Source organism: Bacillus sp. FSL M8-0350, assembly GCF_038593345.1.
Taxonomy (GTDB): Bacteria; Bacillota; Bacilli; order Bacillales; family Bacillaceae; genus Bacillus; species Bacillus safensis.
In genome coordinates, this window is the sequence record NZ_CP151985.1 from 115,343 (window position 1) to 170,616 (window position 55,274).

Genomic DNA, 55,274 nt, shown 5'->3' on the forward strand with positions numbered 1-55,274 from the left:
AGAAATTGTTGAGTTAACAGAGTTGTTCTTTAAGGAGCAAATTGAGTATAATCAAGAGGCAAAGGAAGTTCTAGCAGAGGAGCAAGTACCAGAAGTGATGGCATCTTTTGCAGGTCAGCTTGAACAGCTTGAGTCTTTCACACCTGATGAAATCAAGGCTGCCATTAAAGCGGTACAAAAAGAAACAGGGCATAAAGGCAAGAAACTATTCATGCCGATTCGCGTGGCTGTCACAGGACAAACGCATGGTCCAGAACTTCCGCAAAGTATTGAATTACTAGGTAAAGAAACGGTATTAAACCGCATTAAACAAATATAAGGAAATCGTTGCGAGGGAGAAGTACAATGTACTCGTCCATCACAGAAAGAGTCTCCACCGGCTGAAAGAGACTTATGGGCAGACATTGGAAATGCACCCTCAAGACCCTTGAGGAACACGTACGTTAGTATGCAAGGGCGGTACCCTCCGTTATGGGATTAAGTTGAGAAGGCTGAAAGATAAGTAGCTTTCTAAACAGAGTGGAACCGCGTTTTCAAAACGTCTCTGTCATTTGGCAGAGGCGTTTTTTATTTGTCCAAAAAAAGAGAGCAAGTCCTAAGAGAGATTCATGGGGAAGAACGGGGGGAGCATGTGTTTTTCAAAATGCTGAAAGAAGATATTGATACTGTGTTTGATCAAGATCCTGCTGCTAGAAGCTATATTGAAGTAGTGCTAACCTATTCAGGGCTTCATGCGATTTGGGCTCACCGTATTGCGCACGCATTTTATAAGCGGAAGCTGTATTTTATTGCGCGGATCATTTCTCAGGTCAGCCGCTTTTTCACAGGGGTGGAAATTCATCCGGCGGCAACCATTGGCAGGCGGTTCTTCATTGATCACGGCATGGGCGTCGTGATCGGGGAAACATGTGAAATTGGAGACAACGTCACTGTTTTCCAAGGCGTGACATTAGGGGGAACAGGGAAAGAAAAGGGAAAGCGGCATCCGACCATTTTAGATGATGCCCTCATTGCGACAGGTGCCAAGGTGCTTGGTTCTATCACGGTTGGAAAAGGGTCCAAGATTGGTGCAGGGTCGGTCGTGTTAAAAGACGTCCCAGACCATTCCACTGTTGTAGGTATACCTGGGCGAGTGGTCGTTCAAAATGGAAAGAAAATCAATCGTGATCTCAACCATCAAGATTTGCCAGATCCAGTTTCCGATCGTTTTAAAGAATTGGAACGAGAAATGGAAAAGCTAAAAGGTGAGCTGGCTTCATTGAGCAGAAAGGAAGAACAATCATGACAATCAATATTTATAATACATTGACACGTAAGAAGGAAGAATTTGTCCCGCTTGAGCCAGGAAAGGTCAAGATGTATGTGTGCGGACCAACCGTTTATAACTACATTCATATCGGGAATGCTAGACCTGCTATTGTTTATGACACTGTACGTAAGTATTTAGAATACAGCGGTTACGATGTGAACTTTGTATCAAACTTTACAGATGTGGATGATAAACTCATCAAGGCAGCCAATGAACTCGGAGAAGATGTGCCGACAATTGCTGATCGTTTTATCCAAGCCTACTTTGAAGACGTCAGTGCGCTCGGCTGCAAAAAAGCAGACCTTCACCCGCGAGTGACGGAAAACATGGATGATATCATTGCGTTTATTGCGACATTGATTGAAAAAGGCTACGCCTATGAAGCAGATGGTGACGTGTATTACAGCACACGCTCATTTGAAGGTTATGGAAAGCTTTCTCACCAATCAATTGATGAACTGAAGACGGGTGCTCGTATTCGTGTAGGTGAAAAGAAACGAGATGCGCTGGACTTTGCCCTTTGGAAGGCTGCAAAGGATCAGGAAATCTCTTGGGATAGCCCGTGGGGCAAAGGACGCCCAGGCTGGCACATCGAATGCTCGGCAATGGTCAAAAAATATTTAGGTGATACGATCGACATTCATGCTGGCGGACAGGATTTAACATTCCCTCACCATGAGAATGAAATTGCCCAATCTGAGGCTTTGACAGGGAAGCCTTTTGCGAAATATTGGATGCATAACGGGTATATTAATATTGATAATGAAAAAATGTCAAAATCACTTGGCAACTTTGTGCTCGTGCATGACATTGTGAAAGAACAAGATCCTGATGTGCTCCGCTTCTTTATGTTGTCGGTTCACTATCGCCACCCAATTAACTACTCAATGGATTTATTAGAAAGTACAAAGAGTGCGTTTAACCGACTCAAGACATCGTATGCGAATTTACATCACCGTCTTGAGAGCAGTACGAATATCACGGAAGACAATGCTGAATGGCTGGAAAAAATTGAAGAGCAGCGTGCGACATTTATTTCTGAAATGAATGATGACTTCAATACGGCAAATGCGATCTCTGTTTTATTCGAATTAGCGAAACAGGCGAATTATTATATGGAAAATGATCATACTTCGGAGGAAGTGATCAAGGCATTTATCGGCTTGTTCCAAGAAATTACGTCTGTTCTCGGCTTCTCATTAGAAGAAAAGCACACGCTTGACGAAGAGGTAGAAGCGTTAATTGAAAAACGCAATGAAGCTAGAAGAAATCGTGACTTTGCCCTATCTGATCAAATTCGTGATCAATTAAAGAACATGAATATTGTGTTGGAGGACACTCCTCAAGGTACTCGTTGGAAAAGAGGAGAATAGGCAATGTTGAATTTTGAAAAGCTGAAAGACGGTAAACAGCTGAACGGACTTGCGCTGGCTTATATGGGTGATGCCATTTTTGAAGTGTATGTGAGGCATCACCTCCTCCAAACGGGGGCGACAAAACCAAATGAGCTGCACAAACGAGCAAGCAAAATTGTTTCAGCTAAATCACAGGCTGCTATTTTATTTACGCTTCAGCAGCAAGGCTTTTTCACTGAAGCAGAAGAAGCGGTGCTGAAAAGAGGAAGAAACGCAAAATCAGGCACAGTGCCTAAAAACACAGACGTTCAAACGTATCGTTATAGTACAGCGTTTGAAGCGCTCATGGGGTATTTATTTATCGAAAAGCAGGACGAACGCTTAGAAGAGCTGATTGGTCAGGCGATTGAAATCGGAACGTCAGGGAGGAAGACAAATGAGTCAGCAACATGATTATGTCATTGGGAAAAATGCAGTGATTGAAACACTGAAGTCAGATCGGGAGTTATACAAGCTCTGGATGGCGGAAAACACTGTAAAAGGACAAGCCCAGCAGGTCATTGAACTCGCTAAAAAGCAAAATATCACCATTCAGTATGTTCCGAGGAAAAAGCTTGATCAAATGGTTACAGGTCAGCACCAGGGAATCGTTGCACAAGTAGCAGCATATGAATATGCAGAATTGGACGATCTGTATCAAATCGCTGAAAAGCGGAATGAACAGCCTTTCTTTCTGATTTTAGATGAAATTGAAGACCCGCATAATTTAGGATCTATTATGCGTACGGCAGATGCTGTAGGTGCACATGGGATTGTCATTCCGAAAAGGAGAGCGGTCGGTCTAACAACAACAGTTGCTAAGGCATCCACTGGAGCAATTGAGCATATTCCTGTTGCAAAAGTGACCAATCTTTCAAGAGCCCTTGATGAAATGAAAGAAAGAGGAATCTGGGTTGCGGGAACAGATGCGTCTGCTAAACAGGATTACAGACAATTTGATGGCACAATGCCGCTGGCTCTTGTGATTGGCAGTGAAGGAAAAGGAATTGGCCGATTGATTAAAGAAAAGTGTGATTTTCTGATTAAACTGCCTATGGCCGGGAAGGTTACTTCGTTAAACGCATCAGTTGCGGCTGGTCTATTGATGTATGAAGTGTATCGAAAACGTTATCCGTTAGGAGAATAGAGATGGATATCCTCTTAGTCGATGGATACAACATGATAGGTGCATGGCCTCAGCTGCAGCACTTAAAGGAAAACAGCTTTGAAGAAGCCAGAGACGTGCTGATTCAACATTTAGCAGAATATCAAGCATACACAGGGTATCGAGTCATTGTCGTATTCGATGCCCATATGGTCAAAGGAATTGAAAAAAAGCGGACTAACCACCGAGTAGAGGTCATCTTTACGAGAGAGAATGAAACGGCGGATGAGCGGATTGAAAAGCTGGCGCAGGATTTGAATAATATCCGGACGCAAATTCATGTGGCAACCTCAGATTTTACGGAACAATGGGCTATTTTTGGACAAGGAGCTCTTCGGAAGTCGGCTCGTGAGCTTTTAAGAGAGATTGAAGTGATAGAACGAAAGATTGAAACGAGGGTCAAAAAGATTACTTCTGATAAACCAGCATCTAAGATTGAATTGTCAGAAGATGTATTGAAAACGTTTGAAAAATGGCGGCGCGGGAATCTGGAATAGCTTGACGATATTTCAACCATTAATGTATAATATTTCTATCTAGGTGCGGTCGGGGGGATCGAAGTGAATCTAAACAACAGCAAGGGTAAGTCCATCAGAGAGCAATTTTGCCAGTTGGAAGATGAACAAGTCATTGAAAGGGTTCATGTCGGAGATAGTGATGCGCTAGATTATTTAATAACGAAATACCGCAATTTTGTACGTGCGAAAGCAAGATCTTATTTCTTGATAGGAGCGGATCGAGAGGACATTGTCCAAGAGGGGATGATCGGACTTTATAAGTCTATCCGCGATTTCAGAGAGGACAAGCTTACTTCATTTAAGGCTTTTGCAGAATTATGTATTACCCGCCAAATTATCACCGCAATTAAAACAGCTACTCGCCAAAAACATATCCCGTTAAATTCCTATGTATCATTAGACAAGCCGATCTACGATGAAGAATCGGACAGAACATTATTAGATGTCATTTCCGGTGCTAAAGCGCTTAACCCAGAAGACTTAATCATTAGCAAAGAAGAATTTGATGATATCGAAATGAAGATGGGTGAACTGCTAAGCGAGCTGGAAAGAAAGGTACTTGTGCTGTATCTTGATGGCAGATCCTATCAAGAGATTTCGGAAGATTTAAACCGTCATGTGAAATCAATTGATAACGCACTCCAAAGAGTAAAGAGAAAATTAGAGAAATATTTAGAGCTTCGCGAGATTAGTCTCTAATCAAACCTATATTGACAGCTTTTTCGACACTGTGATAAGGTACTAATGAAATGATGTCGAGAAAATAGGTGTAAATATGAGGAAAAAGATTACTCTAGCCTGTAAAGACTGCGGAAGCCGCAATTATACGACAATGAAAAGTGTTGCTTCAGCAGCTGAAAGATTAGAAGTTAAGAAATATTGCAAGACTTGTAATTCACATAAAACACATTTAGAAACGAAGTAAGATTTGCGTTCTTTAATCTGTGGAGGTCTTTTACATGCGTATTATCAGTTTCTTAAAAAGTGTCGGAAAAGAAATGAAAAAGGTCAGCTGGCCAAAGAAGAACGAAATGGTCCGCTACACAATCACTGTTATTTTAACAGTCGTATTCTTTGCCATCTTTTTCTCTTTTCTTGATATAGGAATCTCACAATTAATCGAATTAATTCATTAATACTTGAATAATGGTCTGCTGAACGTGCTATAATAGATCATAATATGACTTGCCAAAAAACCCGTTTTACGGGTTTTTTCAATTGCTTGAAAATATTTACCGTTACTCGAGATTCGTCAAATAGACATTATGAAATGTGGGGAGGGAAGGACTAAATAGTCCTGAACGAAAATGGAAAAGAATTGGTATGTTGTGCATACGTACTCTGGCTATGAAAACAAAGTAAAAGCGAATTTGGAAAAGCGTGTTGAATCAATGGGCATGCAGGATAAAATCTTCCGCGTCGTCGTACCAGAAGAAGAAGAAACGGATATTAAAAATGGTAAGAAAAAAGTTGTCAAAAAGAAAGTATTCCCTGGCTATGTCCTAGTGGAAATCGTGATGACTGACGACTCTTGGTATGTTGTTCGTAATACACCAGGTGTCACTGGATTCGTTGGATCAGCTGGTTCAGGATCAAAGCCGACTGCGCTGCTGCCAGGCGAAGCCGAAACCATTCTGAAGAGAATGGGTCTTGAAGAACGCAAAACAGAAATCGACTTTGAACTGAAAGAAACAGTTAAGGTCATCGATGGACCATTTGCTAACTTCACTGGCTCTATTGAAGAAATTGACTACGATAAAAGCAAAGTCAAAGTATTCGTTAATATGTTTGGTAGAGAAACACCTGTTGAACTTGAGTTCACGCAGATCGATAAATTGTAATTTAAAAGAGCTTGAAATGAGTGTATAGAAGTGGTAATATAGCAAAGGTACGTCTTGAGTTCACTCAAGATCGCTAGCTAGTTATTTCGTCATTCATATAAAGAATGAAGTTGTTGAGTGGGAGGGGGATTCCCCTATTACCACATCACGGACTTTAAGGAGGTGTGTCTCGTGGCTAAAAAAGTAGTTAAAGTTGTTAAATTGCAAATTCCTGCTGGAAAAGCTAACCCAGCTCCACCAGTTGGACCTGCACTAGGTCAAGCCGGTGTTAATATCATGGGATTCTGTAAGGAGTTTAACGCTCGTACAGCTGACCAAGCTGGTCTTATCATTCCTGTTGAAATTTCGGTTTTTGAAGACCGTTCATTTACATTTATTACTAAAACTCCACCTGCTGCAGTTTTACTTAAAAAAGCAGCTGGTATTGAGTCTGGTTCTGGTGAACCTAACCGTAATAAAGTGGCAACTGTTAAGCGTGATAAAGTACGCGAAATCGCGGAAACAAAAATGCCTGACTTAAACGCTGCTAGCGTTGAATCAGCTATGCGCATGGTTGAAGGTACTGCACGCAGTATGGGTATTGTCATCGAAGATTAATTTTTTGTCTTGTTGGGTTGCGAGTTTGGTTTTGACAAGTTCGCAACCCTTATTCGTGGGAGGTTATTCCGCTAAAACCACATAAGGAGGATTTTTATAATGGCTAAAAAAGGTAAAAAGTATGTAGAAGCTGCTAAGCTGATCGATCGTACTAAAGCGTATGATGTAGCTGAAGCTGTTTCTCTTACAAAAAAAGCAAATACAGCTAAATTTGATGCGACTGTAGAAGTTGCTTTTCGTTTGGGCGTAGACCCTCGTAAAAACGATCAACAAATCCGCGGTGCAGTTGTACTTCCTAACGGAACTGGTAAAACTCAACGCGTTCTTGTGTTCGCTAAAGGCGAAAAAGCAAAAGAAGCAGAAGCTGCTGGAGCAGACTACGTTGGAGATTCTGATTACATCACTAAAATCCAACAAGGCTGGTTCGAATTCGATGTAATCGTTGCGACACCTGACATGATGGGTGAAGTTGGTAAGATCGGTCGTGTACTTGGACCAAAAGGTCTTATGCCAAACCCTAAAACAGGAACTGTAACGTTCGAAGTTGAAAAAGCAATCAATGAAATCAAAGCTGGTAAAGTAGAATACCGCGTTGATAAAGCTGGTAATATCCACGCGCCAATCGGAAAGGTTTCTTTCGAGGACGAAAAGCTTGTTGAGAACTTTGCAACAATCTATGACACAATCCTTAAAGCAAAACCTGCAGCGGCTAAAGGTGTATACGTGAAAAACGTTTCTGTTACATCTACTATGGGCCCTGGCGTGAAAGTGGATCCATCTTCTTTCTCTGCAAAATAATTCTTGACTTATGACAACCATTTTGATAATATCAAAATGTTGTAAAATAGAATAATGTCCATTTATACCGTAGACAGCAGGGGCCTTATGGCTTAAATAACCCGCCGAGGTGTATATGTCACAGTCTTACGTTAACGTATGCTTGTATATACAGCCTCCATGTCTTAATGGAGGCTTTTTATATGGAGAACCGTTCGTTAGGAACGTGATGGCCTGATCGGTATAAGTGTTACACAAAGAATGTACAGGAGGTGTAACCATGAGCAATGCAATCGATACTAAAAAAGTTGTCGTTGATGAAATTACTTCTAAATTTAAAGATAGTATGTCTACTGTCATTGTAGACTACCGCGGTCTTTCTGTTTCTGAAGTGACTGAACTTCGTAAACAGCTTCGTGAAGCTGGCGTAGAATTCAAAGTTTACAAAAACACTTTGACTCGCCGTGCAGTTGAGCAAGTTGAACTAACGGGTTTAAACGATTTCTTAACAGGTCCAAACGCTATCGCATTCAGTAACGAAGATGTTATCGCACCTGCGAAAATCATCAACGAATTTGCGAAAAGCCACGAAGCTTTAGAAATCAAAGCTGGTGTCATCGAAGGAAACGTAGCGACTGTAGAAGAAGTGAAGGCTCTTGCGGAACTTCCGTCTCGCGAAGGCTTACTATCTATGTTGCTTAGCGTTCTTCAAGCTCCAGTTCGTAATCTTGCTCTTGCTACTAAAGCAGTTGCAGATCAAAAAGAAGAACAAGGCGCTTAATGCGTACTTTACGTTTACGTAAAAAAACTTAAAATGGAGGAATTACAAATGGCTTTAAATATCGAAGAAATCATTGCTTCAGTTAAAGAAGCAACTGTACTTGAGTTAAACGACTTAGTAAAAGCAATCGAAGAAGAATTCGGCGTAACTGCTGCTGCTCCTGTAGCTGTAGCTGCTGGTGGCGGTGCTGCTGCTGAAGAAAAAACTGATTTTGATCTAGTACTTGCTGGTGCTGGAGACCAAAAAATCAAAGTTATCAAAGTGGTTCGTGAAATCACTGGTCTTGGCTTGAAAGAAGCTAAAGAACTTGTTGACAACACTCCAAAACCACTTAAAGAAGGTATTGCTAAAGAAGAAGCTGAAGAACTTAAAGCTAAGCTTGAAGAAGTTGGCGCTTCTGTAGAAGTTAAGTAATCTTCGCCTAATCTTTTGGGAAAGCTCGCTTTTACTGGCGGGCTTTTTCTTTTCTAATCTCCTGAAACGATTGAATCCAGAGGAGGTCCATTCACCATGAGTGACCACTATTATACGGAAAAGCCATCAGTGAAAAGCAATAAACAGACATGGGACTTCACCTTGAGAAACCGTACCTTTACTTTTACAAGTGACAGTGGAGTGTTTTCTAAGAAAGAAGTCGACTTTGGTTCAAGGCTTTTAATTGAAGCTTTCGAAGAACCTGACTTGGATGGCGATGTCTTAGATGTCGGTTGCGGTTATGGACCGATCGGCTTATCGTTAGCAAACGAAATGACTAGCCGTACCATTCATATGATTGATGTGAACGAAAGAGCAGTCGAACTTTCAAAGGAAAACGCTAAACATAATCGCATTGATAATGTTCGCATCTATCAAAGTGATTTGTTCTCGAATGTTCATTCCTCAGCTGCTTTTGCCTCTATACTGACCAATCCCCCAATACGGGCAGGGAAGAAAGTTGTACATGCGATCTTTGAAAAAAGTGCTGATCATTTATTGCCGGAAGGTGAGTTGTGGGTGGTTATTCAGAAAAAGCAAGGTGGACCATCTGCGATTGAAAAATTAGAGCAGCTCTTTGAAGAAGTCGAGGTTGTGCTGAAAAAAAAGGGCTACTATATCATCAAAGCTAAAAAAGTTTGACGCAGTTTCCTAGCTGTGTTAACATTATAAAATGCCAATGTGTATATTTTGCTTGATAGGCTTAAAAAACAACTATTTTGTATAAATTATGCATACTTGGGAAAACTAATAAAATCGGTATTTGTTTTTGGATGTGGTTTTCTTATTTTAGAAACCCTTTTTTCTTTTGTCTTGTAAAAGTATTTCTTTACTGACATTTGAAAGACAGAAATACTTTTTACACATATAATACGCATGATTTGAGGGGTGAATCAGTTGACAGGTCAACTAGTTCAGTATGGACGACACCGCCAGCGCAGAAGCTACGCACGCATAAGCGAAGTGTTAGAATTACCAAATCTCATTGAAATTCAAACCTCTTCTTATCAGTGGTTTCTTGATGAGGGTCTTAGAGAGATGTTTCAAGATATATCCCCAATTGAGGATTTTACTGGTAACCTTTCTCTTGAATTCATTGATTACAGCTTAGGGGATCCTAAGTATCCTGTAGCAGAATCAAAAGAACGTGATGTAACTTACTCTGCTCCACTAAGAGTAAAAGTTCGTTTAATTAACAAAGAAACTGGAGAAGTAAAAGACCAAGATGTGTTTATGGGTGATTTCCCAATCATGACAGACACAGGTACTTTTATCATTAATGGTGCGGAACGTGTAATCGTTTCTCAGTTAGTGCGTTCTCCAAGTGTATATTTCAGTGGTAAAGTAGACAAAAACGGTAAAAAAGGTTTTACTGCGACTGTCATTCCAAACCGTGGCGCATGGTTAGAATACGAAACTGATGCGAAGGATGTAGTCTATGTACGCATCGATCGCACACGTAAGTTGCCGGTTACGGTTCTTTTGCGTGCTCTCGGCTTCAGCTCTGATCAAGAGATTCTTGACCTCATTGGCGAGAATGAATACTTACGCAACACGCTGGAAAAAGACAATACAGAGAATGCAGATAAAGCACTTCTCGAAATCTACGAGCGCCTCCGTCCTGGAGAGCCGCCAACTGTTGAAAATGCGAAAAGCTTGCTAGACTCTCGCTTCTTCGATCCGAAGAGATATGACCTAGCAAATGTTGGACGCTACAAGATTAATAAGAAGCTTCATATTAAAAATAGACTGTTCAATCAAAAATTGGCTGAAACGTTAGTTGATCCTGAAACAGGTGAAATTCTAGCAGAAAAAGGTCAAATTTTAGACAGAAGAGTTCTTGATAAAGTTCTTCCATACTTAGAAAACGGCATCGGATTTAGAAAGCTTTATCCTAATGGTGGCGTAGTAGAAGATGAAGTAGAACTTCAATCTATTAAGATTTATGCACCGACTGATCAAGAAGGCGAGCAAGTGATCAACGTGATTGGAAATGCATATGTAGAGGAAGCTGTGAAAAACATCACGCCTTCTGACATCATTGCATCAATCAGTTACTTCTTCAACCTTCTTCATGGTGTAGGTGACACAGATGATATCGACCACCTTGGTAACCGTCGTCTGCGTTCTGTAGGTGAACTTCTGCAAAACCAATTCCGTATTGGTTTAAGCAGAATGGAGCGTGTTGTTCGTGAAAGAATGTCGATTCAAGACACAAACACGATCACACCTCAGCAGCTGATCAACATTCGTCCTGTGATCGCTTCTATCAAAGAGTTCTTTGGTAGTTCTCAGCTTTCTCAGTTCATGGATCAAACAAACCCGCTTGCTGAATTGACGCACAAACGTCGTCTGTCAGCGCTTGGACCGGGTGGTTTGACACGTGAGCGTGCAGGAATGGAAGTTCGTGACGTTCACTACTCTCACTATGGACGTATGTGTCCGATTGAAACACCAGAGGGTCCAAACATTGGTTTGATCAACTCTCTATCTTCATTTGCAAAAGTGAATCGCTTCGGATTTATCGAAACACCTTACCGCCGGGTTGATCCTGAAACTGGTAAAGTGACACCGAGAATCGATTACTTAACTGCTGATGAAGAGGATAACTACGTAGTAGCACAAGCGAACGCTCAGTTAGCTGATGATGGTTCGTTTATCGATGATAATATCATTGCTCGTTTCAGAGGGGAAAACACCGTTGTTCCTCGAAACCGCGTTGACTACATGGACGTTTCGCCAAAGCAGGTTGTTTCTGCAGCGACAGCATGTATCCCATTCTTAGAAAACGATGACTCTAACCGTGCTCTAATGGGAGCAAACATGCAGCGTCAGGCTGTGCCTTTGATGCAGCCGGAATCACCAATTGTTGGTACAGGGATGGAGTACGTATCAGGTAAAGACTCTGGTGCTGCTGTCATCTGCCGCTATCCAGGTGTTGTAGAACGTGTAGAAGCAAAAAATATTTGGGTTCGCCGTTATGAAGACGTTGACGGACAACAAGTCAAAGGAAACCTAGACAAATACAGCCTGCTGAAATTTGTCCGCTCTAACCAAGGGACTTGCTACAACCAGCGCCCTATCGTAAGTGTTGGAGATGAAGTCGTTAAAGGGGAAATCCTTGCAGACGGTCCTTCTATGGAAAAAGGTGAATTGGCTCTAGGACGTAACGTTATGGTCGGCTTCATGACTTGGGACGGTTACAACTACGAGGATGCGATCATCATGAGTGAGCGCCTTGTAAAAGATGACGTCTACACGTCTATTCATATTGAAGAATATGAATCAGAAGCTCGTGATACAAAGCTTGGACCAGAAGAAATCACTCGTGATATTCCAAACGTTGGGGAAGATGCTTTACGCAACCTTGACGAGCGCGGAATCATCCGTATTGGTGCAGAAGTAAAAGATGGAGACCTTCTTGTAGGAAAAGTAACGCCTAAAGGTGTAACTGAACTAACAGCTGAAGAACGTCTATTACATGCAATCTTCGGTGAAAAGGCTCGTGAAGTTCGTGATACGTCACTGCGTGTTCCACACGGCGGCGGCGGAATTATCCACGATGTAAAAGTCTTCAACCGTGAAGATGGAGATGAATTACCTCCTGGTGTAAACCAATTAGTCCGCGTATACATCGTTCAGAAACGTAAGATTTCTGAAGGTGACAAAATGGCCGGACGACATGGTAACAAAGGGGTTATCTCTAAAATCCTTCCAGAAGAAGATATGCCTTATCTTCCAGACGGAACACCGATCGATATCATGTTGAACCCTCTAGGGGTACCATCTCGTATGAACATCGGTCAGGTACTTGAGCTTCATATGGGTATGGCTGCACGTTACCTTGGCATCCACATTGCGTCACCAGTATTTGATGGTGCGCGCGAGGAAGATGTTTGGGAAACGCTTGAAGAAGCAGGTATGTCCCGTGATGCGAAAACAGTCCTTTATGACGGTCGAACTGGTGAACCATTCGACAACCGTGTATCTGTCGGAATCATGTACATGATCAAACTGGCTCACATGGTTGACGATAAACTTCACGCTCGTTCAACTGGACCATACTCACTTGTTACGCAGCAGCCACTTGGCGGTAAAGCACAGTTTGGTGGTCAGCGTTTCGGAGAGATGGAAGTATGGGCACTTGAAGCTTACGGTGCAGCATATACACTTCAAGAGATCTTAACAGTTAAATCAGATGACGTTGTGGGTCGTGTGAAAACATACGAAGCCATCGTCAAAGGGGATAACGTACCTGAACCAGGTGTCCCTGAATCATTCAAAGTGTTAATCAAAGAACTTCAAAGTTTAGGTATGGATGTGAAAATCCTATCTGGCGATGAAGAAGAGATAGAAATGAGAGATTTAGAAGACGATGAGGAAACGAAGAAAGCAGACGGATTAGCGTTATCTAATGACGAAGATGCTGCAGACCTCGCACCTGTCGATCTTGAACGTGACGCAGTCACAAAAGAATAGCAGAAACGATTAGAGCAAGTGACTAGGGTATAACCCGAAGATTAAAAGGGAGGTAGGCCCCTTGCTAGATGTGAACAATTTTGAGTATATGAACATCGGTCTCGCATCACCTGATAAAATCCGTTCTTGGTCTTTTGGTGAAGTGAAAAAGCCTGAAACGATTAACTATCGTACACTGAAACCTGAAAAAGATGGTCTCTTTTGTGAACGTATCTTCGGACCGCAAAAAGACTGGGAATGTCATTGTGGGAAGTATAAACGCGTTCGGTATAAGGGTGTTGTATGTGACCGTTGTGGTGTAGAAGTAACACGGGCAAAAGTCCGTCGTGAGAGAATGGGGCATATCGAACTGGCTGCCCCAGTTTCCCACATTTGGTATTTCAAAGGTATCCCAAGCCGTATGGGTCTTGTTCTTGATATGTCACCACGTGCGTTAGAAGAAGTGATCTACTTCGCTTCTTACGTCGTGACAGATCCGGGCAACACACCGCTTGAGAAGAAACAACTTCTTTCTGAGAAAGAATTCCGTGCTTATTTAGATAAATACGGTAATACATTCCAAGCAGCTATGGGTGCAGAAGCAATCAACAAACTTCTTCAAGATATCGATCTTGTAAAAGAAGTAGATACACTGAAGGAAGAGCTGAAAACTGCTCAGGGACAGCGACGTACACGTGCGATCAAACGCCTTGAAGTATTAGAAGCCTTCCGTAACTCAGGAAACAAACCATCTTGGATGATTCTTGATGTACTTCCGGTTATTCCACCAGAATTACGTCCAATGGTTCAGCTTGATGGTGGACGTTTTGCTACTTCTGACTTGAACGACCTTTATCGTCGTGTCATCAACCGTAACAATCGTCTGAAGCGTTTATTAGATCTTGGAGCGCCAAGCATCATCGTTCAGAACGAGAAGCGTATGCTTCAAGAAGCTGTCGATGCCTTGATTGATAATGGACGTAGAGGTCGACCAGTAACAGGACCAGGAAATCGACCCTTGAAATCTCTTTCTCACATGCTGAAAGGGAAACAAGGACGTTTCCGTCAAAACTTGCTTGGTAAACGTGTTGACTATTCTGGACGTTCCGTTATCGTCGTAGGACCACATTTGAAAATGTATCAGTGTGGACTTCCGAAAGAAATGGCTCTTGAATTATTCAAACCATTCGTGATGAAGGAGCTTGTTGAAAAAGGATTAGCTCACAACATCAAGAGTGCGAAGCGTAAAATTGAGCGCGTGCAGCCGGAAGTATGGGATGTTTTAGAATCAGTTATTCGTGAGCATCCAGTCTTACTAAACCGTGCACCGACTCTTCACAGACTTGGTATTCAAGCGTTTGAACCTACACTTGTGGAAGGACGCGCAATTCGTCTTCATCCACTTGTATGTACAGCCTACAACGCTGACTTTGACGGTGACCAAATGGCGGTTCACGTACCATTATCTGCTGAAGCTCAAGCTGAAGCTCGTATCTTAATGCTTGCTGCTCAAAACATTTTGAACCCGAAAGATGGAAAACCAGTTGTTACGCCATCTCAGGATATGGTGCTCGGTAACTACTACCTTACACTTGAGCGCAAAGGTGCTATCGGAGAAGGTATGGTCTTCAAAGACACTGACGAAGCCCTTCTAGCTTATCAAAATGGTTATGTGCATCTTCATACACGTGTAGCTGTTGCAGCTAGCTCGTTGAAGAATGTGACATTCACTGATGAACAGCGTTCTAAATTGTTGATTACAACAGTTGGAAAACTAATCTTTAACGAAATCTTACCGGAATCATTCCCATACATGAATGAGCCGACAAAGAGCAATATTGAAGAAAAAACGCCTGATCGTTTCTTCCTTGAAAAAGGTGAGGATGTAAAAGCTGCGATCGAGAAACAAGAAATCAATGCGCCGTTCAAAAAAGGTATTTTAGGGAAAATCATTGCGGAAATCTTTAAGAGATTCCATATCACTGAGACATCTAAAATGCTTGACCGCATGAAAAATCTTGGTTTCAGATACTCTACTAAAGCCGGTATTACGGTTGGTGTGTCTGATATCGTCGTACTAGATGATAAGCAGAAGATCCTTGAAGAAGCACAAGCAAAAGTAGATAACGTCATGAAGCAATTCAGACGTGGTTTGATTACTGAAGAAGAGCGTTATGAGAGAGTTATTTCAATCTGGAGTTCTTCTAAAGATGTCATCCAAGGTAAACTGATGAAGTCCCTTGATGAAGTCAACCCAATCTACATGATGAGTGACTCTGGAGCGCGTGGTAACGCATCTAACTTCACTCAGCTGGCTGGTATGCGTGGTCTGATGGCCAACCCGGCTGGACGTATCATTGAACTTCCGATTAAATCTAGTTTCCGTGAAGGTTTAACCGTATTGGAATACTTTATTTCCACTCACGGTGCGCGTAAAGGTCTTGCCGATACAGCCCTTAAAACAGCTGACTCAGGTTACCTCACGCGTCGTCTCGTTGACGTTGCACAGGATGTCATCATCCGTGAAACAGATTGCGGTACAGACCGTGGAATCTTGGCGAAGTCCATTAAAGAAGGAAATGAAATTATTGAGAAACTTGAAGAACGTCTGATCGGGCGTTTTGCAAGAAAACCAATTGTTCATCCTGAAACAGGCGAAGTCATCGTAGCCGAAAACGAACTAATTGATGAAGATAAAGCACTTGAAGTAGTTGAAGCAGGAATTGAGGAAGTATGGATCCGTTCTGCATTTACATGTAACACGCCTCATGGTGTATGTAAACGATGCTACGGCCGTAACCTTGCAACTGGTACTGACGTTGAAGTCGGTGAAGCAGTTGGAATCATCGCTGCACAATCAATCGGTGAGCCAGGAACACAGCTTACAATGCGTACGTTCCACACCGGTGGGGTAGCAGGAGACGATATCACACAAGGTCTACCTCGTATCCAAGAGCTATTTGAAGCGCGTAATCCGAAAGGGCAAGCGACAATTTCTGAAATTGATGGTGTCGTTGCTGAAATTAACGATGTTCGTGACAAGCAGCAGGAAATTGTGGTTCAAGGCGAAGTTGAAACTCGTTCTTACACAGCTCCTTACAATGCACGTCTGAAAGTTGTTGAAGGTGACACAGTTACTCGTGGTCAAGTACTTACAGAAGGTTCGATCGATCCGAAAGAACTTCTTAAAGTGACTGACATGACAGCTGTTCAAGAATATCTGCTTCATGAAGTGCAAAAAGTATACCGTATGCAAGGGGTAGAAATCGGAGATAAGCACGTAGAGGTAATGGTTCGCCAAATGCTTCGTAAAGTGCGTGTCGCTGATGCAGGGGATACAGATGTATTACCAGGCACACTTCTTGATGTACATCAATTCACTGAAGCGAACAAAAAAGTACTATTCGAAGGCAAACGTCCTGCAACAGGCCGTCCAGTTCTTCTTGGTATTACAAAAGCTTCACTTGAAACAGACTCATTCTTGTCTGCGGCATCCTTCCAAGAAACGACTCGTGTCCTAACAGATGCGGCGATCAAAGGAAAACGTGATGAACTGCTTGGCTTGAAAGAGAATGTGATCATCGGTAAACTTGTTCCTGCTGGAACGGGAATGCCAAACTACCGTAAAGTTAAGCCGGTTTCGCAAGTGCAGCCGTCTGACGACATGGTTCCTGTAGAGTAATCTTTCTCGTGAGATTCCTATAAAATCATCAAAAAATGGTGAAGGATGTCAAGATAATCTGTCATACGATATTGACATCCTTCTGCCATGATGATAATATAACCAAGGTGCTCAAAATAAAACCTGTTACTTTGGAGGATATTCGATGTCTTATGATAAAGTATCACAGGCTCAATCCATTATTATTGGTACGAAGCAAACAGTAAAAGCTCTGAAACGAGATTCAGTTAAGGAAGTCGTCGTAGCGAAAGATGCTGATCCTGCTTTAACCGCTAGTGTATTGAAACTAGCGCAAGAGAAGGGTGTAGACATCTTAGTGGTAGATTCCATGAAAAAGCTCGGCAAGGCCTGCGGAATTGAAGTTGGGGCAGCAGCTGTTGCCATTATGTTATAGCGTACTTGTTTTGTTTTTGCATGTATAAAATGCAAAAGCATTGTTTTTTGCCTTTTGATGAACCACCTGGGTATGTGGGTTATAAAAAAAGTAATGAAGGGAGGAATAACAACATGCCTACAATTAATCAGCTAATACGCAAAGGACGCGTGAGTAAAGTTGAAAACTCAAAGTCACCTGCACTTAACAAAGGATACAACAGTTTCAAAAAAGAGCACACTAACGTAACATCTCCACAGAAGCGCGGGGTTTGTACTCGTGTCGGTACAATGACACCGAAAAAACCAAACTCAGCACTACGTAAATATGCTCGTGTACGTTTGTCTAACCTGATTGAGGTAACAGCTTACATTCCTGGTATCGGACATAACCTACAAGAGCACAGTGTAGTACTTATCCGTGGCGGACGTGTAAAAGACTTACCGGGTGTACGTTACCACATCGTTCGTGGTGCGCTTGATACTGCCGGAGTTGACGGTCGTATGCAAGGACGTTCTAAATACGGAACAAAACGCCCTAAACAAAGCAAATAATACAAACAAACATAAGGGTTTTTAGAAGTTGATATCAGATCAGTGGAGTCAGGCAGCTGACAATGATATTGAGATGAGAGACAGATAGAAATCCTTTTAAAAGAGAAGGGAGGCTATTCAGATGCCACGTAAAGGTCCTGTAGCAAAAAGAGACGTATTGCCAGATCCAATTTACAATTCTAAACTTGTATCTCGTTTGATCAACAAAATGATGATCGACGGTAAAAGAGGAAAGTCACAAACAATCCTCTACAAGTCATTTGATATCATCAAAGAACGTACTGGTAATGAAGCGATGGAGGTTTTCGAACAAGCCTTGAAAAACATCATGCCAGTTCTTGAAGTTAAAGCACGTCGTGTAGGTGGAGCTAACTACCAAGTTCCTGTAGAAGTTCGCCCAGACCGTCGTACTACTTTAGGTCTTCGCTGGTTAGTAAACTATGCTCGTCTTCGTGGAGAAAAAACGATGGAAGAGCGTCTTGCTAACGAAATCCTTGACGCAGCTAACAACACTGGTGCTGCTGTTAAGAAACGTGAAGATACACACAAAATGGCAGAAGCGAACAAAGCATTCGCTCACTACCGCTGGTAGGATTTATACCAAACTAAAAAAACTATTCCCTAATGAGGAAGGAGAAATTACCCAATGGCAAGAGAGTTCTCCTTAGACAAAACTCGTAATATTGGTATCATGGCTCACATCGATGCCGGTAAAACGACAACGACTGAGCGTATCTTGTACTACACTGGTCGTATCCATAAAATTGGTGAAACTCACGAAGGAGCTTCACAAATGGACTGGATGGAGCAGGAGCAAGAACGTGGTATTACAATCACTTCTGCTGCTACTACAGCACAATGGAAGGGTTACCGTGTAAACATCATCGATACACCAGGACACGTAGACTTCACTGTTGAAGTTGAACGTTCTTTACGTGTACTTGATGGTGCGGTTGCTGTTCTTGATGCACAATCAGGTGTAGAGCCACAAACTGAAACAGTTTGGCGCCAAGCAACAACTTACGGAGTACCTCGTATCGTATTCGTTAACAAAATGGATAAAACAGGTGCGGACTTCCTTTACTCTGTAAGCACATTAAGAGATCGTCTTCAAGCGAACGCTCATGCAATTCAATTGCCGATCGGCGCTGAAGATCAATTCGAAGGAATCATCGACCTTGTAGAAAACGTAGCATACTTCTACGAAGATGACCTTGGAACTCGCTCTGATGCTAAAGAAATCCCTGCTGAGTATAAAGACAAAGCTGAAGAGCTTCGCAGCAGCCTAATTGAAGCTGTTGCTGAGCTTGATGAAGAGCTTATGGAAAAATACCTTGAGGGTGAAGAAATCACAATTCCTGAATTGAAAGCTGCAATCCGTAAAGGAACATTGAATGTTGAATTCTACCCAGTTCTTGTTGGATCTGCTTTCAAAAACAAAGGTGTTCAGCTTGTACTTGACGCTGTGCTTGACTACCTTCCTGCACCAACTGATGTTGCTGCAATTAAAGGTATCCTGCCAGATTCAAATGAAGAGGTTGTTCGTGAGTCTACTGATGACGCACCATTCGCAGCTCTTGCATTTAAAGTTATGACTGACCCTTATGTTGGGAAACTAACTTTCTTCCGCGTATACTCTGGAACACTTGATTCTGGTTCATACGTGAAGAACTCTTCTAAGAACAAGCGTGAACGTGTTGGACGTATCCTTCAAATGCACGCAAACAGCCGTGAAGAAATCTCTACTGTATATGCAGGGGATATCGCAGCAGCTGTAGGTCTTAAAGATACATCTACTGGTGATACTCTTTGTGACGAGAAAAATCTTGTTATCCTTGAGTCTATGGAATTCCCAGAGCCAGTTATCGATGTAGCTATCGAGCCTAAATCTAAGGCTGACCAAGATAAAATGAGTATCGCTTTAGCTAAACTAGCTGAAGAGGATCCAACATTCCGTACACAAACAAACCCTGAAACTGGTCAAACGATCATCTCTGGTATGGGTGAGCTTCACCTTGATATCATTGTTGACCGTATGAAGCGTGAGTTCAAGGTTGAAGCTAACGTAGGTGCTCCTCAAGTTGCGTACCGTGAAACATTCCGTTCTGGTGCAAAAGTTGAAGGTAAATTCGTACGTCAGTCTGGTGGACGCGGTCAGTTCGGACACGTTTGGATTGAATTCGAACCAAACGAAGAAGGCGCAGGATTCGAATTTGAAAATGCAATCGTCGGTGGGGTTGTTCCACGTGAATACATCCCAGCAATTCAAGCAGGTCTTGAAGATTCACTTGAAAATGGTGTATTAGCTGGATTCCCATTAATCGACATCAAAGCAAAATTATTTGATGGATCTTACCACGATGTTGACTCTAACGAAATGGCGTTCAAAATTGCTGCATCTATGGCATTGAAAAATGCTGTCAGCAAATGTAACCCAGTTCTACTTGAGCCAATGATGAAAGTGGAAGTTGTTATCCCTGAAGAATACATGGGAGACATCATGGGTGATATCACATCTCGTCGTGGACGTGTAGAAGGTATGGAAGCTCGCGGTAACGCTCAAGTTGTTCGCGCTATGGTTCCACTTTCTGAAATGTTCGGATATGCTACTGCACTCCGTTCTAACACACAAGGACGCGGTACTTTCACTATGCACATGGATCACTACGAAGAAGTGCCTAAGAGCATCAGTGAAGAAATCATCAAAAAAAATAAAGGTGAATAATTGATTTTGCCTTTAAACTAAAGTATAACTACTATTGAAGATCAGAAAGTGAGAGGTAACTCTTCACTTTCTATCACTCTATACCAAATACAATGAACCTTTAAGGAGGATTTTTAGAATGGCTAAAGAAAAATTCGACCGTTCCAAATCGCATGCTAACATTGGTACAATTGGACACGTTGACCATGGTAAAACAACTCTAACTGCTGCTATCTCAACAGTTCTTCATAAGAAATCTGGTAAAGGTACAGCTATGGCTTATGACCAAATCGATGGTGCTCCAGAAGAGCGCGAGCGTGGAATCACAATCTCAACTGCACACGTTGAGTATGAAACTGAAACTCGTCACTATGCACACGTAGACTGCCCAGGACACGCTGACTATGTTAAAAACATGATCACTGGTGCTGCTCAAATGGACGGCGCGATCTTAGTAGTATCTGCTGCTGATGGTCCAATGCCACAAACACGTGAGCACATCCTACTTTCTCGTAACGTAGGTGTACCATACATCGTAGTATTCCTTAACAAATGTGACATGGTTGACGATGAAGAGTTACTTGAACTTGTTGAAATGGAAGTTCGTGACCTTCTTTCTGACTATGACTTCCCTGGTGACGATGTACCAGTTATCAAAGGTTCTGCTCTTAAAGCTCTTGAAGGAGATGCTGATTACGAAGCAAAAATCTTTGAACTTATGGATGCGGTTGATGAGTACATCCCAACTCCAGAGCGTGACACTGAGAAGCCATTCATGATGCCAGTTGAGGACGTATTCTCAATCACTGGTCGTGGAACAGTTGCTACTGGTCGTGTTGAGCGTGGACAAGTTAAAGTCGGTGACGAAGTTGAAATCATCGGTCTTCAAGAAGAAAACGGTAAAACAACTGTTACAGGTGTTGAAATGTTCCGTAAACTTCTTGACTACGCTGAAGCTGGTGACAACATCGGTGCACTACTTCGTGGTGTATCTCGTGAAGATATCCAACGTGGTCAAGTACTTGCTAAACCAGGTACAATCACTCCACACAGCCGTTTCAAAGCTGAAGTTTATGTACTTTCTAAAGAAGAGGGTGGACGTCATACTCCATTCTTCGCTAACTACCGTCCGCAGTTCTACTTCCGTACAACTGACGTAACTGGTATCGTACATCTTCCAGAAGGTACTGAAATGGTAATGCCTGGCGATAACACTGAGATGGAAGTTGAACTTATCTCTACTATCGCTATCGAAGAAGGAACTCGTTTCTCTATCCGTGAGGGTGGACGTACTGTAGGTTCTGGTGTCGTTTCAACTATCATTAAGTAATAAACATACAAAAGAGACTCCTTGCAAAAGGGTCTCTTTTTTTGCTTTTCCAGATCAGAACGGCTACTATAAGCTATAGAATCTAAATGGAACCGAGAGGATCGCTGGAATGGTAAAGACATACTTGAATAAATGGTCGATCGGCGGGATTGACCAATGGATTATGATGAAAGAAGACCAGTCGAGTGAAACGAAGCCTGTACTTTTATTTTTGCACGGCGGGCCCGGCTCGGCTCAAATCAGTTATATTGATTCCTTTCACGGGGAACTTGATCAGGACTTTACAGTTGTCCATTGGGATCAGAGAGGTGCAGGACTTTCCTATCAAGAGAATCTTCCCGATGCATCGATGACCATTCAGCAATTTATTGAAGACACGATTGAACTGACAGAAAAGCTTCTAACTTATCTAGGTCATTCAAAATTGTATATCGCAGGATACTCGTGGGGATCATTAATTGCCATACAAGCAGTACATAAGCGTCCAGATCTTTATCATGCATATTACGGGATTAGTCAGGTAGTAGATGTGTTAAAGGAAGATATCGTATCGTACGAGCTCCTTTTGAAGAAATATCATCGCAATCGTCTGTTTACTGGGTGTCTGCGATTACTGACGCCTCCTCCATGGAAACGGACATCAGCTCATGCCTTGTTTTCTCTATATAAAGAGTTTGCGAGCGTAGGTCTCACACATAGATGGAAGCCGGTTTTTCAAATACTAAAAGGGTTTCTTTTTAGTAAGCAATATCAGCTGAAAGATAAATGGAAGTTCATAAAAGGACAGAAGTTTAGTCAAGACAAGTTATGGGATCAGCTAATGAATGAGAGTATTCAATACCGAGTTTCTACTATATTAATACCGTGCTACTTTCTCATTGGCGATCACGACATGATTACACCAGCTGCTGTATCAAAACCATATGTTGATCAATTAAAAGCACCAATCAAAGAATGGTTTACCTTTAAAGACTCTGCACATTCTCCGCATATCGAAGAGCCAGATGAATTTATACGTATCATAAGAAAGACTGCTATACATCATCTTCAGGGAAAGCTTGATTTATAGGCTGAATCCCTGTATAATATGAAAAGTGTGCAAATCATAAATTTATCCGATTTATTATTGCAACACGCAGGCCAATTTGGTACAATAGTGCATGTTGGTCTTTGACTGCGATGAAGTGAGAGGTTGCTGACACACCCGGCCGCTTTGCCATGGCGAGGTGATCAGGTTTTTCTCACGGAGAACTGTCTAACGTAAGTAGGCGAAAAGGAGGGAAAATAATGGCAAAACAAAAAATTCGTATTCGTTTAAAAGCATATGATCATAGAATTCTTGATCAATCTGCTGAGAAGATTGTTGAAACGGCTAAGCGTTCTGGTGCTAGTGTATCTGGTCCAATTCCGCTTCCAACTGAAAAATCAGTTTACACAATCCTTCGTGCGGTGCATAAGTACAAAGATTCTCGTGAGCAATTCGAGATGCGTACTCACAAACGTCTAATCGACATCGTGAATCCAACTCCGCAAACAGTTGATGCACTTATGCGTTTAGATTTACCATCTGGTGTAGATATCGAAATCAAACTTTAATTCAAATAGAAAACACATATTATAGGAGGTGTGACGAATGACCAAAGGAATCTTAGGTAGAAAAATTGGTATGACGCAAGTATTCGCAGAAAACGGTGATCTTATCCCTGTAACTGTTGTTGAGGCTGCTGCTAACGTTGTTCTTCAAAAGAAGACTGTTGACACGGATGGCTATGAAGCAATCCAAATCGGTTTTGATGACAAACGTGAAAAGCTTTCTAACAAACCAGAGAAAGGCCACGTTGCTAAAGCGGAAACTGCTCCTAAGCGCTTCGTAAAAGAATTACGCGGTGCGGAGTTAGATGCGTATGAAGTTGGTCAGGAAGTCAAAGTTGATATTTTCGCAAATGGAGATATCGTAGATGTAACAGGAACATCAAAAGGTAAAGGATTCCAAGGGGCTATCAAACGCCACGGACAATCACGCGGACCAATGACTCACGGTTCACGTTACCACCGTCGTCCTGGTTCAATGGGACCTGTTGATCCAAACCGTGTATTCAAAGGTAAACTTCTTCCAGGTCGTATGGGCGGAGAGCAAATCACTGTCCAAAACCTTGAGATCGTTAAAGTTGATGCAGAACGCAATCTTCTATTGATCAAAGGAAACGTACCAGGAGCTAAAAAATCTCTAGTAACTGTAAAGAGTGCAGTTAAATCTAAATAACTCTCTTAGGAAAGGAGGAAACAAGTCATGCCAAAAGTAGCATTATATAACCAAAACGGTTCTACTAACGGTGAAATCGAATTAAACGCTTCTGTGTTTGGAATCGAGCCAAACGAAAGCGTAGTATTCGATGCTATTCTTATGCAAAGAGCTTCCTTACGTCAAGGAACTCACAAAGTAAAAACTCGTTCTGAAGTACGTGGCGGAGGTCGTAAGCCTTGGAGACAGAAGGGTACAGGTCGTGCTCGTCAAGGTTCTATCCGTTCACCACAATGGCGCGGAGGCGGTATCGTATTCGGTCCAACACCACGCAGTTATTCTTATAAATTACCTAAAAAAGTTCGCCGCTTGGCTATCAAGTCAGTATTGTCTTCTAAAGTAATCGACAACAACATCATCGTTCTTGAAGATCTGACTCTTGATGCAGTGAAAACGAAAGAATTCGCAGGCATCCTTAAAGGATTATCTGTCGAGAAGAAAGCGTTGATCGTCACTGCGGATGCAAACGAAACAGTTGCTTTATCTGCTCGTAACATCCCTGGAGTAACAGTTGTTGAAGCTAACGGTATCAACGTTCTTGACGTTGTCAACCACGACAAACTTCTGATCACTAAAGCAGCGGTTGAAAAAGTAGAGGAGGGACTTGCATAATGAAAGATCCTCGTGATGTTCTAAAGCGCCCTATCATTACTGAACGTTCTGCTGATCTAATGACAGAGAAGAAGTACACGTTCGAAGTTGATGTCAGAGCTAACAAAACAGAAGTGAAAGACGCTGTTGAAGAAATCTTTGGAGTGAAAGTTGAGAAAGTCAACGTTCAAAACTACAAAGGAAAATCAAAACGCGTTGGACGCTACACTGGTATGACTAGCCGTCGCAGAAAAGCGATCGTGAAATTAACTGCTGACAGCAAAGAAATCGAAATTTTTGAAGCGTAAATCTTAAAAAGAAGGAGGGAAATTCAAAATGGCGATTAAAAAGTATAAACCAACCAGTAATGGTCGTCGTGGCATGACTACTTCAGATTTTGCTGAAATCACGACTGACAAACCAGAAAAATCGTTGCTTGCACCGCTACACAAAAAAGGCGGACGTAACAACCAAGGTAGATTGACTGTTCGTCATCAAGGTGGCGGTCACAAACGTCAATACCGTATCATCGACTTTAAGCGTGATAAAGACGGTATACCTGGACGCGTTGCTACAATCGAGTATGATCCAAACCGTTCAGCTAACATCGCTCTTGTAAACTATGCAGATGGTGAGAAACGTTACATTCTTGCTCCGAAAGGAATCCAAGTTGGTACTGAAGTTACTTCTGGACCAGAAGCTGACATCAAACCAGGTAATGCTCTTCCACTTATCAACATCCCAGTTGGTACAGTTGTGCATAACATTGAATTAAAACCAGGTAAAGGTGGACAATTAGTTCGTTCTGCTGGTACTTCTGCTCAAGTTCTTGGTAAAGAAGGTAAATACGTTCTTGTACGTTTGAACTCAGGAGAAGTTCGCATGATTCTTTCTGCTTGCCGTGCGACTATCGGTCAAGTTGGAAACGAGCAACACGAATTAATCAACATCGGTAAAGCTGGACGTTCTCGCTGGAAAGGCGTACGCCCAACAGTTCGTGGTTCTGTAATGAACCCTAACGATCACCCACACGGTGGTGGTGAAGGACGCGCTCCAATCGGACGTAAATCACCAATGTCTCCATGGGGTAAACCGACTCTTGGATTCAAGACTCGTAAGAAAACCAACAAGTCTGATAAATTCATTGTACGTCGTCGTAAAAACAAGTAACGGGGTTGTCTACGGTTCATTTAGGACCGTAGTTCAATCACGAAGGGAGGTTCCACAATGGCTCGCAGCTTAAAAAAAGGACCATTTGTTGATGATCATTTGATGGCTAAAGTCGAGAAATTGAATGAAACTGACAAAAAGCAAGTCGTAAAAACTTGGTCTCGTCGTTCTACAATTTTCCCACAATTCATCGGTCACACAATCGCTGTCTATGATGGACGCAAACATGTACCTGTTTTCATTTCTGAAGATATGGTAGGTCACAAATTGGGCGAATTCGCACCAAGCCGTACTTACAAAGGTCATGCTAGTGACGATAAAAAAACAAGACGCTAATGAGAGGAGGCTTTTAAATGCAAGCTAAAGCTGTCGCAAGAACAGTCCGTATTGCTCCTCGTAAAGCACGTCTAGTAATGGACCTGATCCGAGGTAAGCAAGTAGGAGAAGCAGTTTCTATCTTAAACCTTACACCTAAGGCTGCTTCACCAATTATTGAAAAAGTATTAAAATCTGCTATCGCAAACGCTGAGCACAACTACGAGTTGGACGCTAACAGCCTAGTGATTACTCAAGCATTCGTTGACGAAGGTCCAACACTTAAGAGATTCCGTCCACGTGCTATGGGTCGTGCGAGCGCAATTAACAAACGTACTAGCCACATTACAATCGTTGTATCAGAAAAGAAGGAGGGATAATCCGTGGGTCAAAAGGTAAATCCAGTAGGTCTTCGTATTGGCGTCATTCGTGATTGGGAATCTAAATGGTTCGCAGGAAAAGATTACGCTGACTTCTTACATGAAGACTTGAAAATCCGTGAATTCATCAGCAAGCGTTTGTCTGACGCGTCTGTTTCTAAAGTTGAAATCGAACGTGCTGCAAACCGCGTAAATATCACAATCCACACGGCTAAACCAGGTATGGTAATTGGTAAAGGCGGATCTGAAGTTGAAGCACTTCGTAAAGCTCTTAACAGCCTAACTGGCAAACGTGTACACATCAACATTCTTGAAATCAAGAGAGCAGATCTTGATGCTCAGCTAGTTGCTGAAAACATCGCTCGTCAACTTGAAAACCGTATTTCATTCCGTCGTGCACAAAAACAAACAATCCAACGCACAATGCGTGCTGGAGCACAAGGAATCAAAACAATGGTTTCTGGTCGTCTTGGCGGTGCAGATATTGCTCGTTCTGAATATTACAGTGAAGGTACTGTTCCATTGCACACACTTCGTGCTGACATCGACTATGCTACTGCTGAAGCTGACACTACTTATGGTAAGCTTGGCGTAAAAGTATGGATCTATCGTGGAGAAGTCCTTCCAACTAAGAAGAATACTGCGGAAGGAGGAAAATAATATGTTATTGCCAAAACGCGTGAAGTATCGCAGAGAACATCGTGGAAAAATGCGTGGTCGTGCAAAAGGCGGTACTGAAGTACATTTCGGTGAGTACGGTATCCAGGCTCTTGAAGCTTCTTGGATCACAAACCGTCAAATCGAAGCTGCTCGTATTGCTATGACTCGTTACATGAAACGTGGCGGTAAAGTTTGGATTAAAATTTTCCCTTCTAAGCCATACACAGCTAAACCTCTAGAGGTCCGCATGGGTTCCGGTAAAGGTGCTCCAGAAGGATGGGTAGCTGTAGTGAAACCGGGCAAAGTTTTATTTGAAATTTCTGGTGTGTCTGAAGAAGTTGCTCGTGAAGCTCTTCGTCTTGCATCTCACAAATTGCCAATTAAAACGAAGTTCGTAAAACGTGAAGAAATTGGTGGTGAATCAAATGAAAGCTAATGAAATTCGTGACCTTACCACTGCTGAAATTGAACAAAAAGTAAAGTCTCTTAAAGAAGAACTTTTCAATCTTCGTTTCCAATTAGCGACTGGGCAGCTTGAAAATACTGCTCGCATTCGTGAAGTGCGTAAATCAATCGCACGCATGAAAACTGTGATTCGTCAAAGAGAAATCGCTGCTAATAAATAATAATTAGAGGGGAGGCCCCGCAAACATGAGCGAACGTAACCAACGTAAAGTGTATCAAGGTCGTGTTGTTTCTGACAAAATGGATAAAACCATCACTGTTGTAGTTGAAACATACAAAAAGCATTCACTTTATGGCAAACGTGTAAGATACTCTAAGAAGTTCAAAGCACATGATGAAAACAACCAAGCAAAAATCGGAGACATCGTAAAGGTCATGGAAACTCGTCCTTTATCTGCGACTAAACGCTTTCGTCTAGTTGAAGTTGTCGAAGAAGCCGTTATTATCTAATAAAGTTCGGATTTCTTTTTCCGAAAGGAGGTAACATTAATGATTCAACAGGAGACTCGTTTAAAAGTAGCTGACAACTCTGGCGCACGCGAAGTACTAACGATTAAAGTTCTTGGTGGCTCTGGACGTAAAACGGCTAACATCGGTGATGTCATTGTTTGTACGGTTAAACAAGCAACACCTGGAGGCGTTGTCAAAAAAGGTGAAGTTGTGAAAGCAGTTATCGTTCGTACTAAGAGCGGAGCTCGCAGAAACGATGGATCTTACATCAGTTTCGACGAAAATGCATGTGTCATCATTCGTGACGACAAGAGCCCACGTGGAACTCGTATCTTCGGACCAGTAGCACGTGAACTTCGTGAAAACAACTATATGAAAATTGTTTCTCTAGCACCAGAAGTACTTTAATGAATACAATCCGCGACTCAAGGAGGTGCGATTAAATGCATGTTAAAAAGGGCGATAAAGTAGTGGTTATCTCTGGTAAAGATAAAGGTAAACAAGGTGTCATCCTTGCTGCTTTCCCTAAAAAGGAACGTGTTTTAGTAGAAGGTATTAACCTTGTGAAAAAACACTCTAAACCAACCCAAGCTAACCCTCAAGGCGGAATTTCTGAACAAGAAGCGCCGATCCACGTATCAAACGTAATGCCGCTTGATCCTAAAACGGGTGAAGTGACACGTGTTGGGTATAAAGTTGAGGACGGAAAGAAAGTCCGTGTAGCGAAAAAATCTGGGCAAGTTCTAGATAAATAGTAAATAAGGAAGGGAGGTCTTTCTCATGAACCGCCTTAAAGAAAAGTATGTAAAAGAAATTACACCTGCATTAGTTTCTAAGTTTGAATACAAATCAGTAATGCAAGTGCCAAAAATCGAAAAAATCGTGATCAACATGGGTGTTGGTGACGCTGTTCAAAACGCTAAAGCAATCGATACTGCTGTTGAAGAATTAACGTTTATCGCTGGTCAAAAACCTGTCGTTACTCGTGCGAAGAAGTCTATTGCTGGATTCCGTCTACGTGAAGGAATGCCAATCGGTGCGAAAGTAACACTTCGCGGAGAGCGCATGTATGATTTCCTTGATAAACTTATTTCTGTGTCTTTACCACGTGTACGTGACTTCCGCGGGATTTCTAAGAAATCTTTCGACGGTCGTGGAAACTACACGCTTGGTATTAAAGAACAGTTAATCTTCCCAGAAATTGATTACGATAAAGTAACAAAGGTCCGCGGTATGGATATCGTTATCGTTACTACTGCCAATACGGACGAAGAAGCACGTGAGTTATTAACTCAAGTAGGTATGCCGTTCCAGAAATAATCAATGAAAGGGAGGCGAAATCGTGGCTAAAAAGTCTATGATTGCGAAACAACAACGCAAACAAAAGTTTAAAGTTCAAGAGTATACGCGCTGCGAACGATGTGGTCGTCCACATTCAGTTATTCGTAAGTTTAAACTTTGCCGTATTTGTTTCCGCGAACTTGCATATAAAGGACAAATTCCTGGCGTTAAAAAAGCCAGCTGGTAATCCCCATAAATGGGAAGGAGGTTATTAAATAATGGTTATGACAGATCCGATTGCAGATTTGCTGACTCGTATTCGCAATGCGAACATGGTACGTCATGAGAAGCTAGAAGTACCGGCTTCAAAAATCAAAAGAGAAATTGCTGAAATCTTAAAGCGTGAAGGTTTTATCCGTGACGTTGAGTACGTCGAAGACAGCAAACAAGGAATTATCCGTTTGTTCCTTAAATACGGCCAAAACAACGAACGTGTTATCACTGGTCTTAAAAGAATCAGTAAACCTGGTTTACGCGTATATGCGAAATCAAATGAAGTACCACGTGTACTTAACGGACTTGGAATCGCAATTATTTCTACATCACAAGGTGTTTTATCGGACAAAGAAGCCCGTGCTAAACAAGCTGGTGGAGAAGTACTTGCTTACGTATGGTAAAAAAAGTTTAAGATGAATGGAGGTGCTTGGTATGTCTCGTATAGGTAAAAAACTAATCGAGATCCCTTCAGGAGTTACTGTGACAAACAACGATAACACAGTGACAGTAAAGGGACCAAAAGGTGAACTAACTCGTGCATTTCACCCTGATATGGAAATTAAAATTGAGGACAACGTCTTAACTGTAAGCCGTCCGTCTGAAAATAAAGAACACCGTGCATTACATGGTACAACACGCAGCTTGATTGCAAACATGGTTGAAGGTGTATCTAAAGGTTTCGAAAGAGGTTTAGAACTTATCGGTGTCGGTTACCGTGCAGCTAAATCTGGAAACAAACTTGTTCTTAACGTTGGATACTCTCATCCAGTTGAAATCGTTCCTGAGGCTGGAGTTGAAATCGAAGTTCCATCTCAAACGAAAGTAATCATTAAAGGTATCGATAAAGAGCGTGTAGGAGCTCTAGCTTCTAACATCCGCGCTGTCCGTGCTCCAGAGCCTTACAAAGGTAAAGGAATTCGTTACGAAGGTGAATTCGTTCGCCGTAAAGAAGGAAAAACTGGTAAGTAAGATCGCTTAATGTGAAGAAAGGAGTGACTCGGATGATTACGAAAACTAGCAAAAACGCTACTCGTCTTAAAAGACATGCTCGTGTTCGTGCGAAACTTTCAGGTACTGCTGAAAGACCTCGCCTTAACGTTTTCCGTTCTAACAAGAATATCTACGCTCAAGTAATTGATGATGTTAACGGTGTAACACTTGTAAGTGCTTCTACTCTTGATAAAGAGTTAAAGATCGAGAATAGTTCTGACACTGCAGCTGCTACGAAAGTTGGCGAACTTGTTGCAAAACGTGCTGTTGAAAAAGGAATCTCTAACGTGGTATTTGACCGCGGAGGATACCTATATCATGGACGTGTAAAAGCTCTAGCTGAAGCTGCTCGTGAGGCTGGACTTAAATTTTAATAAAAGAAGGAGGGACACATCCGAATGAGTCGTATTGACCCAAGCAAATTAGAGTTAGAAGAACGCTTAGTTACGGTTAACCGCGTAGCGAAAGTTGTTAAAGGTGGACGTCGTTTCCGTTTTGCAGCTTTAGTTGTTGTCGGTGACAAAAACGGTCATGTAGGTTTCGGTACTGGTAAAGCACAAGAAGTACCAGAAGCGATCCGCAAAGCTGTTGAAGATGCGAAAAAGAATTTAATTGAAGTACCAATGGTTGGAACTACAATTCCACATGAAATCATCGGTCGATTCGGTGCAGGAAACGTTCTATTGAAGCCTGCTTCAGAAGGTACAGGAGTTATCGCTGGAGGCCCAGTGCGTGCGGTACTTGAGCTTGCTGGTCTAGCTGATATCCTTTCTAAATCTCTAGGTTCTAATACACCGATCAACATGATCCGCGCAACACTTCAAGGTTTAAGTGAGCTTAAACGTGCTGAAGATGTAGCGAAGCTTCGTGGAAAATCTGTAGAAGACCTGTTAGGATAAGGAGGGAACAATAATGGCAAATAAATTAGAAATTACCCTCAAACGCAGTGTAATCGGTCGCCCTGAAGATCAGCGTGTCACTGTTCGTACTCTTGGTCTTAAGAAAACAAACCAAACAGTCGTACATGAAGACAATGCAGCGATCCGCGGCATGATTAACAAGGTGTCTCATTTAGTTTCTGTTAAAGAACAATAAAACATTTTTAATCGATAAGGAGGTGCCCAAATGAAACTTCATGAATTGAAGCCTTCAGAAGGTTCACGTAAAGTACGCAACCGTGTTGGTCGTGGTATTGGATCAGGTAACGGTAAAACTTCTGGTAAAGGTCATAAAGGTCAAAACGCTCGTTCTGGCGGCGGTGTACGCCCTGGTTTCGAAGGTGGTCAGATGCCTTTATTCCAACGCCTTCCAAAACGTGGTTTTACAAACATCAACCGTAAAGATTACGCGGTAATCAACTTAGACAGATTAAACAGTTTTGACGAAGGAACGGAAGTAACTCCTGAACTTCTTCTAGAGACTGGTGCAATAAGCAAGTTAAAAGCAGGAGTAAAAATTCTTGGCAACGGTAAATTAGAAAAAAAATTAACTGTAAAAGCCAATAAATTCTCTGCTTCTGCGAAAGAAGCGATTGAAGCTGCTGGCGGTACAGCCGAGGTGATCTAACTTGTTTAAGACAATCTCCAATTTTATGCGCGTGAAAGATATACGGAATAAGATTATATTCACACTTTTAATGTTAGTCGTCTTTCGTATAGGTGCTTTCATCCCTGTGCCTAATGTGAACGCCGATGTTCTCCAGGCACAGGATCAAATGAGTGTTTTCGGCATCCTCAACACGTTTGGGGGCGGGGCACTTTTCCAATTCTCCATTCTTGCAATGGGGATTATGCCGTATATCACTGCTTCGATCATCATTCAGCTCTTGCAGATGGATGTTGTGCCGAAGTTTACTGAGTGGTCAAAGCAAGGAGAGGTTGGCCGCCGAAAATTAGCACAATTCACAAGGTATTTTACAATTGTTCTAGGATTTATCCAGGCGCTAGGAATGTCATATGGATTCAACAATATGGCAGGAGGCATGCTGATTGAAAACCCTGGTGTTTCAACGTATCTCTTAATTGCGGTCGTACTCACTGCGGGAACAGCATTTTTAATGTGGCTGGGTGAGCAGATTACTGCTCACGGTGTTGGTAATGGTATTTCGATTATTATCTTTGCCGGTATCATCGCTGGTATCCCTCAAACATTAAAACAAGTGTACGCTCAACAATTTGTAGGTGGAGATGGACAGCTGTTCATGCAAATCCTTAAAATTGCCCTTATTGTCATTGCCATTCTTGTCATTGTTATCGGTGTTATTTACATTCAAATGGCAGTGAGAAAGATTGCAATTCAATATTCAAAAGGAACTGGCCGTGCACAAATGTCTGCTAGTCAAGCAACGCACCTTCCATTGAAAGTGAATCCAGCAGGGGTGATTCCAGTCATCTTTGCCGTTTCTTTCATTATTACTCCGCAGACGATCGCATCGTTCTTCGGAACCAATAATGTGACAACTTGGATAACCAACAACTTTGACTATACTAAGCCAATCGGTATGACGATTTATGTAGCACTGATTGTTGCTTTCACATATTTTTATGCCTTTGTCCAAGTCAATCCTGAACAAATGGCTGAAAATCTGCAAAAGCAGGGTGGCTATATCCCGGGAGTTCGTCCAGGGAAAATGACTCAAGATAGAATTACGAGCATTTTGTACCGACTCACGTTTGTGGGCGCCATTTTCTTAGCCGTGATTTCAATACTTCCTATCTTTTTCATTCAATTCGCTGGATTACCTTCCGCTGCACAAATTGGCGGCACAAGTCTTCTCATTGTTGTAGGTGTTGCACTTGAAACAATGAAACAGCTTGAAAGCCAATTAGTGAAACGAAATTACCGTGGATTTATGAAATAAAACAGAGGGCTGGGCAGCTGCCCAACCTCTCTAAGTAAGGAAGGGGAAATCCGAAATGAACTTAGTCTTAATGGGGCTTCCGGGTGCTGGTAAAGGCACTCAGGCAGAACGAATTGTTGATGATTATGGGATCCCTCATATCTCAACAGGAGATATGTTCCGCGCTGCTATGAAAGAGGAGACACAACTTGGGCTCGAAGCAAAATCCTTTATCGATAAAGGAGAGCTTGTTCCTGATGAGGTCACAATCGGTATTGTTAGAGAAAGACTTGGCAAAAATGATTGTGAACAAGGTTTTCTTCTGGACGGATTTCCGCGAACAGTCGCTCAGGCTGAAGCTTTAGAAGAAATTCTAAAGGACCTTGGCAGAACGATTGATTATGTCATTAATATTAAAGTCGATAAAGATGCTTTGATGGAGCGTCTGACTGGCCGAAGAATTTGCAAAAATTGCGGAGCAACATATCATTTAGTATTCAATCCACCTGCGAAAGAAAATGTTTGCGACAAGTGCGGAGGCGAGCTTTATCAACGTGCAGATGATAATGCAGAAACCGTTTCGACTAGACTTGAAGTAAACTTAAAGCAGACTGAACCTTTACTGAACTTCTATTCAGAAAAAGGATATCTTGCAAACATTGATGGTGCGAAGCACATTAACGATGTATATGCAGATATTAAGGACCTGCTTGGAGGATTAAATAAATGATTATCTGTAAAACTCCTCGCGAGCTTGAGATTATGAGAGAAGCTGGACGTATTGTCGCACTGACTCATGAAGAGCTGAAGAAACACATAAAACCAGGTATTTCGACAAAAGAATTGGATCAAATTGCCGAACGTTTTATTACAAAGCAGGGTGCAATCCCATCTTTTAAAGGGTATAATGGTTTTCGCGGGAGCATTTGCGTTTCGGTGAATGAAGAACTCGTTCACGGTATTCCTGGTAAACGGGTTTTACGTGATGGTGACATCATTAGTATCGATATTGGCGCAAAGTTAAATGGCTATCATGGTGACTCTGCTTGGACTTATCCAGTTGGGGTAATCAGTGATGAAGACCGCAAACTACTGGAAGTCACAGAGGAATCTCTATATAAAGGCTTACAGGAAGCAAAGCCAGGCGAACGTCTGTCGAACATTTCCCATGCCATACAAACGTATGTTGAAAATGAGAATTTTTCAGTTGTTAGAGAATATGTTGGACATGGGGTCGGACAGGATCTTCATGAGGACCCTCAAATTCCTCATTATGGTCCGCCCAACAAAGGCCCACGGCTAAAACCTGGAATGGTGTTGGCCATCGAACCGATGGTGAACGCAGGCAGCCGATATGTGAAAACATTGGCTGATAACTGGACGGTTGTAACGGTTGATGGGAAAAAGTGTGCTCACTTTGAGCATACGATTGCGATTACAGATACAGGTTTTGATATACTGACTAAGATTTAGGTCTTCACTGAAGCCTTTCAGGCCCAAATCGGGCAGGTTGTCTGTATAGTCCAAAGAAAGAACAAGATCAGTATACAGGTGTCATCGGCATATTCGTTGACTGCCATGTACTAATCGCAGACGGAGAAAAGCGTAAATTTCATTCTCCTAAGAAAAAATATCAATCATATAACCTTTTATGATTGCGTATCTCCGGAAGTTCAGAACAGTATATTCAAAACAGGTCGGGTGATAGATGAACAATTGAGAGATTCTCAATTGGACATTTGTCAGAGAGCAAGTTACTGATTTGAAGAAGGGAGAACACTTGAATGGCGAAAGACGATGTAATTGAAGTGGAAGGTACTGTAGCAGAAACTTTGCCAAACGCAATGTTCAAAGTTGAACTAGAGAATGGTCATACAGTTTTGGCTCATGTATCAGGAAAAATCCGTATGCACTTCATTCGCATTTTACCTGGAGACAAAGTTACGGTAGAATTATCTCCATATGACTTAACTCGTGGTAGAATTACGTACCGTTACAAATAAAGCAACTCCGGAAGAAGGAGGTTGGAAACACATGAAAGTGAGACCATCTGTTAAACCTATCTGTGAAAAATGTAAAGTGATTCGCAGAAAAGGAAAAGTAATGGTGATCTGTGAAAACCCAAAACATAAACAAAAACAAGGCTAATAACAAGGAGGTGCCCAAATCATGGCTCGTATTGCTGGTGTAGATATTCCACGTGATAAGCGTGTTGTCATTTCTTTAACATATGTTTTTGGAATTGGTCGTACGACTGCGCAACAAGTCCTTAAAGAAGCAGGTGTTTCTGAAGACACTCGCGTTCGCGATCTAACTGAAGACGAACTTGGTAAAATCCGTGATATCATTGACAAACTTAAAGTAGAAGGTGACCTTCGTCGTGAAGTTTCACTTAACATTAAGCGTCTAATTGAAATCGGAAGCTACCGCGGAATCCGTCATCGTAGAGGACTTCCTGTTCGTGGACAAAACACAAAAAACAACGCGCGTACTCGTAAAGGTCCGCGTCGTACTGTAGCTAACAAGAAAAAATAAGTAAAGGAGGTAGTTAAAGAATGGCTGCTGCTCGTAAACAAAATACGCGTAAACGTCGCGTGAAAAAGAATATTGAAGCTGGAATCGCTCATATCCGTTCCACTTTCAACAACACGATTGTAACGATTACTGATGTTCATGGAAACGCAATTTCTTGGTCAAGTGCTGGTGCATTAGGATTCAGAGGTTCTCGTAAATCTACTCCTTTCGCTGCACAAATGGCTGCTGAAACAGCTGCTAAAGGTTCTATCGAACACGGTCTTAAAACACTTGAAGTAACTGTTAAAGGTCCTGGTTCTGGTCGTGAAGCTGCAATTCGTGCGCTTCAAGCTGCAGGTCTTGAAGTTACTGCAATTAGAGACGTAACTCCAGTTCCTCATAACGGATGCCGTCCACCAAAACGTCGCCGCGTGTAATTTGTTTGTATAGATTTTGTGTCCCTGTCAATAATGGGTTATGATACAGTTATTTATGAGACGAATACACGACTCGTTGCCTGAGCACATACGGGACTAAACAATGAGGAATTTCGGATGGAATCTCATATGATTCTATTCGAGGTTTCGACGTTTTGAAGGAGGGTTTTATTAGATGATCGAAATTGAAAAACCAAAAATCGAAACGGTTGAAATCAGCGACGATGCCAAGTATGGCAAGTTTGTCGTAGAGCCACTTGAGCGTGGATATGGTACCACTTTAGGGAACTCCCTTCGTCGTATCCTTTTATCCTCACTTCCTGGTGCAGCTGTAACATCGATCCAGATAGATGGTGTCTTACACGAATTCTCAACGATCGAAGGCGTGGTTGAAGATGTTACAACGATTATCTTAAACATTAAAAAGCTTGCACTCAAAATCTACTCTGAAGAAGAGAAGACGCTTGAAATTGATGTACAAGATGAAGGTACTGTAACAGCTGCTGATATTACACACGACAGCGATATTGAAATCTTAAATCCAGATCTTCACATCGCAACTCTTGGCAAGAATGCGAGCTTCCGTGTTCGCTTAACTGCACAAAGAGGTCGCGGGTATAATCCTGCTGATGCAAACAAAAGAGACGATCAGCCAATCGGTGTGATTCCGATCGACTCAATCTATACACCTGTATCTCGTGTGACTTATCAAGTGGAGAACACCCGTGTTGGGCAAATCACAAACTATGATAAATTAACACTAGATGTATGGACTGATGGAAGCACAGGACCGAAAGAAGCGATCGCTCTAGGTTCTAAGATTTTAACTGAACACCTAAATATTTTCGTTGGATTAACTGACGAAGCTCAGCATGCTGAAATCATGGTTGAGAAAGAAGAAGACCAAAAAGAAAAAGTGCTTGAAATGACAATTGAAGAGCTTGATCTTTCTGTTCGTTCTTACAACTGTTTGAAGCGTGCGGGTATTAACACTGTTCAAGAGCTTGCTAACAAGACAGAAGAGGATATGATGAAAGTTCGTAACCTTGGACGTAAATCTCTTGAAGAAGTGAAAGCGAAACTAGAAGAACTTGGACTGGGTCTTCGTAAAGACGATTGACTAGTTTCATTGTGAACTAGGATTTTCGTGTGTTTTTTATTCATACAGCATCTCTAATTAAGGAGGGGACATCACATGGCATACAGAAAGCTAGGACGCACTAGTGCACAACGTAAAGCAATGCTTCGTGACCTAACGACTGATTTGATCATCAACGAACGCATCGAAACAACTGAAACACGTGCGAAAGAACTTCGCTCTGTAGTTGAAAAAATGATCACTCTTGGCAAACGCGGAGATCTTCATGCTCGCCGTCAAGCTGCAGCTTACATTCGTAATGAAGTAGCTAACGCTGAAACAAACCAAGATGCACTTCAAAAATTATTCGCTGACGTTGCAACTCGCTACGAAGATCGCCAAGGTGGATACACTCGTATCATGAAGCTTGGACCTCGTCGCGGCGATGGCGCACCAATGGCTGTCATTGAATTAGTTTAATCACATATCGTGTATCTAAGAAAGGGCGGGACAGTTCATAACTGGATCTATGCCCTTTTTTAGGTACTACGGCTTTTTTTAGGAATAAGCAAAGAAGAGGTTGAGCTGAGAGGAGGTCCGGTAGAGATGGGGAAGACATTAATTGACGTAAAGGACATTGTATTTCGTTATCACAAGGATGCGGACAAGCCCGCTTTAGATCAAGTGTCACTGCATGTGAATCAAAATGAATGGCTCGCCATTGTTGGTCATAACGGTTCAGGTAAATCCACACTTGCCCGTGTGCTGAATGGGCTCATTTTACCGGATGCTGGTACGGTCAAGGTTGGAGAGATTGAGCTCAAAGAAGAAAGTGTTTGGGATATTCGCAGAAAGGTCGGAATGGTCTTTCAAAACCCAGATAACCAATTTGTGGGCTCAACGGTTCGTGATGATGTGGCTTTTGGTTTAGAAAATAACGGGGTTGAGCGGGAATTGATGATAGAACGTGTAGATTGGGCTGTCAAACAGGTCAATATGCAGGAGTTTCTTGATCAAGAGCCGCACCATCTATCAGGCGGGCAGAAGCAGAGAGTCGCTATTGCAGGTGTGCTTGCCGCAAGCCCTGACATCATGATCTTGGATGAAGCAACATCAATGCTTGATCCGATTGGCCGTGAAGAAGTGTTAGAGACTGTTAGACTTCTGAAGGAACAAGGTACAGTCACAGTCATTTCCATCACACATGATTTAGACGAGGCTGCCAAGGCAGACCGCGTCATTGTGATGAATGGCGGGAAGAAATTTGCCGAGGGGACGCCAGAGGAAGTATTTGAACTAGATGAACAACTGGTTCAGATTGGACTTGATCTGCCATTCTCCTATCGCTTGAGCAAGCAATTGAAGCAACAAGGTGTGCCGCTTGCAAATGCCCATTTGACACAAGAAGGATTGGTGAAAGAGCTATGGACATTACGATCAAAGAATTAGAGCATCGTTATCAAATGAAAACGCCGTTTGAGCGTCTCGCTTTGTATGATGTCAATGCTTCCATCAAAGAGGGCAGCTATGTCGCTGTCATTGGTCATACGGGCTCTGGCAAGTCTACATTGCTGCAGCATTTAAATGGATTGCTCAAACCAACGAAGGGGAGCATTGCGCTTGGAGAGACCATTTTACAAGCCAATAAAAAGCAGAAGGATATGAAACCCCTCCGGAAAAAGGTAGGCATCGTGTTTCAGTTTCCTGAGCATCAGCTCTTTGAGGAAACCATCCTCAAGGATATCTGCTTTGGCCCGATGAACTTCGGCGTTCCTCAAGAGAAGGCAGAAGCGAAGGCGAAGGAGATGCTGAAACTGGTTGGTCTTCCTGAGTCCCTATTATCTCGATCTCCCTTTGAACTAAGCGGCGGTCAAATGAGACGTGTGGCGATTGCAGGCGTTTTAGCGATGGAGCCAGAGGTGCTTGTGCTTGATGAGCCGACTGCTGGGCTGGATCCACGCGGGCGGAAGGAAATCATGGACATGTTCTATGATCTTCATCATAAGGCAAACCTCACCACGATTCTGGTCACACACAGTATGGAAGATGCCGCTCATTATGCGGATCAAATGATTGTGATGCATAAAGGGACAGTGAAGGCGACAGGTACGCCGAGAGAGTTGTTTGCCAATCGTACAGACATGTCTTCGTTTGGTCTCGACCTCCCAGAAACGATTAAATTCCAGCAGACTGTAGAAGAAAAGCTTGGTATTACGTTTCCAAGGCCGCTTCTGACGATGGATGAAATGGCAGAAGCCTTAACAGCTCTTTATCAGGAGGACACGACATCATGATGGATAGTATGATTATCGGCAAATATGTGCCAGGTTCATCCTTTGTCCATCGTCTTGATCCAAGGACAAAGCTGTTATCAATTTTCTTTTTTGTCTTTATTGTTTTTTTTGCTAATAATTACATCACTTACGGGCTTTTAGGTGTCTTTACCATCCTTGTGGTGATGGTTTCTCAGGTGCCGCTATACTTTATTCTCAAGGGAATGAAGCCGATCCTATGGATTGTCCTGTTTACCTTTATTCTGCATATTTTCATGACAAAGGATGGCGCCTTGCTATTCCACTTTGGTTTTCTGAATATTTATGAAGAAGGTTTAAAGCAAGGAATATTCATTTCACTCCGTTTTGTCTATCTCATCATGATGACGACACTTCTTACGTTAACCACAACGCCTATAGAAGTGACAGACGGGATGGAGAAGCTTCTGCACCCATTCCGTAAAATCAAACTGCCTGTTCATGAGCTTGCTCTCATGATGTCCATCTCTCTTCGGTTTATTCCGACGTTATTAGAAGAGACGGATAAAATCATGAAGGCACAAATGGCACGAGGTGTTGATTTTACAAGCGGGCCTTTAAAGGATCGCATGAAAGCCATCGTTCCTTTGCTTGTTCCGCTTTTCGTCAGTGCGTTTAAGCGTGCAGAAGAACTGGCGACCGCGATGGAAGCGAGAGGCTACCGCGGGGGAGAAGGACGGACGAAGTACCGTCAGCTTGTCTGGGGCATGAAGGACACGTTCACGCTGCTTTTATTCATCTTGTTAACAGCACTCCTTGTGCTGCTTAGAAATTAGGTGATTCCTAGATGAAGGTCAAATGTACCGTATCCTACGATGGGACACATTTTAAAGGCTATCAGGTGCAGCCAGGGCAGCGAACCGTTCAGACGGAGATAGAGTCAGCCCTTGCAAGAATGCACAAACAGGATGAACTGATTCCGATTGTGGCTTCCGGCCGGACGGACAGCGGTGTCCATGCAAAGGGACAGGTCATCCATTTTGACACCCCGCTCTCGATCCCGATGGAGAGATGGCCTTTTGCCCTTAACAGCTTGCTGCCGGATGATATCCGTGTTCTAAAGGCTGAGGAGGTCGATGACTCGTTTCATGCCAGATTTGGTGTTGTTTCGAAGGAGTACCGTTATAAGGTCTCAACGGAAACACACCAAAATGTGTTCACGAGACAGTATGCCTGCCACTATCCTTACCGGCTGGATATCGATAAAATGAGAGAAGCCGCTGAGCACCTGATTGGGACGCATGACTTTACAAGCTTCTGTGCGGCCAATACGGAGGTTCAGGACAAGGTGAGGGTTATTTATGCCCTTGAGTGGAAAAACGTCTCAGACGGGCTTGAAATGCGTGTGAGAGGGAATGGCTTTTTATACAACATGGTGCGGATTATCGCTGGAACGTTGCTTGAAATCGGTTCTGGTAAATTTCACCCTAAGGAGATAAAAGCTATGCTTGCCGCCCGAAATCGCGAAGCGGCAGGCAAGACTGCGCCTAGTCACGGACTGTATTTATGGGAAGTATTCTATGACAACTAAACCAGGTGTAACATGTTCTTGACACAGGAAGCAGAAAGTTATAAGATATCATATGGTATGTATTTCAACCCCACAAATAAGCCCCGGAAGACTTATCTTGTGTTTTGAAATAGAACGTAGCATTTGATTCAAGGAAAATTCATTGATTTATTTAGGAGGGAAACTCATGCGTACAACACCAATGGCGAACGCAAGCACAATTGAGCGCAAATGGCTAGTTGTTGATGCGGCAGGCAAGACTCTAGGTCGTCTTTCTACTGAAGTAGCATCACTTTTGCGCGGTAAGCACAAACCAACTTATACACCACACGTTGATACAGGTGATCACGTCATCATCATCAATGCTGAGAAAATTGAATTAACAGGTAAGAAATTGACGGACAAAATTTACTACCGTCACACGATGCACCCAGGCGGTTTGAAACAAAGAACTGCTCTTGAGATGCGTACAAACTACCCTGAGAAAATGTTGGAGCTTGCTATCAAAGGTATGCTTCCAAAGGGTCCACTAGGTCGTCAAATGTTCAAAAAATTAAATGTGTACCGTGGTTCTGAGCATCCACATCAAGCACAACAACCTGAAGTTTACGAACTTCGCGGTTAATTATAAGGGAGGTTAACAATTTGGCACAGGTTCAATATTACGGTACAGGTCGTCGTAAAAGTTCTGTAGCGCGCGTTCGCTTAGTTCCAGGTGAAGGCCGTATCGTCGTTAATAATCGTGAAATTACTGAATACATTCCATTCGCTGCTTTAATCGAAGACGTGAAACAGCCTTTGAACATCACAGAAACAGCTAACAGCTACGATGTTCTTGTAAATGTTCACGGTGGTGGATTCTCTGGTCAAGCTGGAGCAATTCGTCACGGTATCTCTCGTGCTCTTCTAGAAGTAGATCCTGAGTACCGTACACCACTTAAACGTGCTGGACTTCTTACTCGTGATCCTCGTATGAAAGAGCGTAAGAAATACGGTCTTAAAGGCGCACGTAGAGCTCCTCAGTTCTCAAAACGTTAATCAATTTTATATTGTATGGACGTTTTACAAAGGTTTGTTACAGACAAACCTTATAAAAAAAGCATCAGCATCCTGCTGGTGCTTTTTTATTTGTGTTTTTTTCTGTTTGGAAACATATAAAATAGGATCATAGCAAGGTTTCTGTTTAAAAAACGAAGTCTATGGAGGGGTGTCATATGAATCTAACAACAGAAAGATGTATCATTCGATCATTTGCTGAGGATGATTGGCAGGATGTCTATGCATATACATCTAATGAGACGGTGATGAAGTATATTCCGGAAGATGTATTTTCTAAAGAAGATGCGAAGGAATTTGTCAAAAATAATTGTCATGAAGATGCTAAGTATGTTGCTGTCCTTTTAAAAGAAGATCATACATGTATCGGGCATATCGTGTTTCATCCTTACTTTGGTGAGCACACATATGAAATTGGCTGGGTTTTCAATCCTGCCTATCAAAACAAGGGCTATGCATCAGAAGCGGCTTATGCCGTTCTGCATCATGGTTTTCACACAATGAATTTACATCGAATCATTGCGACTTGTCAGCCTGAAAATGTGCCATCGTGGAGAGTGATGGAGAAATTGGAGATGAGGAGAGAGGGGTATTTTAAAAAATGTATACCACAAGGAAATGAGTGGTGGGATGAGTTTTACTATGCCATCTTACAAGAGGAATGGTTCGTGAAGAGGGCTTGATCAGTTTTCATGGTATGAAATACTTTGATGAAAAAGCAGCTGATCAAATCTTATATGAACACTCTTAACTGGTATTTTGGTAAGTGAAAACAATCTTCCATCCATCATAGGAGGTGCTTTCATTGAATTTAAATCAATTGACATTGAGAGAAGCCGTGCAAGAAGACCTCGACAAAATCGTCTTCATGCTTTCAGATGATAAGTTAGGTCAAAAGAGAGAGCGTTACACTCGCCCATTATTAGAAAGTTATATCAAAGCCTTTCGTTCAATCGATGCTGATCCAAATATTGAACTCATTGTTGCGTGTGACCAGGAAGAAGCAGTTGGTGTTCTTCAGTTAACCATGACGCCATTTCTTACACATCAAGGGGGATGGAGAGCATCCATCGAAGGAGTTCGTACGGCTTCGAGTCATAGAGGAAAAGGAGTCGGTTCGCTGCTTATAAAGTGGGCCATTCAACGCGCAAGCGACCGCGGCTGTCATATAATTCAACTGACAACAGATAAACAGAGGCCAGAAGCACGCCATTTTTATGAGAAATTAGGATTTGAAGCCACTCATGAAGGAATGAAGCTGCATTTGCCTCATGAATAAGGATATCAAGAAGCGGAGGATTCACGTACCTCTGCCTTTTTTGTGCCTTTATTAGGAATATTTGCTATATTTAATATATAAATCCTCTGTTATTTGGAAAGGAGAAACATGTTACTCAAAATCGGTCTAGTTGTCATAGGTGTGGTCATACTTTACGTGGTGGTTCAAGTCTTGCTGTATAAAAGAGATATGAAGAAAACGAAGGAAGATCTTTTGACATTTGTCGCAAAAAACAAAAAGGATGTTTCAGTGACAATCATTGAAAATGATGATGTGGTGTTAGAATGGAATGCTGATCAAAAAACACCACTTGCAAGTACGGTGAAATTAGTAGTTTTATTTCATTTTGTTAAAGCTGTATCGAGCGGCGCCATCAAGCTAGAGGAAAAAGTGGCATTGTCTGATATAGAGCGGTTTTATATTGATAGAACAGACGGTGGTGCGCACGCGTACTGGCTGGAGGTCAATGATTTTTCTGAGCATGCGGCTTTATTAGATGTTGCCAAAGGGATGATGCAATTCAGTTCGAATGCTTGTACGGATTATTTGATTGACCGGCTGGGCTTAGAAAAGATCAATGATCAGATGAAACAAGCAGGTCTTACAGAACATGATGAACTCATGCCGCTGACGCCAATGATTTTGTGGTCCGCTTATGTATCTGATCGTCGGCGGGATGCATTCAAGAAAATGAGCGGTGTATCCGAAGAACAATACAAATCTCTAATGAATGAGATTTTTAATATCATGAAAAATGACCCAGAGTATAAAAAGGCGTTAGAAGAAAAAATGAAAAAAAAGAACTTATTAGGCTGGCGTATACAATCATTACTGACGCAAAAGCTGACAAAGTCTACAACCAATCAATATGCACAATTTATGAAACGTCTCCAGGATGAGCTGTTAACAATAGAAGAAAAGAGTCTTTTTAGCCAAATCGTACTGGGAGAAACATTGAAAAAGGAAACAGATCAATATCTTTGGTATAAAGGCGGAGCAACATTGTTCGTTTTCACAGGTGCTTTATATCGAAGAACAGATACATCTTCTATATCCATTTCTCTTTTTATCAATGATCTGAAAGCGAACAATTCTCACTGGATTGGGGGAGTATTCAACGAATTTATGCTTACTGCAGCAGTGGATCAAAACTTTCGACAACGCTTGATACAGGCTTTCACTACATAAACATCAAAAAACAGAGGGAAACACCCCTCTGTTTTATTATTTCTGCATTGGAAACGCTTTGTATACATCTTGGCGTTTCTTTTTTGACTTCACAACTCCATCAACCAGTTCCTTTTGCCAAAGCGCTGTATCGTCTTTGTACTCTTTAAAAGAATGAGGGAGCTTTTTTTCTAGCTGTTTCCTTTTAAACGTGACACGGCTCGTCTTTAGAGCTCATGTTAAGTGTCACTTGCTCTACATTATCGACAATAATAAAAAGTGAGATTGCGTTGTATAAATACGTTTTTTCAATCGTGTCCTTTTGATCAAACCAGAAGGCGTCAAACTGTTCTTCTGTATAGCCGTCATTTTCTTTTACCCCATACGTGACGTCTAAAGCTTTTCCATCGATGATTTCAAATTCACGAATTACGCCTCCAGGCAGATCTAATAAGATTTCATGAATGGCTGAATTGTCACCGAGATATGTGTTTTTGTGTTTTGAAAGTTGTTTTAAGGATATGTCTTCTATTCCTTTTATATCGCTCTTTTTCTCTGTGGCTTGACTGCTGCATGCAGATAGGACGACTGTTAATAGCAGGATATACATCCATTTCTTCAATGATTTTGCCCCTTTATTGTTCTTTCTATATGTAAATGTTTATTTTATCACAATTTTCCATTTCGATCGTTCACAGGCCGCCATTTCCATTTACTGAATTGCATGTTTTGTTCAAACCAACGAACAATACAAAGAAAAAAGGAGTTCAGTCCATGGCAGAAGTGCTTTCATTTTATCAACTGAAAACAAAACGAGATGTCACGCTTGAAAAGAAGCTTTTACGTACATTGTCTCTTCAACAAGTGACGGTCGCTTCCGAGAAATTCACAAAGAAGCTGTTTCCATTTGCAGATGATCCAGCCGGTATTATGAGTGATGGCTGCATCGATTTCGCCATTGAAGCTTTTTTAGCTGGCGGAAGATACGGTGAGTCGAGTAAATACGGCGAATCGTTCGACGATATCAAAAAGCGATCCTCCCAGGAGGAAGCTGAGCTGATTGAAGAGCTCGCAGGGTGCTTGCAATCGTGGGGGAATATGTTCCAAATGGAGCGGAAGATGTCATGTTTATATCCATTTGCGAAAGATTTTTTAAGCATGTGGTGGCAGGAAGGCTTTCGAGAATCAGAAAAAAGACACAAGCTTCGGCTGCACTAAGCATATTTCCAGTCCTTGTCCCATATCTATAAAATAATGGTGTATGGGAGGGACAGGGATGAAAAGAAAGCTGAAGTGGACAGGGTTTTTAATTGGGTTTATTGTCCTCTTATTCTTATTCAGGTTTCAATTTCTAAATGATGATTCATGGAAATCGTGGAATTTGCCTCTAAGCGGGAAGATCATCTATTTAGATCCGGGTCACGGCGGTCCAGATGGAGGGGCTGTAGGAGGAGAACTGCTTGAGAAAGAGATTGCACTGGATGTATCCATGAAGATACGTGACTATTTGCAGGAGCAGGGAGCGCTTGTTCTCATGACCCGAGAGGATGATTCTGATTTATCATCAAAGAATACAAGGGGATATGCCCGAAAGAAAGCGGAGGATTTAAGGAACCGCGTCAAAGTCATCAATGAATCTGAAGCGGATCTCTATTTAAGCATTCATTTAAATGCGATACCATCAAACAAATGGAGCGGGGCTCAGACGTTTTTTTATGGAAAGTATGAAGAGAATGAAAAGGCAGCGAAGTTTATTCAAGATGAATTACGCAGAAATCTTGAAAACACGGATCGAAAGGCGAAGCGGATTAATGGCATTTATTTAATGCAAAATGTCACAAAGCCAGGAGCTCTTGTGGAAATTGGATTTCTCTCCAACCCGAAAGAGGCTGGCCAGCTGGCAACACCTAAATATCAGGATCAAATTGCTGCCTCTATTTATAAAGGGATTTTAAGATATTTAACAGAGCAAAAAGAGCCTCCTGAATAAGGGGCTTTTTCCTTTTGATCGCAGGCAAACAGGACAGACATTGTAAGGATATGTATGATATACTTGGATTGTAAACGAATTCAATAAAGGGTGAGGTTCTGCTATGATCGGACAAGATGATGTGAGAAAACTAGTTGGGAAGATGGACGAACCTTTCCTTCATATACCGCTTGGTGAGCTGGATGCCATCAAGGAAATCAGCCTAAAGCCTGAGAAAGAGCATGTGAGCCTAAAGGTGGCCATTGCTAAAACAGGCACTGCTGAGCAGATGAAGCTGCAGCAAGACATCGTACAAGCCTTGAAAGCAGCAGGTGCTAACACAGTAGGACTTCGTTTTGAGGAACTGCCTCAGGAAACACTTGAAAAGTTTATGCCATCACAAGATGAGGAAGAAACTCTGCTTAACTCTAAAAATCCGCCTGAGTTCTTAGCGATTGCGAGTGGAAAGGGCGGCGTTGGTAAATCGACTGTTTCTGTTAACCTTGCTGTAGCGCTGGCTCGTCTAGGGAAAAAAGTCGGGCTGATTGATGCTGATATTTATGGCTTTAGTGTACCGGATATGATGGGAATCACTGTCAGACCAACAGTTAAAGGGGAAAAAATTATTCCTGTGGAGCGCTTTGGTGTCAAAGTGATTTCAATGGGCTTTTTTGTTGAAGAAAATGCACCGGTTATTTGGAGAGGACCGATGCTTGGAAAAATGTTAAATAACTTCTTCCACGAAGTTGAGTGGGGAGAATTAGATTACTTACTATTAGACCTTCCGCCTGGAACGGGAGATGTTGCGCTTGATATTCATACAATGCTGCCTAGCTGTAAAGAAATCATTGTCACTACACCGCATCCAACGGCTGCCTTCGTTGCAGCAAGAGCAGGCGCAATGGCACTGCAAACAGACCATGAAGTGCTCGGTGTCGTTGAGAATATGAGCTATTATGAAAGCAAAAAAACAGGTGAAAAGGAATACGTCTTTGGAAAAGGCGGCGGGGACAAGCTGGCTGAAGAGCTGCGTGTATCAGTCCTTGGCCAAATTCCTTTAAGACAGCCTGATTGGAATGAGGATGATTTCGCACCTTCTGTCTATGATGCAAGTCATCCGACAGGAGAAGTGTATCAACACATTGCGAATAAAGTCATTGAACAATTAGCAGTGAAAGCATAATGAAAGCCCGAGTGGATGAATGCCACTCGGGTGATGTTTAACTGTCGCTTCCTTCGCTGCCTTGCGATCCGGAATCACTGCTGCTTTCAGATGCTGCCTTTTTGAGCTCATCTTCGAATTTCTTCTTATAAAGAGGGCTGCTCAATGTTTCCGTAATGACTTTTTCTAAGTGCTTTCTAAACTCTTTGCTTTTTACAAGTTCACCGTATTTCTTTTCCATCTCAGGATCCTTGAGAATATCCATCATCAGCTGTTGATAGTCAGGATCCTTCATTAACTGTTTTAACATTCTTTCATGCTGTTGCTGCATGGATTTTGCGAAAGTCTCGGCAAATTTAGAATCCTCAAAGACCTTCTTCCAGAACTCTTTGCCTTTATCAGAAGTCAGTGTTTTCTCTATCGTTTTTTTCACAGTTTGTTCATCCATTACCAAAGCTTCATTCATTGCCTCGTCATTTAATAACTGTTGAATGGCCTTTTTACCGTCATCTGTCTTTAATATATCGACGACCATTTTTTTTGTTTCGTCATAGTCCATATTAGATGAGGATTGGGTTTTGGGAGCACAAGCTGTTAGAGATAAAAGAAGAAAACAGCTCATTATACGCAAGATGCCTTTTGACATACTGTGGCTCCTTTCGTTACATGTCTTACTTTTAATATGAATGTTTCACGTAAATTTATACATAACAAAAATAGGGGTTGGATCAATTCAATGAAAAGTCGGGATTTAGTTCGTTTTTTCTTCTCTGTGCTAGCTGTTGGAGCGGTCATTACAAGCGTGGTAGGCTTTGCGCTGGAGTGGGGGAAATATCAGAAGCTTTTTATATCGTTTGAAATTCTAGAGATCGCATCTGTGTTATTTTGGTTCATTGGTGTAGGGATGATCTTTAGTGTCATTAGCCAGATGGGGTTTGTTGTTTTTTTGACAGTGCACCGATTTGCATTAGAGATTTTTCGGTCGCATTCTTTATGGAATACCATTCAGCTGTTTCTTGTGATTTTTGTGCTGTTTGATTTAGCTTACTTGCGATTTTTGTTTTTCGGGGAGAATGATTCATTTTTTCCATACTTGTGGCTGCCTTTATTTATCGGTGTGTTTGCATTGATCGTGGCTTACTTTAAACAGCAGCAGTCCTCTAAGAAAACATTTGTTTCCGCAATGTTTCTCATGGTCGTCATCACGTCGTTAGAATGGTTCCCGGCGCTCAGAGTCAATGAAGAGGACTGGCTGTATTTAATGTTATTCCCGCTATTAGGCTGTAATGCGTTTCAGCTGTTAGCGATGCCGCGGTTTTCAAAAACGAAAGCTACTTAACTTCAGATGACTTTGTTTTCGTATTGGAGATCAGTTCGCCAACCGTCACATTTTTTAAATGCTTTTCTTTTATTTGTTTCAAAATAGCGGGTAAGGCTTGAGCGGTTTGGGTTGCTGAATCTGAGGCGTGAAGGAGAACAATGTCTCCGCTTTTCATTCGATCATTTACATTCTGAACAATCTGGTCGACACCCGGATTCAGCCAATCCTGTGAATTGATGCTGTAATGAACAACGGTATAACCGTACTGTGTGGCTATTTTTAGTGCTGTTTCGTTAAACTGTCCAGTTGGCGGTCTTAATAGTTGAATGTCATCTAGTCCAAGCTTTTGAAATGTATTTTGTGCACGGACAAGATCTTGCTTGATTTCACTATCTTCAAGTTGGCTATAATTTTTATAAGCATAGCCGAGGCTTCCAATTTGATGGCCGTCCTCCCTAATTTGTTTCACGATATCAGGATGACGCTCAGCCCAAGAAGCAGACAGAAAGAAGGTGGCGTTCTTTATACCGTACTCCCGAAGGACATTTAAAATAGGAACAGCCTTCTCATCTCCCCAGCCAATATTAAAAGTGAGAGAGATATGCTTTGATGAAGTCTCGCCTTTATAAATGGCTCGGGGTCCATGTTCAGTTTTAAATACCGACAGCGGCGGTGCCTTTTGTACATAAAAAAAGGTTGCAGCTGCAAGGGCTGCTACAAGAATAATGACAACTTGCTTCAGCCGTTTAATAGGCAACACATATAATCGACTCAATTCAAACACTCCTGCCTTGTCCAAGATTGTTACTTGATTGTATGCAGGACAAGGGTTTAAGATGCTTAATAAAACTATTTCAAAAAAAGTTTTGAAAAGGCGTTGACCAAGAGAATGCTTTCGTGATATATTATTAATCGTCGCTGACACACAGTGACAAACACAAAACGCTTCGGGAAATAAACTTGAAAAAAGTTGTTGACATAAGATGAAGCGAAATGTTATATTATTAAAGCCGCTAAGAACGGCGGAGATGATCTTTGAAAACTAAACAAGACAAAACGTACCTGTTAATTCGAGTTTTTATAAAAAATCCTATGATAATTCATAGGTAGTCAGTCAAACTGGCGAAAAGCAAAACTTCGGTTTTGTACTTTTTCGGAGAGTTTGATCCTGGCTCAGGACGAACGCTGGCGGCGTGCCTAATACATGCAAGTCGAGCGGACAGAAGGGAGCTTGCTCCCGGATGTTAGCGGCGGACGGGTGAGTAACACGTGGGTAACCTGCCTGTAAGACTGGGATAACTCCGGGAAACCGGAGCTAATACCGGATAGTTCCTTGAACCGCATGGTTCAAGGATGAAAGACGGTTTCGGCTGTCACTTACAGATGGACCCGCGGCGCATTAGCTAGTTGGTGGGGTAATGGCTCACCAAGGCGACGATGCGTAGCCGACCTGAGAGGGTGATCGGCCACACTGGGACTGAGACACGGCCCAGACTCCTACGGGAGGCAGCAGTAGGGAATCTTCCGCAATGGACGAAAGTCTGACGGAGCAACGCCGCGTGAGTGATGAAGGTTTTCGGATCGTAAAGCTCTGTTGTTAGGGAAGAACAAGTGCGAGAGTAACTGCTCGCACCTTGACGGTACCTAACCAGAAAGCCACGGCTAACTACGTGCCAGCAGCCGCGGTAATACGTAGGTGGCAAGCGTTGTCCGGAATTATTGGGCGTAAAGGGCTCGCAGGCGGTTTCTTAAGTCTGATGTGAAAGCCCCCGGCTCAACCGGGGAGGGTCATTGGAAACTGGGAAACTTGAGTGCAGAAGAGGAGAGTGGAATTCCACGTGTAGCGGTGAAATGCGTAGAGATGTGGAGGAACACCAGTGGCGAAGGCGACTCTCTGGTCTGTAACTGACGCTGAGGAGCGAAAGCGTGGGGAGCGAACAGGATTAGATACCCTGGTAGTCCACGCCGTAAACGATGAGTGCTAAGTGTTAGGGGGTTTCCGCCCCTTAGTGCTGCAGCTAACGCATTAAGCACTCCGCCTGGGGAGTACGGTCGCAAGACTGAAACTCAAAGGAATTGACGGGGGCCCGCACAAGCGGTGGAGCATGTGGTTTAATTCGAAGCAACGCGAAGAACCTTACCAGGTCTTGACATCCTCTGACAACCCTAGAGATAGGGCTTTCCCTTCGGGGACAGAGTGACAGGTGGTGCATGGTTGTCGTCAGCTCGTGTCGTGAGATGTTGGGTTAAGTCCCGCAACGAGCGCAACCCTTGATCTTAGTTGCCAGCATTCAGTTGGGCACTCTAAGGTGACTGCCGGTGACAAACCGGAGGAAGGTGGGGATGACGTCAAATCATCATGCCCCTTATGACCTGGGCTACACACGTGCTACAATGGACAGAACAAAGGGCTGCAAGACCGCAAGGTTTAGCCAATCCCATAAATCTGTTCTCAGTTCGGATCGCAGTCTGCAACTCGACTGCGTGAAGCTGGAATCGCTAGTAATCGCGGATCAGCATGCCGCGGTGAATACGTTCCCGGGCCTTGTACACACCGCCCGTCACACCACGAGAGTTTGCAACACCCGAAGTCGGTGAGGTAACCTTTATGGAGCCAGCCGCCGAAGGTGGGGCAGATGATTGGGGTGAAGTCGTAACAAGGTAGCCGTATCGGAAGGTGCGGCTGGATCACCTCCTTTCTAAGGATATATGGAGCAGCGTACGTTTTCGTCTTGTTTAGTTTTGAAGGATCATTCCTTCAAAACATGTCTCTAGCGAGACAGGATTGTTCTTTGAAAACTAGATAACAATAAGTAATACATTCACATTGAATGCAATGCAAAGTTCATCACACATAGTGATTCTTTCTAAAGTAAGAAATGGTTAAGTTAGAAAGGGCGCACGGTGGATGCCTTGGCACTAGGAGCCGATGAAGGACGGGACGAACACCGATATGCTTCGGGGAGCTGTAAGCAAGCTTTGATCCGGAGATTTCCGAATGGGGAAACCCACTGCTCGTAATGGAGTAGTATCCATACTTGAATACATAGAGTATGAGAAGGCATACCCGGGGAACTGAAACATCTAAGTACCCGGAGGAAGAGAAAGCAAATGCGATTCCCTGAGTAGCGGCGAGCGAAACGGGAACAGCCCAAACCAAGAGGCTTGCCTCTTGGGGTTGTAGGACACTCTATACGGAGTTACAAAGGAACGATATAAGCGAAGAGGTCTGGAAAGGCCCGCCAAAGAAGGTAACAGCCCTGTAACTGAAATGTTGTTCTCTCCAGAGTGGATCCTGAGTACGGCGGAACACGTGAAATTCCGTCGGAATCCGGGAGGACCATCTCCCAAGGCTAAATACTCCCTAGTGACCGATAGTGAACCAGTACCGTGAGGGAAAGGTGAAAAGCACCCCGGAAGGGGAGTGAAATAGATCCTGAAACCGTGTGCCTACAAGTAGTCAGAGCCCGTTAACGGGTGATGGCGTGCCTTTTGTAGAATGAACCGGCGAGTTACGATCCCGTGCAAGGTTAAGCAGAAGATGCGGAGCCGCAGCGAAAGCGAGTCTGAATAGGGCGCATGAGTACGTGGTCGTAGACCCGAAACCAGGTGATCTACCCATGTCCAGGGTGAAGTTCAGGTAACACTGAATGGAGGCCCGAACCCACGCACGTTGAAAAGTGCGGGGATGAGGTGTGGGTAGGGGTGAAATGCCAATCGAACCTGGAGATAGCTGGTTCTCTCCGAAATAGCTTTAGGGCTAGCCTCAAGGTAAGAGTCTCGGAGGTAGAGCACTGATTGGACTAGGGGCCCCTACCGGGTTACCGAATTCAGTCAAACTCCGAATGCCGATGACTTATCCTTGGGAGTCAGACTGCGAGTGATAAGATCCGTAGTCGAAAGGGAAACAGCCCAGACCGCCAGCTAAGGTCCCAAAGTATACGTTAAGTGGAAAAGGATGTGGAGTTGCTTAGACAACCAGGATGTTGGCTTAGAAGCAGCCACCATTTAAAGAGTGCGTAATAGCTCACTGGTCGAGTGACTCTGCGCCGAAAATGTACCGGGGCTAAACGTATCACCGAAGCTGCGGACTGTTCTGACGAACAGTGGTAGGAGAGCGTTCTAAGGGCTGTGAAGCCAGACCGGAAGGACTGGTGGAGCGCTTAGAAGTGAGAATGCCGGTATGAGTAGCGAAAGACGGGTGAGAATCCCGTCCACCGAATGCCTAAGGTTTCCTGAGGAAGGCTCGTCCGCTCAGGGTTAGTCGGGACCTAAGCCGAGGCCGAAAGGCGTAGGCGATGGACAACAGGTTGATATTCCTGTACCACCTCCTCACCATTTGAGCAATGGGGGGACGCAGGAGGATAGGGTAAGCGCGGTATTGGATATCCGCGTCCAAGCAGTTAGGCTGGGAAATAGGCAAATCCGTTTCCCGTAAAGGCTGAGCTGTGATGGCGAGCGAAATTTAGTAGCGAAGTTCCTGATTCCACACTGCCAAGAAAAGCCTCTAGCGAGGTGAGAGGTGCCCGTACCGCAAACCGACACAGGTAGGCGAGGAGAGAATCCTAAGGTGATCGAGAGAACTCTCGTTAAGGAACTCGGCAAAATGACCCCGTAACTTCGGGAGAAGGGGTGCTTCTTAGGGTGTTAAAGCCCCGAGAAGCCGCAGTGAATAGGCCCAGGCGACTGTTTAGCAAAAACACAGGTCTCTGCGAAGCCGTAAGGCGAAGTATAGGGGCTGACGCCTGCCCGGTGCTGGAAGGTTAAGAGGAGCGCTTAGCGTAAGCGAAGGTGCGAATTGAAGCCCCAGTAAACGGCGGCCGTAACTATAACGGTCCTAAGGTAGCGAAATTCCTTGTCGGGTAAGTTCCGACCCGCACGAAAGGCGCAACGATCTGGGCACTGTCTCAACGAGAGACTCGGTGAAATTATAGTACCTGTGAAGATGCAGGTTACCCGCGACAGGACGGAAAGACCCCGTGGAGCTTTACTGCAGCCTGATATTGAATGTTGGTACAGCTTGTACAGGATAGGTAGGAGCCTTGGAAACCGGAGCGCTAGCTTCGGTGGAGGCATCGGTGGGATACTACCCTGGCTGTATTGACCTTCTAACCCGCTGCCCTTATCGGGCAGGGAGACAGTGTCAGGTGGGCAGTTTGACTGGGGCGGTCGCCTCCTAAAATGTAACGGAGGCGCCCAAAGGTTCCCTCAGAATGGTTGGAAATCATTCGCAGAGTGTAAAGGCACAAGGGAGCTTGACTGCGAGACCTACAAGTCGAGCAGGGACGAAAGTCGGGCTTAGTGATCCGGTGGTTCCGCATGGAAGGGCCATCGCTCAACGGATAAAAGCTACCCCGGGGATAACAGGCTTATCTCCCCCAAGAGTCCACATCGACGGGGAGGTTTGGCACCTCGATGTCGGCTCATCGCATCCTGGGGCTGTAGTCGGTCCCAAGGGTTGGGCTGTTCGCCCATTAAAGCGGTACGCGAGCTGGGTTCAGAACGTCGTGAGACAGTTCGGTCCCTATCCGTCGCGGGCGCAGGAAATTTGAGAGGAGCTGTCCTTAGTACGAGAGGACCGGGATGGACGCACCGCTGGTGTACCAGTTGTTCTGCCAAGGGCATCGCTGGGTAGCTATGTGCGGACGGGATAAGTGCTGAAAGCATCTAAGCATGAAGCCCCCCTCAAGATGAGATTTCCCATTCCGCAAGGAAGTAAGATCCCTGAAAGATGATCAGGTTGATAGGTCTGAGGTGGAAGCGTGGTGACACGTGGAGCTGACAGATACTAAT

69 protein-coding genes, 2 rRNA genes, 1 pseudogene and 2 other annotated features (2 of these 74 running past the window's edge) are annotated in these 55,274 nt (G+C 43.0%); of the genes and pseudogenes, 69 read left to right on the forward strand and 3 right to left on the reverse strand.

Going from position 1 to position 55,274, the window contains the following annotated elements; genetic code table 11:
- The 63 genes and pseudogenes from gltX to NSS80_RS00925 form a co-directional block, all read left to right on the forward strand.
- Positions 1-319 carry the 3' portion of a glutamate--tRNA ligase gene (gene gltX / locus NSS80_RS00615; protein WP_025092232.1) on the forward strand. It extends 1,133 nt beyond the left edge of the window, so only the last 319 of its 1,452 coding nucleotides appear in the window; its start codon lies off the left edge, out of view; the stop codon is at positions 317-319.
- Positions 319-549, forward strand: a binding site (T-box leader). (Overlaps the previous gene by 1 nt.)
- A gap of 82 nt (positions 550-631) precedes the next feature.
- Positions 632-1,285, forward strand: coding sequence for a serine O-acetyltransferase (gene cysE / locus NSS80_RS00620; protein WP_024425585.1), 654 nt, complete (start codon positions 632-634; stop codon positions 1,283-1,285).
- The gene (gene cysS / locus NSS80_RS00625) at positions 1,282-2,682 is read left to right on the forward strand and encodes a cysteine--tRNA ligase (RefSeq protein WP_024425865.1); all 1,401 of its coding nucleotides are present in this window, start codon (positions 1,282-1,284) and stop codon (positions 2,680-2,682) included. The genes cysE and cysS overlap by 4 nt, the downstream gene beginning before the upstream one ends.
- Positions 2,683-2,685: 3 nt before the next feature.
- On the forward strand, positions 2,686-3,117 hold the full coding sequence (locus NSS80_RS00630; protein WP_024425587.1) for a Mini-ribonuclease 3: 432 nt from the start codon (positions 2,686-2,688) through the stop codon (positions 3,115-3,117).
- Positions 3,101-3,850, forward strand: coding sequence for a 23S rRNA (guanosine(2251)-2'-O)-methyltransferase RlmB (rlmB, locus tag NSS80_RS00635; protein ID WP_024425588.1), 750 nt, complete (start codon positions 3,101-3,103; stop codon positions 3,848-3,850). The genes NSS80_RS00630 and rlmB overlap by 17 nt, the downstream gene beginning before the upstream one ends.
- A 2-nt stretch (positions 3,851-3,852) precedes the next feature.
- Positions 3,853-4,365 (forward strand): ribosome-dependent mRNA decay endonuclease Rae1/YacP, encoded by a 513-nt coding sequence (rae1, locus tag NSS80_RS00640; protein ID WP_024425589.1) that lies wholly within the window; start codon positions 3,853-3,855, stop codon positions 4,363-4,365.
- 63 nt (positions 4,366-4,428) lie between these two features.
- Positions 4,429-5,085 carry an RNA polymerase sporulation sigma factor SigH gene (sigH, locus tag NSS80_RS00645; protein ID WP_008345424.1) on the forward strand — a complete coding sequence of 219 codons (657 nt, stop codon included), beginning with the start codon at positions 4,429-4,431 and terminating at the stop codon, positions 5,083-5,085.
- A 76-nt stretch (positions 5,086-5,161) separates the two neighbouring features.
- On the forward strand, positions 5,162-5,311 hold the full coding sequence (rpmG, locus tag NSS80_RS00650) for a 50S ribosomal protein L33 (protein WP_008356502.1): 150 nt from the start codon (positions 5,162-5,164) through the stop codon (positions 5,309-5,311).
- 34 nt (positions 5,312-5,345) lie between these two features.
- Positions 5,346-5,522 carry a preprotein translocase subunit SecE gene (gene secE, locus NSS80_RS00655; protein ID WP_008345422.1) on the forward strand — a complete coding sequence of 59 codons (177 nt, stop codon included), beginning with the start codon at positions 5,346-5,348 and terminating at the stop codon, positions 5,520-5,522.
- A 171-nt stretch (positions 5,523-5,693) separates the two neighbouring features.
- Positions 5,694-6,227, forward strand: a complete 534-nt coding sequence (gene nusG / locus NSS80_RS00660; RefSeq protein WP_003217197.1) for a transcription termination/antitermination protein NusG — start codon at positions 5,694-5,696, stop codon at positions 6,225-6,227.
- Positions 6,228-6,398: 171 nt separating this feature from the next.
- Entirely contained in the window at positions 6,399-6,824 is a 426-nt protein-coding gene (gene rplK, locus NSS80_RS00665) for a 50S ribosomal protein L11 (protein ID WP_003216956.1), read from the forward strand.
- Between the two features lie 99 nt (positions 6,825-6,923).
- Positions 6,924-7,622: a 50S ribosomal protein L1 gene (gene rplA / locus NSS80_RS00670; protein WP_017359164.1), complete on the forward strand. Its 699-nt coding sequence runs from the start codon at positions 6,924-6,926 to the stop codon at positions 7,620-7,622.
- A gap of 49 nt (positions 7,623-7,671) precedes the next feature.
- Positions 7,672-7,812: a sequence feature (ribosomal protein L10 leader region), on the forward strand.
- Positions 7,813-7,881: 69 nt separating this feature from the next.
- On the forward strand, positions 7,882-8,382 hold the full coding sequence (gene rplJ / locus NSS80_RS00675; protein WP_024425590.1) for a 50S ribosomal protein L10: 501 nt from the start codon (positions 7,882-7,884) through the stop codon (positions 8,380-8,382).
- A 48-nt stretch (positions 8,383-8,430) separates the two neighbouring features.
- A complete protein-coding gene (gene rplL / locus NSS80_RS00680; protein ID WP_008345418.1) occupies positions 8,431-8,796 on the forward strand; it encodes a 50S ribosomal protein L7/L12 in 366 nt (121 codons plus the stop codon).
- A 96-nt stretch (positions 8,797-8,892) separates the two neighbouring features.
- The gene (locus tag NSS80_RS00685) at positions 8,893-9,498 is read left to right on the forward strand and encodes a class I SAM-dependent methyltransferase (protein ID WP_034283897.1); all 606 of its coding nucleotides are present in this window, start codon (positions 8,893-8,895) and stop codon (positions 9,496-9,498) included.
- Between the two features lie 255 nt (positions 9,499-9,753).
- Entirely contained in the window at positions 9,754-13,335 is a 3,582-nt protein-coding gene (rpoB, locus tag NSS80_RS00690) for a DNA-directed RNA polymerase subunit beta (protein WP_024425866.1), read from the forward strand.
- Between the two features lie 61 nt (positions 13,336-13,396).
- Positions 13,397-16,996 carry a DNA-directed RNA polymerase subunit beta' gene (rpoC, locus tag NSS80_RS00695; RefSeq protein ID WP_041115160.1) on the forward strand — a complete coding sequence of 1,200 codons (3,600 nt, stop codon included), beginning with the start codon at positions 13,397-13,399 and terminating at the stop codon, positions 16,994-16,996.
- Between the two features lie 145 nt (positions 16,997-17,141).
- Positions 17,142-17,390, forward strand: a complete 249-nt coding sequence (locus tag NSS80_RS00700; protein ID WP_024425593.1) for a 50S ribosomal protein L7ae-like protein — start codon at positions 17,142-17,144, stop codon at positions 17,388-17,390.
- Positions 17,391-17,503: 113 nt separating this feature from the next.
- The gene (rpsL, locus tag NSS80_RS00705) at positions 17,504-17,923 is read left to right on the forward strand and encodes a 30S ribosomal protein S12 (protein WP_003216962.1); all 420 of its coding nucleotides are present in this window, start codon (positions 17,504-17,506) and stop codon (positions 17,921-17,923) included.
- Positions 17,924-18,044: 121 nt separating this feature from the next.
- The gene (gene rpsG / locus NSS80_RS00710) at positions 18,045-18,515 is read left to right on the forward strand and encodes a 30S ribosomal protein S7 (RefSeq protein ID WP_003216884.1); all 471 of its coding nucleotides are present in this window, start codon (positions 18,045-18,047) and stop codon (positions 18,513-18,515) included.
- Positions 18,516-18,569: 54 nt separating this feature from the next.
- Complete coding sequence (gene fusA / locus NSS80_RS00715) at positions 18,570-20,648, forward strand: elongation factor G (RefSeq protein ID WP_024425594.1); 2,079 nt, start codon at positions 18,570-18,572, stop codon at positions 20,646-20,648.
- A gap of 118 nt (positions 20,649-20,766) precedes the next feature.
- Entirely contained in the window at positions 20,767-21,957 is a 1,191-nt protein-coding gene (gene tuf / locus NSS80_RS00720; protein WP_034283892.1) for an elongation factor Tu, read from the forward strand.
- A 109-nt stretch (positions 21,958-22,066) separates the two neighbouring features.
- Positions 22,067-23,026 (forward strand): alpha/beta hydrolase, encoded by a 960-nt coding sequence (locus NSS80_RS00725; RefSeq protein ID WP_041115158.1) that lies wholly within the window; start codon positions 22,067-22,069, stop codon positions 23,024-23,026.
- Between the two features lie 218 nt (positions 23,027-23,244).
- Entirely contained in the window at positions 23,245-23,553 is a 309-nt protein-coding gene (gene rpsJ / locus NSS80_RS00730; RefSeq protein ID WP_003156464.1) for a 30S ribosomal protein S10, read from the forward strand.
- A 37-nt stretch (positions 23,554-23,590) separates the two neighbouring features.
- On the forward strand, positions 23,591-24,220 hold the full coding sequence (gene rplC / locus NSS80_RS00735) for a 50S ribosomal protein L3 (protein WP_024425597.1): 630 nt from the start codon (positions 23,591-23,593) through the stop codon (positions 24,218-24,220).
- Between the two features lie 27 nt (positions 24,221-24,247).
- Positions 24,248-24,871, forward strand: a complete 624-nt coding sequence (gene rplD, locus NSS80_RS00740; protein WP_024425598.1) for a 50S ribosomal protein L4 — start codon at positions 24,248-24,250, stop codon at positions 24,869-24,871.
- Positions 24,871-25,158: a 50S ribosomal protein L23 gene (gene rplW / locus NSS80_RS00745; RefSeq protein WP_003217016.1), complete on the forward strand. Its 288-nt coding sequence runs from the start codon at positions 24,871-24,873 to the stop codon at positions 25,156-25,158. Before rplD ends, rplW begins: the two co-directional genes overlap by 1 nt.
- 28 nt (positions 25,159-25,186) lie before the next feature.
- Positions 25,187-26,020: a 50S ribosomal protein L2 gene (gene rplB, locus NSS80_RS00750; RefSeq protein ID WP_024425599.1), complete on the forward strand. Its 834-nt coding sequence runs from the start codon at positions 25,187-25,189 to the stop codon at positions 26,018-26,020.
- A 57-nt stretch (positions 26,021-26,077) separates the two neighbouring features.
- Entirely contained in the window at positions 26,078-26,356 is a 279-nt protein-coding gene (gene rpsS, locus NSS80_RS00755) for a 30S ribosomal protein S19 (protein WP_003216920.1), read from the forward strand.
- A 17-nt stretch (positions 26,357-26,373) separates the two neighbouring features.
- Positions 26,374-26,715: a 50S ribosomal protein L22 gene (rplV, locus tag NSS80_RS00760; RefSeq protein WP_007496316.1), complete on the forward strand. Its 342-nt coding sequence runs from the start codon at positions 26,374-26,376 to the stop codon at positions 26,713-26,715.
- 3 nt (positions 26,716-26,718) lie between these two features.
- The gene (rpsC, locus tag NSS80_RS00765; protein WP_003217241.1) at positions 26,719-27,375 is read left to right on the forward strand and encodes a 30S ribosomal protein S3; all 657 of its coding nucleotides are present in this window, start codon (positions 26,719-26,721) and stop codon (positions 27,373-27,375) included.
- Position 27,376: 1 nt separating this feature from the next.
- Positions 27,377-27,811, forward strand: coding sequence for a 50S ribosomal protein L16 (gene rplP / locus NSS80_RS00770; RefSeq protein WP_003156478.1), 435 nt, complete (start codon positions 27,377-27,379; stop codon positions 27,809-27,811).
- Positions 27,801-28,001 carry a 50S ribosomal protein L29 gene (gene rpmC, locus NSS80_RS00775; protein ID WP_003217155.1) on the forward strand — a complete coding sequence of 67 codons (201 nt, stop codon included), beginning with the start codon at positions 27,801-27,803 and terminating at the stop codon, positions 27,999-28,001. The genes rplP and rpmC overlap by 11 nt, the downstream gene beginning before the upstream one ends.
- Positions 28,002-28,026: 25 nt before the next feature.
- On the forward strand, positions 28,027-28,290 hold the full coding sequence (gene rpsQ / locus NSS80_RS00780; RefSeq protein ID WP_003216906.1) for a 30S ribosomal protein S17: 264 nt from the start codon (positions 28,027-28,029) through the stop codon (positions 28,288-28,290).
- 39 nt (positions 28,291-28,329) lie between these two features.
- On the forward strand, positions 28,330-28,698 hold the full coding sequence (rplN, locus tag NSS80_RS00785; protein WP_003216882.1) for a 50S ribosomal protein L14: 369 nt from the start codon (positions 28,330-28,332) through the stop codon (positions 28,696-28,698).
- Between the two features lie 35 nt (positions 28,699-28,733).
- Complete coding sequence (gene rplX / locus NSS80_RS00790) at positions 28,734-29,045, forward strand: 50S ribosomal protein L24 (protein WP_008356538.1); 312 nt, start codon at positions 28,734-28,736, stop codon at positions 29,043-29,045.
- Positions 29,046-29,070: 25 nt separating this feature from the next.
- Complete coding sequence (gene rplE / locus NSS80_RS00795) at positions 29,071-29,610, forward strand: 50S ribosomal protein L5 (protein WP_003217159.1); 540 nt, start codon at positions 29,071-29,073, stop codon at positions 29,608-29,610.
- A 22-nt stretch (positions 29,611-29,632) separates the two neighbouring features.
- A complete protein-coding gene (gene rpsN, locus NSS80_RS00800; RefSeq protein WP_008356542.1) occupies positions 29,633-29,818 on the forward strand; it encodes a 30S ribosomal protein S14 in 186 nt (61 codons plus the stop codon).
- A 31-nt stretch (positions 29,819-29,849) separates the two neighbouring features.
- Positions 29,850-30,248: a 30S ribosomal protein S8 gene (rpsH, locus tag NSS80_RS00805; RefSeq protein WP_007496327.1), complete on the forward strand. Its 399-nt coding sequence runs from the start codon at positions 29,850-29,852 to the stop codon at positions 30,246-30,248.
- A 31-nt stretch (positions 30,249-30,279) separates the two neighbouring features.
- Positions 30,280-30,816, forward strand: a complete 537-nt coding sequence (gene rplF / locus NSS80_RS00810; RefSeq protein ID WP_024425602.1) for a 50S ribosomal protein L6 — start codon at positions 30,280-30,282, stop codon at positions 30,814-30,816.
- A gap of 32 nt (positions 30,817-30,848) precedes the next feature.
- The gene (gene rplR, locus NSS80_RS00815) at positions 30,849-31,211 is read left to right on the forward strand and encodes a 50S ribosomal protein L18 (RefSeq protein ID WP_008356544.1); all 363 of its coding nucleotides are present in this window, start codon (positions 30,849-30,851) and stop codon (positions 31,209-31,211) included.
- Positions 31,212-31,235: 24 nt separating this feature from the next.
- On the forward strand, positions 31,236-31,736 hold the full coding sequence (gene rpsE / locus NSS80_RS00820) for a 30S ribosomal protein S5 (protein ID WP_007496332.1): 501 nt from the start codon (positions 31,236-31,238) through the stop codon (positions 31,734-31,736).
- A 13-nt stretch (positions 31,737-31,749) separates the two neighbouring features.
- Complete coding sequence (gene rpmD / locus NSS80_RS00825; RefSeq protein ID WP_003217067.1) at positions 31,750-31,932, forward strand: 50S ribosomal protein L30; 183 nt, start codon at positions 31,750-31,752, stop codon at positions 31,930-31,932.
- Positions 31,933-31,962: 30 nt separating this feature from the next.
- Positions 31,963-32,403 carry a 50S ribosomal protein L15 gene (gene rplO, locus NSS80_RS00830; RefSeq protein WP_003216888.1) on the forward strand — a complete coding sequence of 147 codons (441 nt, stop codon included), beginning with the start codon at positions 31,963-31,965 and terminating at the stop codon, positions 32,401-32,403.
- Position 32,404: 1 nt separating this feature from the next.
- Complete coding sequence (gene secY / locus NSS80_RS00835; RefSeq protein WP_024425603.1) at positions 32,405-33,697, forward strand: preprotein translocase subunit SecY; 1,293 nt, start codon at positions 32,405-32,407, stop codon at positions 33,695-33,697.
- 55 nt (positions 33,698-33,752) lie between these two features.
- Entirely contained in the window at positions 33,753-34,406 is a 654-nt protein-coding gene (locus NSS80_RS00840) for an adenylate kinase (RefSeq protein WP_024425604.1), read from the forward strand.
- A complete protein-coding gene (gene map, locus NSS80_RS00845; protein ID WP_003217210.1) occupies positions 34,403-35,149 on the forward strand; it encodes a type I methionyl aminopeptidase in 747 nt (248 codons plus the stop codon). Before NSS80_RS00840 ends, map begins: the two co-directional genes overlap by 4 nt.
- 45 nt (positions 35,150-35,194) lie before the next feature.
- Positions 35,195-35,483, forward strand: a pseudogene (locus NSS80_RS00850) (RNA-binding protein).
- Entirely contained in the window at positions 35,461-35,679 is a 219-nt protein-coding gene (infA, locus tag NSS80_RS00855; RefSeq protein ID WP_003217190.1) for a translation initiation factor IF-1, read from the forward strand. The pseudogene NSS80_RS00850 and the gene infA overlap by 23 nt, the downstream one beginning before the upstream one ends.
- A 31-nt stretch (positions 35,680-35,710) precedes the next feature.
- A complete protein-coding gene (gene rpmJ / locus NSS80_RS00860; protein WP_003156543.1) occupies positions 35,711-35,824 on the forward strand; it encodes a 50S ribosomal protein L36 in 114 nt (37 codons plus the stop codon).
- A gap of 21 nt (positions 35,825-35,845) precedes the next feature.
- Positions 35,846-36,211 carry a 30S ribosomal protein S13 gene (gene rpsM, locus NSS80_RS00865; protein ID WP_003217023.1) on the forward strand — a complete coding sequence of 122 codons (366 nt, stop codon included), beginning with the start codon at positions 35,846-35,848 and terminating at the stop codon, positions 36,209-36,211.
- Positions 36,212-36,231: 20 nt separating this feature from the next.
- Positions 36,232-36,627: a 30S ribosomal protein S11 gene (rpsK, locus tag NSS80_RS00870; protein ID WP_003217231.1), complete on the forward strand. Its 396-nt coding sequence runs from the start codon at positions 36,232-36,234 to the stop codon at positions 36,625-36,627.
- A gap of 175 nt (positions 36,628-36,802) precedes the next feature.
- Entirely contained in the window at positions 36,803-37,747 is a 945-nt protein-coding gene (locus NSS80_RS00875; RefSeq protein ID WP_003217009.1) for a DNA-directed RNA polymerase subunit alpha, read from the forward strand.
- Positions 37,748-37,822: 75 nt separating this feature from the next.
- Positions 37,823-38,185, forward strand: a complete 363-nt coding sequence (gene rplQ / locus NSS80_RS00880; protein ID WP_003216944.1) for a 50S ribosomal protein L17 — start codon at positions 37,823-37,825, stop codon at positions 38,183-38,185.
- A 126-nt stretch (positions 38,186-38,311) separates the two neighbouring features.
- On the forward strand, positions 38,312-39,154 hold the full coding sequence (locus tag NSS80_RS00885; RefSeq protein ID WP_024425605.1) for an energy-coupling factor ABC transporter ATP-binding protein: 843 nt from the start codon (positions 38,312-38,314) through the stop codon (positions 39,152-39,154).
- Positions 39,130-39,999, forward strand: coding sequence for an energy-coupling factor ABC transporter ATP-binding protein (locus NSS80_RS00890; protein ID WP_041115155.1), 870 nt, complete (start codon positions 39,130-39,132; stop codon positions 39,997-39,999). The genes NSS80_RS00885 and NSS80_RS00890 overlap by 25 nt, the downstream gene beginning before the upstream one ends.
- Positions 39,996-40,793, forward strand: coding sequence for an energy-coupling factor transporter transmembrane protein EcfT (locus NSS80_RS00895; protein WP_034283880.1), 798 nt, complete (start codon positions 39,996-39,998; stop codon positions 40,791-40,793). The genes NSS80_RS00890 and NSS80_RS00895 overlap by 4 nt, the downstream gene beginning before the upstream one ends.
- An 11-nt stretch (positions 40,794-40,804) precedes the next feature.
- Positions 40,805-41,548 carry a tRNA pseudouridine(38-40) synthase TruA gene (gene truA / locus NSS80_RS00900; RefSeq protein WP_041115153.1) on the forward strand — a complete coding sequence of 248 codons (744 nt, stop codon included), beginning with the start codon at positions 40,805-40,807 and terminating at the stop codon, positions 41,546-41,548.
- Between the two features lie 166 nt (positions 41,549-41,714).
- A complete protein-coding gene (rplM, locus tag NSS80_RS00905; protein ID WP_003217042.1) occupies positions 41,715-42,152 on the forward strand; it encodes a 50S ribosomal protein L13 in 438 nt (145 codons plus the stop codon).
- 20 nt (positions 42,153-42,172) lie between these two features.
- Positions 42,173-42,565: a 30S ribosomal protein S9 gene (gene rpsI, locus NSS80_RS00910; protein WP_034283876.1), complete on the forward strand. Its 393-nt coding sequence runs from the start codon at positions 42,173-42,175 to the stop codon at positions 42,563-42,565.
- Positions 42,566-42,741: 176 nt separating this feature from the next.
- Entirely contained in the window at positions 42,742-43,266 is a 525-nt protein-coding gene (locus NSS80_RS00915; RefSeq protein WP_041115151.1) for a GNAT family protein, read from the forward strand.
- 122 nt (positions 43,267-43,388) lie between these two features.
- Complete coding sequence (locus NSS80_RS00920) at positions 43,389-43,862, forward strand: GNAT family N-acetyltransferase (protein ID WP_041115149.1); 474 nt, start codon at positions 43,389-43,391, stop codon at positions 43,860-43,862.
- Between the two features lie 108 nt (positions 43,863-43,970).
- A complete protein-coding gene (locus NSS80_RS00925) occupies positions 43,971-45,050 on the forward strand; it encodes a serine hydrolase (protein ID WP_241770648.1) in 1,080 nt (359 codons plus the stop codon).
- Between the two features lie 184 nt (positions 45,051-45,234).
- On the opposite strand, the gene NSS80_RS00930 is transcribed toward NSS80_RS00925, so the two are convergent.
- Positions 45,235-45,651 carry a DUF4825 domain-containing protein gene (locus NSS80_RS00930; protein WP_317222264.1) on the reverse strand — a complete coding sequence of 139 codons (417 nt, stop codon included), beginning with the start codon at positions 45,649-45,651 and terminating at the stop codon, positions 45,235-45,237.
- A 152-nt stretch (positions 45,652-45,803) separates the two neighbouring features.
- Between NSS80_RS00930 and NSS80_RS00935 the strand changes: the two genes are divergently transcribed.
- From NSS80_RS00935 to NSS80_RS00945, 3 genes are all read left to right on the forward strand, one after another.
- Positions 45,804-46,247, forward strand: coding sequence for a DUF2521 family protein (locus NSS80_RS00935; RefSeq protein WP_252057155.1), 444 nt, complete (start codon positions 45,804-45,806; stop codon positions 46,245-46,247).
- A 58-nt stretch (positions 46,248-46,305) separates the two neighbouring features.
- Positions 46,306-47,019, forward strand: a complete 714-nt coding sequence (gene cwlD, locus NSS80_RS00940; RefSeq protein ID WP_034283867.1) for an N-acetylmuramoyl-L-alanine amidase CwlD — start codon at positions 46,306-46,308, stop codon at positions 47,017-47,019.
- A 103-nt stretch (positions 47,020-47,122) separates the two neighbouring features.
- Positions 47,123-48,181 (forward strand): Mrp/NBP35 family ATP-binding protein, encoded by a 1,059-nt coding sequence (locus NSS80_RS00945; RefSeq protein ID WP_024425873.1) that lies wholly within the window; start codon positions 47,123-47,125, stop codon positions 48,179-48,181.
- Between the two features lie 37 nt (positions 48,182-48,218).
- On the opposite strand, the gene gerD is transcribed toward NSS80_RS00945, so the two are convergent.
- Positions 48,219-48,806 (reverse strand): spore germination lipoprotein GerD, encoded by a 588-nt coding sequence (gene gerD, locus NSS80_RS00950; protein WP_025092243.1) that lies wholly within the window; start codon positions 48,804-48,806, stop codon positions 48,219-48,221.
- 90 nt (positions 48,807-48,896) lie between these two features.
- Between gerD and NSS80_RS00955 the strand changes: the two genes are divergently transcribed.
- Positions 48,897-49,499, forward strand: coding sequence for a KinB-signaling pathway activation protein (locus NSS80_RS00955; RefSeq protein WP_024425875.1), 603 nt, complete (start codon positions 48,897-48,899; stop codon positions 49,497-49,499).
- Here NSS80_RS00955 and pdaB read toward each other — a convergent pair.
- Complete coding sequence (gene pdaB / locus NSS80_RS00960; protein ID WP_024425876.1) at positions 49,492-50,256, reverse strand: polysaccharide deacetylase family sporulation protein PdaB; 765 nt, start codon at positions 50,254-50,256, stop codon at positions 49,492-49,494. The genes NSS80_RS00955 and pdaB overlap by 8 nt on opposite strands.
- Before the next feature lie 375 nt (positions 50,257-50,631).
- On the opposite strand from pdaB, the gene NSS80_RS00965 reads away from it, so the two are divergent.
- Together NSS80_RS00965 and NSS80_RS00970 are read left to right on the forward strand one after the other, a co-directional pair.
- A 16S ribosomal RNA gene (locus tag NSS80_RS00965) occupies positions 50,632-52,180 on the forward strand.
- 182 nt (positions 52,181-52,362) lie between these two features.
- Positions 52,363-55,274 (forward strand): 23S ribosomal RNA (locus NSS80_RS00970) (it continues 19 nt past the right edge of the window).
- Together the 16S and 23S rRNA genes form the textbook arrangement of a ribosomal RNA operon.

Excerpts from the sequence above, each read along its gene's own strand:
- rpsE (WP_007496332.1), top strand. The coding sequence starts at position 31,236 with ATGAGTCGTATTGACCCAAGCAAATTAGAGTTAGAAGAACGCTTAGTT.
- gerD (WP_025092243.1), bottom strand. The coding sequence starts at position 48,806 with ATGTCAAAAGGCATCTTGCGTATAATGAGCTGTTTTCTTCTTTTATCT.
- tuf (WP_034283892.1), top strand. The coding sequence starts at position 20,767 with ATGGCTAAAGAAAAATTCGACCGTTCCAAATCGCATGCTAACATTGGT.
- map (WP_003217210.1), top strand. The coding sequence starts at position 34,403 with ATGATTATCTGTAAAACTCCTCGCGAGCTTGAGATTATGAGAGAAGCT.
- NSS80_RS00945 (WP_024425873.1), top strand. The coding sequence starts at position 47,123 with ATGATCGGACAAGATGATGTGAGAAAACTAGTTGGGAAGATGGACGAA.
- nusG (WP_003217197.1), top strand. The coding sequence starts at position 5,694 with ATGGAAAAGAATTGGTATGTTGTGCATACGTACTCTGGCTATGAAAAC.
- rpsQ (WP_003216906.1), top strand. The coding sequence starts at position 28,027 with ATGAGCGAACGTAACCAACGTAAAGTGTATCAAGGTCGTGTTGTTTCT.
- NSS80_RS00915 (WP_041115151.1), top strand. The coding sequence starts at position 42,742 with ATGAATCTAACAACAGAAAGATGTATCATTCGATCATTTGCTGAGGAT.
- rplE (WP_003217159.1), top strand. The coding sequence starts at position 29,071 with ATGAACCGCCTTAAAGAAAAGTATGTAAAAGAAATTACACCTGCATTA.
- rplD (WP_024425598.1), top strand. The coding sequence starts at position 24,248 with ATGCCAAAAGTAGCATTATATAACCAAAACGGTTCTACTAACGGTGAA.
- NSS80_RS00700 (WP_024425593.1), top strand. The coding sequence starts at position 17,142 with ATGTCTTATGATAAAGTATCACAGGCTCAATCCATTATTATTGGTACG.
- NSS80_RS00840 (WP_024425604.1), top strand. The coding sequence starts at position 33,753 with ATGAACTTAGTCTTAATGGGGCTTCCGGGTGCTGGTAAAGGCACTCAG.
- rplQ (WP_003216944.1), top strand. The coding sequence starts at position 37,823 with ATGGCATACAGAAAGCTAGGACGCACTAGTGCACAACGTAAAGCAATG.
- cwlD (WP_034283867.1), top strand. The coding sequence starts at position 46,306 with ATGAAAAGAAAGCTGAAGTGGACAGGGTTTTTAATTGGGTTTATTGTC.
- rplC (WP_024425597.1), top strand. The coding sequence starts at position 23,591 with ATGACCAAAGGAATCTTAGGTAGAAAAATTGGTATGACGCAAGTATTC.
- rpsS (WP_003216920.1), top strand. The coding sequence starts at position 26,078 with ATGGCTCGCAGCTTAAAAAAAGGACCATTTGTTGATGATCATTTGATG.
- secE (WP_008345422.1), top strand. The coding sequence starts at position 5,346 with ATGCGTATTATCAGTTTCTTAAAAAGTGTCGGAAAAGAAATGAAAAAG.
- NSS80_RS00895 (WP_034283880.1), top strand. The coding sequence starts at position 39,996 with ATGATGGATAGTATGATTATCGGCAAATATGTGCCAGGTTCATCCTTT.
- rplP (WP_003156478.1), top strand. The coding sequence starts at position 27,377 with ATGTTATTGCCAAAACGCGTGAAGTATCGCAGAGAACATCGTGGAAAA.
- rlmB (WP_024425588.1), top strand. The coding sequence starts at position 3,101 with ATGAGTCAGCAACATGATTATGTCATTGGGAAAAATGCAGTGATTGAA.
- infA (WP_003217190.1), top strand. The coding sequence starts at position 35,461 with ATGGCGAAAGACGATGTAATTGAAGTGGAAGGTACTGTAGCAGAAACT.
- NSS80_RS00935 (WP_252057155.1), top strand. The coding sequence starts at position 45,804 with ATGGCAGAAGTGCTTTCATTTTATCAACTGAAAACAAAACGAGATGTC.
- truA (WP_041115153.1), top strand. The coding sequence starts at position 40,805 with ATGAAGGTCAAATGTACCGTATCCTACGATGGGACACATTTTAAAGGC.
- cysS (WP_024425865.1), top strand. The coding sequence starts at position 1,282 with ATGACAATCAATATTTATAATACATTGACACGTAAGAAGGAAGAATTT.
- NSS80_RS00685 (WP_034283897.1), top strand. The coding sequence starts at position 8,893 with ATGAGTGACCACTATTATACGGAAAAGCCATCAGTGAAAAGCAATAAA.
- rae1 (WP_024425589.1), top strand. The coding sequence starts at position 3,853 with ATGGATATCCTCTTAGTCGATGGATACAACATGATAGGTGCATGGCCT.
- rplX (WP_008356538.1), top strand. The coding sequence starts at position 28,734 with ATGCATGTTAAAAAGGGCGATAAAGTAGTGGTTATCTCTGGTAAAGAT.
- rplJ (WP_024425590.1), top strand. The coding sequence starts at position 7,882 with ATGAGCAATGCAATCGATACTAAAAAAGTTGTCGTTGATGAAATTACT.
- fusA (WP_024425594.1), top strand. The coding sequence starts at position 18,570 with ATGGCAAGAGAGTTCTCCTTAGACAAAACTCGTAATATTGGTATCATG.
- rplN (WP_003216882.1), top strand. The coding sequence starts at position 28,330 with ATGATTCAACAGGAGACTCGTTTAAAAGTAGCTGACAACTCTGGCGCA.
- NSS80_RS00925 (WP_241770648.1), top strand. The coding sequence starts at position 43,971 with ATGTTACTCAAAATCGGTCTAGTTGTCATAGGTGTGGTCATACTTTAC.
- NSS80_RS00630 (WP_024425587.1), top strand. The coding sequence starts at position 2,686 with ATGTTGAATTTTGAAAAGCTGAAAGACGGTAAACAGCTGAACGGACTT.
- rpsH (WP_007496327.1), top strand. The coding sequence starts at position 29,850 with ATGGTTATGACAGATCCGATTGCAGATTTGCTGACTCGTATTCGCAAT.
- NSS80_RS00885 (WP_024425605.1), top strand. The coding sequence starts at position 38,312 with ATGGGGAAGACATTAATTGACGTAAAGGACATTGTATTTCGTTATCAC.
- rpmG (WP_008356502.1), top strand. The coding sequence starts at position 5,162 with ATGAGGAAAAAGATTACTCTAGCCTGTAAAGACTGCGGAAGCCGCAAT.
- rplW (WP_003217016.1), top strand. The coding sequence starts at position 24,871 with ATGAAAGATCCTCGTGATGTTCTAAAGCGCCCTATCATTACTGAACGT.
- rpsK (WP_003217231.1), top strand. The coding sequence starts at position 36,232 with ATGGCTGCTGCTCGTAAACAAAATACGCGTAAACGTCGCGTGAAAAAG.
- rplR (WP_008356544.1), top strand. The coding sequence starts at position 30,849 with ATGATTACGAAAACTAGCAAAAACGCTACTCGTCTTAAAAGACATGCT.
- rpsJ (WP_003156464.1), top strand. The coding sequence starts at position 23,245 with ATGGCAAAACAAAAAATTCGTATTCGTTTAAAAGCATATGATCATAGA.
- NSS80_RS00725 (WP_041115158.1), top strand. The coding sequence starts at position 22,067 with ATGGTAAAGACATACTTGAATAAATGGTCGATCGGCGGGATTGACCAA.
- rpsL (WP_003216962.1), top strand. The coding sequence starts at position 17,504 with ATGCCTACAATTAATCAGCTAATACGCAAAGGACGCGTGAGTAAAGTT.
- rplA (WP_017359164.1), top strand. The coding sequence starts at position 6,924 with ATGGCTAAAAAAGGTAAAAAGTATGTAGAAGCTGCTAAGCTGATCGAT.
- NSS80_RS00955 (WP_024425875.1), top strand. The coding sequence starts at position 48,897 with ATGAAAAGTCGGGATTTAGTTCGTTTTTTCTTCTCTGTGCTAGCTGTT.
- rplL (WP_008345418.1), top strand. The coding sequence starts at position 8,431 with ATGGCTTTAAATATCGAAGAAATCATTGCTTCAGTTAAAGAAGCAACT.
- rpmC (WP_003217155.1), top strand. The coding sequence starts at position 27,801 with ATGAAAGCTAATGAAATTCGTGACCTTACCACTGCTGAAATTGAACAA.
- rplB (WP_024425599.1), top strand. The coding sequence starts at position 25,187 with ATGGCGATTAAAAAGTATAAACCAACCAGTAATGGTCGTCGTGGCATG.
- NSS80_RS00875 (WP_003217009.1), top strand. The coding sequence starts at position 36,803 with ATGATCGAAATTGAAAAACCAAAAATCGAAACGGTTGAAATCAGCGAC.
- rplF (WP_024425602.1), top strand. The coding sequence starts at position 30,280 with ATGTCTCGTATAGGTAAAAAACTAATCGAGATCCCTTCAGGAGTTACT.
- rpmJ (WP_003156543.1), top strand. The coding sequence starts at position 35,711 with ATGAAAGTGAGACCATCTGTTAAACCTATCTGTGAAAAATGTAAAGTG.
- NSS80_RS00890 (WP_041115155.1), top strand. The coding sequence starts at position 39,130 with ATGGACATTACGATCAAAGAATTAGAGCATCGTTATCAAATGAAAACG.
- rpsM (WP_003217023.1), top strand. The coding sequence starts at position 35,846 with ATGGCTCGTATTGCTGGTGTAGATATTCCACGTGATAAGCGTGTTGTC.
- rpsG (WP_003216884.1), top strand. The coding sequence starts at position 18,045 with ATGCCACGTAAAGGTCCTGTAGCAAAAAGAGACGTATTGCCAGATCCA.
- rplO (WP_003216888.1), top strand. The coding sequence starts at position 31,963 with ATGAAACTTCATGAATTGAAGCCTTCAGAAGGTTCACGTAAAGTACGC.
- rplV (WP_007496316.1), top strand. The coding sequence starts at position 26,374 with ATGCAAGCTAAAGCTGTCGCAAGAACAGTCCGTATTGCTCCTCGTAAA.
- rpmD (WP_003217067.1), top strand. The coding sequence starts at position 31,750 with ATGGCAAATAAATTAGAAATTACCCTCAAACGCAGTGTAATCGGTCGC.
- rplM (WP_003217042.1), top strand. The coding sequence starts at position 41,715 with ATGCGTACAACACCAATGGCGAACGCAAGCACAATTGAGCGCAAATGG.